Annotated in this window: 58 protein-coding genes (2 of these 58 only partly in view); 15 read left to right on the top strand and 43 right to left on the bottom strand. The window is 70.7% G+C overall.

All coding sequences use genetic code 11. The features are described 5' to 3' along the window. The 8 genes from ACWZJV_RS24580 to hisD all read right to left on the bottom strand — a co-directional run. On the bottom strand, positions 1-112 hold the beginning of the coding sequence (locus ACWZJV_RS24580) for an SRPBCC family protein (protein WP_457179192.1). 359 nt of this gene lie to the left of the window's left edge; only the first 112 of its 471 coding nucleotides appear in the window; the start codon lies at positions 110-112; the stop codon falls past the left edge of the window. 102 nt (positions 113-214) lie between these two features. Then, positions 215-550, bottom strand: a complete 336-nt coding sequence (locus ACWZJV_RS24575; RefSeq protein ID WP_457179191.1) for a mycothiol transferase — start codon at positions 548-550, stop codon at positions 215-217. Between the two features lie 6 nt (positions 551-556). Further along, on the bottom strand, positions 557-991 hold the full coding sequence (locus tag ACWZJV_RS24570) for a DUF1801 domain-containing protein (RefSeq protein WP_457179190.1): 435 nt from the start codon (positions 989-991) through the stop codon (positions 557-559). 9 nt (positions 992-1,000) lie between these two features. Further along, complete coding sequence (locus ACWZJV_RS24565) at positions 1,001-1,333, bottom strand: hypothetical protein (RefSeq protein ID WP_196874675.1); 333 nt, start codon at positions 1,331-1,333, stop codon at positions 1,001-1,003. After that, positions 1,334-1,978, bottom strand: a complete 645-nt coding sequence (gene hisH, locus ACWZJV_RS24560; RefSeq protein ID WP_040757054.1) for an imidazole glycerol phosphate synthase subunit HisH — start codon at positions 1,976-1,978, stop codon at positions 1,334-1,336. After that, complete coding sequence (gene hisB, locus ACWZJV_RS24555) at positions 1,975-2,589, bottom strand: imidazoleglycerol-phosphate dehydratase HisB (RefSeq protein WP_457179189.1); 615 nt, start codon at positions 2,587-2,589, stop codon at positions 1,975-1,977. The genes hisH and hisB overlap by 4 nt, the downstream gene beginning before the upstream one ends. Beyond that, positions 2,586-3,683, bottom strand: a complete 1,098-nt coding sequence (locus ACWZJV_RS24550; RefSeq protein ID WP_457179188.1) for a histidinol-phosphate transaminase — start codon at positions 3,681-3,683, stop codon at positions 2,586-2,588. The genes hisB and ACWZJV_RS24550 overlap by 4 nt, the downstream gene beginning before the upstream one ends. Continuing rightward, on the bottom strand, positions 3,680-4,981 hold the full coding sequence (hisD, locus tag ACWZJV_RS24545) for a histidinol dehydrogenase (RefSeq protein WP_457179187.1): 1,302 nt from the start codon (positions 4,979-4,981) through the stop codon (positions 3,680-3,682). The genes ACWZJV_RS24550 and hisD overlap by 4 nt, the downstream gene beginning before the upstream one ends. A gap of 126 nt (positions 4,982-5,107) precedes the next feature. On the opposite strand from hisD, the gene ACWZJV_RS24540 reads away from it, so the two are divergent. The 3 genes from ACWZJV_RS24540 (at position 5,108) to ybaK (ending at position 7,176) form a co-directional block, all read left to right on the top strand. Then, a complete protein-coding gene (locus ACWZJV_RS24540) occupies positions 5,108-5,923 on the top strand; it encodes a hypothetical protein (protein ID WP_457179186.1) in 816 nt (271 codons plus the stop codon). Positions 5,924-6,013: 90 nt separating this feature from the next. Next, positions 6,014-6,676 (top strand): LON peptidase substrate-binding domain-containing protein, encoded by a 663-nt coding sequence (locus ACWZJV_RS24535; RefSeq protein WP_008363005.1) that lies wholly within the window; start codon positions 6,014-6,016, stop codon positions 6,674-6,676. After that, on the top strand, positions 6,676-7,176 hold the full coding sequence (gene ybaK / locus ACWZJV_RS24530; protein ID WP_457179185.1) for a Cys-tRNA(Pro) deacylase: 501 nt from the start codon (positions 6,676-6,678) through the stop codon (positions 7,174-7,176). Before ACWZJV_RS24535 ends, ybaK begins: the two co-directional genes overlap by 1 nt. Before the next feature lie 14 nt (positions 7,177-7,190). Here ybaK and ACWZJV_RS24525 read toward each other — a convergent pair whose 3' ends face one another. Together ACWZJV_RS24525 and dnaE are read right to left on the bottom strand one after the other, a co-directional pair. Beyond that, a complete protein-coding gene (locus ACWZJV_RS24525) occupies positions 7,191-7,805 on the bottom strand; it encodes a hypothetical protein (RefSeq protein ID WP_457179184.1) in 615 nt (204 codons plus the stop codon). Further along, positions 7,790-11,374, bottom strand: a complete 3,585-nt coding sequence (gene dnaE / locus ACWZJV_RS24520) for a DNA polymerase III subunit alpha (protein ID WP_196874682.1) — start codon at positions 11,372-11,374, stop codon at positions 7,790-7,792. Before dnaE ends, ACWZJV_RS24525 begins: the two co-directional genes overlap by 16 nt. 152 nt (positions 11,375-11,526) lie before the next feature. Between dnaE and mmuM the strand changes: the two genes are divergently transcribed. Together mmuM and ACWZJV_RS24510 are read left to right on the top strand one after the other, a co-directional pair. Further along, entirely contained in the window at positions 11,527-12,408 is an 882-nt protein-coding gene (gene mmuM / locus ACWZJV_RS24515; RefSeq protein WP_457179183.1) for a homocysteine S-methyltransferase, read from the top strand. A gap of 148 nt (positions 12,409-12,556) precedes the next feature. Further along, complete coding sequence (locus ACWZJV_RS24510) at positions 12,557-12,907, top strand: hypothetical protein (RefSeq protein WP_457179182.1); 351 nt, start codon at positions 12,557-12,559, stop codon at positions 12,905-12,907. Between the two features lie 59 nt (positions 12,908-12,966). Here ACWZJV_RS24510 and ACWZJV_RS24505 read toward each other — a convergent pair whose 3' ends face one another. The 22 genes from ACWZJV_RS24505 to mraZ all read right to left on the bottom strand — a co-directional run bounded on the left by ACWZJV_RS24505 (position 12,967) and on the right by mraZ (position 35,756). Beyond that, the gene (locus ACWZJV_RS24505) at positions 12,967-13,434 is read right to left on the bottom strand and encodes an N-acetyltransferase family protein (RefSeq protein WP_457179181.1); all 468 of its coding nucleotides are present in this window, start codon (positions 13,432-13,434) and stop codon (positions 12,967-12,969) included. After that, positions 13,412-14,353, bottom strand: a complete 942-nt coding sequence (locus ACWZJV_RS24500) for an RluA family pseudouridine synthase (RefSeq protein WP_457179180.1) — start codon at positions 14,351-14,353, stop codon at positions 13,412-13,414. Before ACWZJV_RS24500 ends, ACWZJV_RS24505 begins: the two co-directional genes overlap by 23 nt. Then, complete coding sequence (gene lspA, locus ACWZJV_RS24495; protein WP_307785644.1) at positions 14,350-14,892, bottom strand: signal peptidase II; 543 nt, start codon at positions 14,890-14,892, stop codon at positions 14,350-14,352. Before lspA ends, ACWZJV_RS24500 begins: the two co-directional genes overlap by 4 nt. A gap of 29 nt (positions 14,893-14,921) precedes the next feature. Then, on the bottom strand, positions 14,922-15,350 hold the full coding sequence (locus ACWZJV_RS24490; protein ID WP_008363012.1) for a TraR/DksA family transcriptional regulator: 429 nt from the start codon (positions 15,348-15,350) through the stop codon (positions 14,922-14,924). A gap of 462 nt (positions 15,351-15,812) precedes the next feature. After that, entirely contained in the window at positions 15,813-16,580 is a 768-nt protein-coding gene (locus ACWZJV_RS24485; RefSeq protein WP_040757109.1) for a DivIVA domain-containing protein, read from the bottom strand. Positions 16,581-16,733: 153 nt separating this feature from the next. Beyond that, complete coding sequence (locus tag ACWZJV_RS24480) at positions 16,734-17,219, bottom strand: cell division protein SepF (RefSeq protein ID WP_008363014.1); 486 nt, start codon at positions 17,217-17,219, stop codon at positions 16,734-16,736. A gap of 36 nt (positions 17,220-17,255) precedes the next feature. Continuing rightward, a complete protein-coding gene (locus ACWZJV_RS24475; RefSeq protein ID WP_008363015.1) occupies positions 17,256-17,957 on the bottom strand; it encodes a YggS family pyridoxal phosphate-dependent enzyme in 702 nt (233 codons plus the stop codon). Beyond that, positions 17,957-18,667: a peptidoglycan editing factor PgeF gene (gene pgeF, locus ACWZJV_RS24470; RefSeq protein WP_008363017.1), complete on the bottom strand. Its 711-nt coding sequence runs from the start codon at positions 18,665-18,667 to the stop codon at positions 17,957-17,959. Before pgeF ends, ACWZJV_RS24475 begins: the two co-directional genes overlap by 1 nt. Positions 18,668-18,676: 9 nt before the next feature. Continuing rightward, complete coding sequence (gene ftsZ, locus ACWZJV_RS24465; RefSeq protein ID WP_457179179.1) at positions 18,677-19,921, bottom strand: cell division protein FtsZ; 1,245 nt, start codon at positions 19,919-19,921, stop codon at positions 18,677-18,679. A 225-nt stretch (positions 19,922-20,146) separates the two neighbouring features. After that, positions 20,147-21,121: a cell division protein FtsQ/DivIB gene (locus ACWZJV_RS24460; RefSeq protein WP_457179178.1), complete on the bottom strand. Its 975-nt coding sequence runs from the start codon at positions 21,119-21,121 to the stop codon at positions 20,147-20,149. A 17-nt stretch (positions 21,122-21,138) separates the two neighbouring features. After that, positions 21,139-22,557, bottom strand: a complete 1,419-nt coding sequence (gene murC / locus ACWZJV_RS24455) for a UDP-N-acetylmuramate--L-alanine ligase (protein WP_008363022.1) — start codon at positions 22,555-22,557, stop codon at positions 21,139-21,141. Continuing rightward, positions 22,554-23,630, bottom strand: coding sequence for an undecaprenyldiphospho-muramoylpentapeptide beta-N-acetylglucosaminyltransferase (gene murG, locus ACWZJV_RS24450; protein WP_008363024.1), 1,077 nt, complete (start codon positions 23,628-23,630; stop codon positions 22,554-22,556). Before murG ends, murC begins: the two co-directional genes overlap by 4 nt. Positions 23,631-23,643: 13 nt before the next feature. After that, on the bottom strand, positions 23,644-24,936 hold the full coding sequence (ftsW, locus tag ACWZJV_RS24445) for a putative lipid II flippase FtsW (RefSeq protein ID WP_008363026.1): 1,293 nt from the start codon (positions 24,934-24,936) through the stop codon (positions 23,644-23,646). Between the two features lie 106 nt (positions 24,937-25,042). Further along, complete coding sequence (murD, locus tag ACWZJV_RS24440) at positions 25,043-26,506, bottom strand: UDP-N-acetylmuramoyl-L-alanine--D-glutamate ligase (protein WP_457179177.1); 1,464 nt, start codon at positions 26,504-26,506, stop codon at positions 25,043-25,045. Next, positions 26,506-27,624 (bottom strand): phospho-N-acetylmuramoyl-pentapeptide-transferase, encoded by a 1,119-nt coding sequence (gene mraY / locus ACWZJV_RS24435; protein ID WP_040757062.1) that lies wholly within the window; start codon positions 27,622-27,624, stop codon positions 26,506-26,508. Before mraY ends, murD begins: the two co-directional genes overlap by 1 nt. Positions 27,625-27,762: 138 nt before the next feature. Next, a complete protein-coding gene (locus ACWZJV_RS24430) occupies positions 27,763-29,301 on the bottom strand; it encodes a UDP-N-acetylmuramoyl-L-alanyl-D-glutamate--2,6-diaminopimelate ligase (protein WP_008363035.1) in 1,539 nt (512 codons plus the stop codon). 60 nt (positions 29,302-29,361) lie between these two features. Continuing rightward, complete coding sequence (locus tag ACWZJV_RS24425; RefSeq protein WP_457179176.1) at positions 29,362-30,987, bottom strand: MFS transporter; 1,626 nt, start codon at positions 30,985-30,987, stop codon at positions 29,362-29,364. A gap of 145 nt (positions 30,988-31,132) precedes the next feature. Continuing rightward, positions 31,133-31,567 carry a MarR family winged helix-turn-helix transcriptional regulator gene (locus ACWZJV_RS24420; protein WP_008363040.1) on the bottom strand — a complete coding sequence of 145 codons (435 nt, stop codon included), beginning with the start codon at positions 31,565-31,567 and terminating at the stop codon, positions 31,133-31,135. A gap of 91 nt (positions 31,568-31,658) precedes the next feature. Next, positions 31,659-33,482 (bottom strand): peptidoglycan D,D-transpeptidase FtsI family protein, encoded by a 1,824-nt coding sequence (locus ACWZJV_RS24415; protein WP_457179175.1) that lies wholly within the window; start codon positions 33,480-33,482, stop codon positions 31,659-31,661. 12 nt (positions 33,483-33,494) lie between these two features. After that, a complete protein-coding gene (locus ACWZJV_RS24410; RefSeq protein WP_457179174.1) occupies positions 33,495-34,091 on the bottom strand; it encodes a hypothetical protein in 597 nt (198 codons plus the stop codon). Further along, entirely contained in the window at positions 34,088-35,098 is a 1,011-nt protein-coding gene (rsmH, locus tag ACWZJV_RS24405) for a 16S rRNA (cytosine(1402)-N(4))-methyltransferase RsmH (protein WP_457179173.1), read from the bottom strand. The genes ACWZJV_RS24410 and rsmH overlap by 4 nt, the downstream gene beginning before the upstream one ends. 235 nt (positions 35,099-35,333) lie before the next feature. After that, entirely contained in the window at positions 35,334-35,756 is a 423-nt protein-coding gene (gene mraZ, locus ACWZJV_RS24400) for a division/cell wall cluster transcriptional repressor MraZ (protein WP_008363047.1), read from the bottom strand. Between the two features lie 301 nt (positions 35,757-36,057). Between mraZ and ACWZJV_RS24395 the strand changes: the two genes are divergently transcribed. From ACWZJV_RS24395 to ACWZJV_RS24385, 3 genes are read left to right on the top strand one after another with little or no spacing between them, the layout of a single operon-like run. Then, positions 36,058-37,011, top strand: a complete 954-nt coding sequence (locus ACWZJV_RS24395) for an AAA family ATPase (RefSeq protein ID WP_008363049.1) — start codon at positions 36,058-36,060, stop codon at positions 37,009-37,011. A gap of 19 nt (positions 37,012-37,030) precedes the next feature. Beyond that, positions 37,031-38,323 carry a DUF58 domain-containing protein gene (locus ACWZJV_RS24390; protein ID WP_457179172.1) on the top strand — a complete coding sequence of 431 codons (1,293 nt, stop codon included), beginning with the start codon at positions 37,031-37,033 and terminating at the stop codon, positions 38,321-38,323. Continuing rightward, positions 38,320-40,611, top strand: a complete 2,292-nt coding sequence (locus tag ACWZJV_RS24385; protein WP_457179171.1) for a transglutaminase family protein — start codon at positions 38,320-38,322, stop codon at positions 40,609-40,611. The genes ACWZJV_RS24390 and ACWZJV_RS24385 overlap by 4 nt, the downstream gene beginning before the upstream one ends. 13 nt (positions 40,612-40,624) lie before the next feature. Here the strand turns inward: ACWZJV_RS24385 and ACWZJV_RS24380 are convergent, their stop codons facing one another. The 5 genes from ACWZJV_RS24380 to ACWZJV_RS24360 all read right to left on the bottom strand — a co-directional run bounded on the left by ACWZJV_RS24380 (position 40,625) and on the right by ACWZJV_RS24360 (position 44,453). Further along, positions 40,625-40,996 (bottom strand): DUF3040 domain-containing protein, encoded by a 372-nt coding sequence (locus ACWZJV_RS24380; RefSeq protein ID WP_457179170.1) that lies wholly within the window; start codon positions 40,994-40,996, stop codon positions 40,625-40,627. Between the two features lie 145 nt (positions 40,997-41,141). Then, a complete protein-coding gene (dinB, locus tag ACWZJV_RS24375; protein ID WP_457179169.1) occupies positions 41,142-42,347 on the bottom strand; it encodes a DNA polymerase IV in 1,206 nt (401 codons plus the stop codon). A 117-nt stretch (positions 42,348-42,464) separates the two neighbouring features. Further along, entirely contained in the window at positions 42,465-43,190 is a 726-nt protein-coding gene (locus ACWZJV_RS24370) for a methyltransferase domain-containing protein (protein WP_457179168.1), read from the bottom strand. 37 nt (positions 43,191-43,227) lie between these two features. Further along, positions 43,228-43,689 carry an SAV_6107 family HEPN domain-containing protein gene (locus tag ACWZJV_RS24365; protein ID WP_196874698.1) on the bottom strand — a complete coding sequence of 154 codons (462 nt, stop codon included), beginning with the start codon at positions 43,687-43,689 and terminating at the stop codon, positions 43,228-43,230. A 170-nt stretch (positions 43,690-43,859) separates the two neighbouring features. Continuing rightward, complete coding sequence (locus ACWZJV_RS24360) at positions 43,860-44,453, bottom strand: hypothetical protein (protein WP_457179167.1); 594 nt, start codon at positions 44,451-44,453, stop codon at positions 43,860-43,862. Between the two features lie 144 nt (positions 44,454-44,597). Between ACWZJV_RS24360 and ACWZJV_RS24355 the strand changes: the two genes are divergently transcribed. After that, a complete protein-coding gene (locus ACWZJV_RS24355; protein WP_008363064.1) occupies positions 44,598-45,233 on the top strand; it encodes a DUF4126 domain-containing protein in 636 nt (211 codons plus the stop codon). Then, positions 45,230-46,555 carry a phytoene desaturase family protein gene (locus ACWZJV_RS24350; RefSeq protein ID WP_457179166.1) on the top strand — a complete coding sequence of 442 codons (1,326 nt, stop codon included), beginning with the start codon at positions 45,230-45,232 and terminating at the stop codon, positions 46,553-46,555. Before ACWZJV_RS24355 ends, ACWZJV_RS24350 begins: the two co-directional genes overlap by 4 nt. 7 nt (positions 46,556-46,562) lie before the next feature. Here the strand turns inward: ACWZJV_RS24350 and metF are convergent, their stop codons facing one another. Continuing rightward, entirely contained in the window at positions 46,563-47,453 is an 891-nt protein-coding gene (gene metF / locus ACWZJV_RS24345) for a methylenetetrahydrofolate reductase [NAD(P)H] (protein WP_008363066.1), read from the bottom strand. Between the two features lie 34 nt (positions 47,454-47,487). On the opposite strand from metF, the gene ACWZJV_RS24340 reads away from it, so the two are divergent. Then, positions 47,488-48,573 (top strand): polyprenyl synthetase family protein, encoded by a 1,086-nt coding sequence (locus tag ACWZJV_RS24340; RefSeq protein ID WP_457179165.1) that lies wholly within the window; start codon positions 47,488-47,490, stop codon positions 48,571-48,573. 18 nt (positions 48,574-48,591) lie between these two features. Here the strand turns inward: ACWZJV_RS24340 and ACWZJV_RS24335 are convergent, their stop codons facing one another. Next, complete coding sequence (locus tag ACWZJV_RS24335) at positions 48,592-49,269, bottom strand: anti-sigma factor (protein WP_457179164.1); 678 nt, start codon at positions 49,267-49,269, stop codon at positions 48,592-48,594. Further along, the gene (sigK, locus tag ACWZJV_RS24330; protein WP_457179163.1) at positions 49,259-49,891 is read right to left on the bottom strand and encodes an ECF RNA polymerase sigma factor SigK; all 633 of its coding nucleotides are present in this window, start codon (positions 49,889-49,891) and stop codon (positions 49,259-49,261) included. The genes ACWZJV_RS24335 and sigK overlap by 11 nt, the downstream gene beginning before the upstream one ends. A 101-nt stretch (positions 49,892-49,992) precedes the next feature. Between sigK and ACWZJV_RS24325 the strand changes: the two genes are divergently transcribed. Further along, positions 49,993-51,528 carry a molybdopterin-dependent oxidoreductase gene (locus tag ACWZJV_RS24325; protein ID WP_457179162.1) on the top strand — a complete coding sequence of 512 codons (1,536 nt, stop codon included), beginning with the start codon at positions 49,993-49,995 and terminating at the stop codon, positions 51,526-51,528. On the opposite strand, the gene ACWZJV_RS24320 is transcribed toward ACWZJV_RS24325, so the two are convergent. The 3 genes from ACWZJV_RS24320 to ACWZJV_RS24310 are packed head-to-tail and all read right to left on the bottom strand — an operon-like array spanning position 51,529 to position 52,777. Next, positions 51,529-51,951 (bottom strand): barstar family protein, encoded by a 423-nt coding sequence (locus ACWZJV_RS24320; protein WP_008363069.1) that lies wholly within the window; start codon positions 51,949-51,951, stop codon positions 51,529-51,531. It lies immediately after the preceding gene. A gap of 8 nt (positions 51,952-51,959) precedes the next feature. Then, positions 51,960-52,373: a ribonuclease domain-containing protein gene (locus ACWZJV_RS24315; protein ID WP_457179161.1), complete on the bottom strand. Its 414-nt coding sequence runs from the start codon at positions 52,371-52,373 to the stop codon at positions 51,960-51,962. Between the two features lie 32 nt (positions 52,374-52,405). Further along, complete coding sequence (locus ACWZJV_RS24310) at positions 52,406-52,777, bottom strand: Rv2175c family DNA-binding protein (protein WP_008363073.1); 372 nt, start codon at positions 52,775-52,777, stop codon at positions 52,406-52,408. Between the two features lie 113 nt (positions 52,778-52,890). Between ACWZJV_RS24310 and pknB the strand changes: the two genes are divergently transcribed. The 3 genes from pknB to ACWZJV_RS24295 all read left to right on the top strand — a co-directional run. After that, a complete protein-coding gene (gene pknB / locus ACWZJV_RS24305; protein WP_457179160.1) occupies positions 52,891-55,014 on the top strand; it encodes a Stk1 family PASTA domain-containing Ser/Thr kinase in 2,124 nt (707 codons plus the stop codon). Positions 55,015-55,016: 2 nt separating this feature from the next. Continuing rightward, positions 55,017-55,925, top strand: a complete 909-nt coding sequence (locus ACWZJV_RS24300) for a deoxyribonuclease IV (RefSeq protein WP_457179159.1) — start codon at positions 55,017-55,019, stop codon at positions 55,923-55,925. A 184-nt stretch (positions 55,926-56,109) separates the two neighbouring features. Continuing rightward, a protein-coding gene (locus ACWZJV_RS24295; protein ID WP_457179158.1) for a hypothetical protein crosses the window boundary here: on the top strand, positions 56,110-56,743 show its 5' portion. The gene runs 404 nt beyond the window's last position; the window shows 634 of its 1,038 coding nt (coding positions 1-634); it begins with the start codon at positions 56,110-56,112; the stop codon falls past the right edge of the window.

The following is a 56,743-nucleotide window of genomic DNA, read 5'->3' as shown; positions in this document are numbered from 1 at the left end:
GCTCCTCCCACGGCGACCACGACGGCCACTCGTGAAAGTCGTCGAGCAGCGCGTGTGCGCGTCCGATGTCGCACGGCAGGACGCCGGACCGGGAGACCTCGTAGTCGGTCATGTCATGACAGTACGCCTGAAGCGACGAACGGCGTGGAATCCTGCGAACATTGCAATGGGCCGGCCCATCACCGAGCATCTGGCGAAGCAATGACCGACATCGTCACCGAGACGGGCGGTTGACGCCGACCGAGCCATCGATCGTCTCGCGGAGGAGGTCGGCCCGGCTCTCGTGCTCCGTGGCCCGGTGGGTGTCGTCCCACCACCCGGGGCTGTCCCAGGGCGGGAGGTCGATGGGCGGCGTACGGTCGAAGACCTCGCCGGAGTAGCGGGCGTCGGAGAGGGCGTTGTGCTTGACCAGGCCGAGCAGGTTGGTGCCTGTCGGGGTCATCGGGCGGCGGACCTCATGCTCCGATAGCCCCTCGAGCTTCCACACCCGCGCGTCCCGGACGCCGCGGAGCTTGTCGTGCAGATGAGCCTTGGCGAGGTCATCGATCACGGACGCTCATCCCTCCGAGGCGCGCCGACCGTAGGTGTCGCTGGTCAGCGTTGCGTAGGAGCGTCGAACGATCTCCTCGAGAACCTTCAGGTCGACCGCATCCAGGTCCTTGAGGTAGAGGCAGCCGACGCCGGTCCGGTGCGGTCCGAGGCGCCCGAGGAGTTCCTCGTGGGTGGCGATCCCGTCGTTGAGGTAGACGACCGAGGCTGCCTTGCGGGGTGCGAAGGCGGCGGCCGGCGCGTCGCCCTCGGTGCCGCTGGCGTACTTGTAGTGATACTCGCCGAAGCCCACGATCGAGGTCCCGAACATCCGTGGCTCGGCGCCGGTGACGCGTCGCATCAGCTCCAGTAGCGTCACTGCGTCCCGACGACGCGGTTCAGGCGAGACGGCCTCGACGAAACCCGCCGGGTCCGCGTCGGTCCAGGTCGTCTTGGCCGCCATCCCGCCACTCTAGCGACGGAAGAGCAGCGTGTAGACCACCGGCGCGGCCAGCACCGACGCGATGGCCGCGAAGACCGTCGTGCCGACGTCCTCGGTGACCAGGTAGACCAGCGCGTCGAGGAGAAGAAGGACGACCACCAGGATCCGTACGTTGCGCCGCCGGCGCTCCGCGAGCGCGCTGGTCGGCCGGTTCCGGCGAGCCGGGACCCACCCGAGGAGCCGCTCCCGCCGAGCCCGCCGTGCGGCCACCTTGGCCTGGCGCGCGGCCCGGGACTCGGCGGCGGCCGCGGCGAGCCGCTCACGCTCGGCACGCGCCTTCGCGCGGGCCCCGGTCTGGGCCACCTACGCCGCCTTCAGGGACTGCACCCAGTTGCGCAGCACCGCGGCACCGGCGTCGCCGGACTTCTCCGGGTGGAACTGGGTAGCGCTCAGCGGCCCGTTCTCGACGGCCGCCACGAACCGGTCACCACCGTGTTCGGCCCAGGTGACCAGCGGGGCGACGGTGCGGTCGTTGGTGACCAGGGTCCAGTCGCGCACGCCGTAGGAGTGCACGAAGTAGAACCGCTCCTTCTCGACGCCGGCGAACAGCGACGAGCCCGCGGGGACATCGAGCGTGTTCCAGCCCATGTGAGGCACGATCGGCGCCTGGATGCGCTCGACGACGCCCGGCCACTCACCGCACCCCTCGGTCTCGACACCGTGCTCGATGCCGGTCTCGAAGAGGATCTGCATGCCGACGCAGATGCCCATCACGGGGCGCCCGCCGGCCAGCCGCCGGGCGATGATGCGCTCGCCGCGGATCGCCCGCAGGCCCTTCATGCAGGCCTCGAACGCACCCACGCCGGGCACCAGCAGCCCGTCGGCCGCCATCGCGGCGTCGAGGTCACCGGTCAGCTCGACCGAGGCACCGGCACGTTCGACGGCGCGCACGGCGGAGCGTACGTTGCCCGATCCGTAGTCGAGCACGACCACCGAAGGAGCACTCACAGCGCACCCTTCGTCGACGGGATCCCGGTCTCGCGCGGGTCGTAGGCGATCGCGTCGCGGAAGGCTCGCGCGAACGCCTTGAACTGCGTCTCCACGATGTGGTGCGGCTCGCGCCCGGCGAGCACATTGACGTGCATCGTCAGGTGGGCGTGGTGGGCGATGGAGTCGAAGACGTGCTGCGTCAGGGAGCCGAGGTAGGGCACCCCGGAGCCGCCGAGCAGGACGTACTGCTGGCCCTCCGGCTCACCGGTGTGGACCGAGTAGGGCCGGCCGGAGACGTCCACGACGCAGCGTACGAGAGCCTCGTCCAAGGGGACCGTGGCGTCGCCGTAGCGGCGGATGCCCTTCTTGTCACCGAGCGCCTGGCGCAGGGCCTGGCCGAGCACGATCGCGGTGTCCTCGACGGTGTGGTGGGCGTCGATGTGCACGTCACCCTCGGAGTGGACGGTCAGGTCGACCAGCGAGTGACGACCGAACGCGGTCAGCATGTGGTCGTAGAACCCGACTCCCGTCGAGACGTCCACCCGTCCGGTGCCGTCGAGGTCGACCTCGACGACGACCTTGGACTCCGAGGTCTCCCGCTCGATCCGGGCGGTCCTTGCCGAACTCATGCGCGTGCTCCGTTCACATCGGTCAAAGCTTGTCTGAAAGCGTTCATCTCGCGGGGTGTGCCGACCGAGACCCGCAGCCACCCCTCGGGCCCGGTCTCGCGGATCAGCACGCCGTGGTCGAGCAGCCCCTGCCACACCGCGTGCCGGTCGGCGTAGCGCCCGAAGAGGACGAAGTTGGCGTCCGAGTCGGCCACCTCCAGGCCCTCCGCGCGCAGCCAGGCCACGAGCGCGTCCCGCTCCTCGCGGAGCGAGGCGACGTAGCCCAGCAGCTCCGGCGCGTGCCGCAGGGCGGCGCTCGCCGCCGCCTGGGTCACCGCGGAGAGGTGGTAGGGCAGACGTACGACGCGGATCGCGTCGCAGATCGCCGGGTCGGCCGCCAGGTAGCCGAGCCGGAGCCCGGCCCCGGCGAACGCCTTCGACATCGTGCGGGTGACCACCAGGTTGCGGTGGCGGCCGAGCAGCTCGAGCGCCGAGGGCACCCCGGTCCGGCGGAACTCGCCGTAGGCCTCGTCGACCACGACGATCCCCCCGTCACCGACCGCCTCGCACAGCGCGGTGACCGCCTCCGGCGGCAGCGCGGTGCCGGTGGGGTTGTTGGGGCTCGGCAGCAGCACGACGTGGGGCCGGGTCTCCTCGACCAGCGCCCGCGCCTTCTTCAGGTCGATCGCGAAGTCGGTCTCGCGGTGTCCGACGACCCACTCGGTGTTGGTGTCGCGGGCGTACTCCGGATACATCGAGTAGGTCGGCGCGAAGCTGATCGCGGTGCGTCCCGGACCTCCGAAGGCCTGCAGCAGCTGCAGCATCACCTCGTTGGACCCGTTGGCCGCCCACACCTGGTCGGGTGTGATCTGTGCCTTCGGCACGTCAGCCCGCAGGTACGCAGCCAGCCCCTCCCGCAGCGCGACGAACTCGCGGTCGGGATAGCGGTTGAGGTTGCGCGCCGCGGCGCCGACGCTGGCCGCGATGTCGGCGACCGTCTCGGCGGAGGGCTGGTAGGGGTTCTCGTTGACGTTGAGCTGGACCGGGACGTCCAGCTGCGGCGCGCCGTAGGGCTCGATCCCGGCGAGCTCGGTGCGGATCGGCGGCCAGCTCACGAGGAGAACCTCACGGACACCGCGGCACCGTGGCCCGGCAGGTCCTCGGCCCCGGCGAGCGTGACGACGTGGTCCTTGACCGCCGCCAGCCCCTCGCGGGAGTAGTCGACGACGTGGATGGACTTGGTGAACGCGCGCACCGAGAGGCCCGAGGAGTGGCAGGCGCAGCCGCCGGTGGGCAGCACGTGGTTGGACCCGGCGCAGTAGTCGCCCAGCGACACCGGCGCGAACGGGCCGACGAAGATCGCCCCCGCGTTCCGGATCCGCCCGGCCACGGTCAGCGCGTCGGCGGTGTGGATCTCGAGGTGCTCGGCGGCGTAGGCGTTGACGACGTCGACGCCCTGGTCGACGTCGTCGACGAGCACGATGCCCGACTGGGGGCCGCTCAGCGACGTACGGATCCGCTCGATGTGCTTGGTCGCGGCGACCTGCTTCTCGAGCTCGGCCTCGACGTCGGCGGCGAGCGTCTCGGAGTCGGTGACCAGCACCGAGGCGGCGAGGGGGTCGTGCTCGGCCTGGGAGATCAGGTCGGCGGCGACGTAGGCCGCTTCGGCAGTCTCGTCGGCGAGGATCGCGATCTCGGTCGGGCCGGCCTCGGAGTCGATCCCGACCTGGCCCTTGAGCAGGCGCTTCGCGGTGACGACGTAGATGTTGCCGGGCCCGGTGACCATGTCGACGCGCTCACAGGGGTCGACGCCGTAGGCGAACATCGCGATCGCCTGGGCGCCACCGACGGCGTAGACCTCGTCGACGCCGAGCAGCGCGCACGCGGCCAGGATGGTGGGCTGCGGCAGCCCACCGAACTCCTTCTGCGGCGGCGAGGCCAGCGCGATCGACGGCACTCCGGCGACCTGGGCCGGGACGACGTTCATCAGCACCGAGGAGACCAGCGGAGCCAGGCCGCCGGGCACATAGAGCCCCACGCGCCCCACCGGCACCTTGCGGTGCGTCACCCGGGCGCCGGGCGCCAGGTCGGTGACCGCGTCCTCCTCGAGCTCGGCGGCACAGGTCGTACGCAGGCGCGCGATCGACTCCTCCAGCCCGGCGCGGATGTCGGGGTCGAGCTCGTCGAGAGCCTGAGTCAGCGCGGCGGCCGGGACCCGGATGTCGTCGACACGTACGCCGTCGAACTTCTCGGAGAACTCGGCGATCGCCTCCTGTCCGCGCTCGCGGACCGCGTCGATGATCGGCTGCACCGCATGAGTGGCCGCCTCGATGTCGAACTCGGCGCGCGGCACGGCGGCGCGGTAGTCGACGGTGCCTCTGTCGGCACCCCTCAGGTCGATGCGGCGGATCATGCCTCAAGTCTACGAGTCAGCAGGGTCCGGAGCCGATCTGCCGACGCCACGTGGACGCGGCCGGGAGGCGCATACGGCGGCCCGATCCGGGTACCCGGACGACTGACCCACCAAAGGAGGATCGCCATGGCACGCCCTGGACTTTTCCACCGCGAAGACAAGCATGCCAACGAGAGCTACCCCGAGACCGACGTCAACCACGCGGAGACCCGTGATCCGTATCCCGGAGGTCCCGCGGTCGTCGGCCACGACGACAACGTCGAGCGCCCGCACCAGGCGAACGAGCCGGTCGGCCACGTACGCGACACGAACCGCGACACCTACCGCGACACGGGCTACGACAGGGGTTACGACAGGGGTTCCGAGGCGGCCGGCGTCGAGCACTACCGTCACGCCGAGGACAGCCGCCGCGCCGCCCTTCACGACACCTACGGCGGCATCAACTGGGGCGCCTGCTTCTTCGGCTGGCTCGTCGCAGTCGGCGTCACCGTCCTTCTCGCAGCCATCATCAGCGCAGTCGCCTCCGCGGTCGGCCTCAACCAGAACCTCACCCGGACCGACCTGGAGTCGATGGCCGACTCGGCAGGCATCGCGGCCGCGATCACGCTCGCCGTGGTGATGTTCGTCGGCTATTACGCCGGCGGGTACGTCGCCGCCCGGATGTCCCGCTTCGACGCACGTAGGCAGGGCCTGGGCGTGTGGATCGTCGCCATCGTGGTGATGATCATCGCCGCCGTCGCGGGCGCGCTGTTCGGCTCGAGCTACGACATCATGCGGCAGCTGGACCTGCCCAACGTGGGGCTGAGCGCCGATCAGCTCGGCTGGGGCGCGCTGGTCGCCGGCGTCGTACTCCTGGTCGTGATGCTCGTCGGGGCACTCCTCGGCGCCGCCACGGGCCAGCGCTACCACACCAAGATCGACCGCGCGGCCTACCAGGACTGACAGCTCGACCCAGGCCCGGAGCGGGAACAGAAGGAGACACGGGGCGGGGTTCGCGGGCGAACACCCCTGCGGCACCCATAGGTTGGTCCCGTGAATGAGCGACTCCCGATGTTCCCGCTCAATGCGGTCCTGTTCCCCGGCGTGACGCTGCCGCTGCGCGTCTTCGAGGACCGCTACCGCGCGATGGTGCACCACCTGCTCCGCCAGGAAGAGGAGGAGCGCCACTTCGGCTCGGTGGCGATCCGTGAGGGCTACGAGGTCGGCGAGACCGGCGCCCAGTCGCTCTACCGGGTCGGCGTGAGGCTGCTGATCACCGAGGTGGAGCAGCACAAGGATGGCTCCTTCGACCTCGAGGTGCTCGCCGTCGACCGGATCCGGATGGACAGCCTGGTCAGCTCGGGCGACTTCCCCGTCGCCGACGTCGAGGATCTCCCCGAGGACCACGTCACCGTCCCGAGCAGCGTCGTCGACACCGCCCGGGCGACCTTCACCGCCTACCGGGCCGCGCTGCTGGAGTTCCGCGAGGATCCGTTCACCGGCTCGCTCCCCAAGGACCCGGAGTTCCTCTCCTGGACCATCTCGGCCACCACTCCCCTGCCGATGCCCGACCGGCAGGCTCTGCTGGAGGCGCCCGACGCCGCCTTGCGCCTGGGCATGGCCACCGACCTGCTCCGCGCCGAGCTGAGGGCGATGAACGTCATTCCCTCGCTGCCCGCCACCGAGGTCGCCCGCACGAAGTGGTCGCCCAACTGATGCCGAAGAAAGGTACCGGGAAGAAGGCCGGCGGAGGAACCCCGGCGACCGTCGCGCTCACCGCGGCCGGCATCGACTTCACCCTCCATCCCTACGAGCACGACCCGCGGGCCGAGTCCTACGGCCTGGAGGCCGCGGAGGCCCTCGGCGTCGAGCCCGCGCGGGTCTTCAAGACGCTGATGGCCTCGCTGGACGGGAAGCTCGTCGTCGGCATCGTCCCCGTCACCGGCCAGCTCGACCTCAAGGCCCTGGCCCGTGCGCTGGGCGGCTCCAAGGCGCAGATGGCCGAGGTCTCCGCGGCCGAGCGTGCCACCGGGTACGTCGCGGGCGGGATCTCCCCCGTCGGCCAGAAGCGACCGCATCCGACCGTCATGGACGAGTCGGCCACGGCGTATGAGACCGTCTATGTCTCCGGCGGCCGTCGCGGCCTCGACATCGAGCTGTCCCCCACGGACCTGATCAAGATGACCAGCACCACCACGGCCCCGATCGCCAGATAATCCGCCGAGTCGGCTCAGGAGCGGGGCAGATGCGCCGGGTCGACGTCCTCGTGGGGCGCCCACATCAGGAAGATCACCATCAGCGCGAGCATCGCCGAGCCCGGGACGAGCAGGATGAGCCACGGTGAGGCCAGCTGGAAGCTGTCCTGGAGCACGGTGCCGTCGGCGGCTCCCTTGGCGAGACCGTGGGGGTCCTCGGGTGAGAGCAGCGAGGTGACCAGGAGCATCAGGCCGCCACCTACCGCACCCCCGAGCGTCACCGCAGCGAGGGTGACGAGCTCGGAGCGGTTGAGCCAGACCGCGGCCGCGATGCCGACCAGCAGGCCGAGCACGATCGCGCAGACCGAGAACCAGGCGGTCGCCGCGAACACGCCCTGGTCGATGTTCTGCGCGATGGTGGGCGGGTCGACCGAGATGAGCCCTCGGTACCACTTGTCATCGAGCACCATCCCGGTCGGCGGGGTCCACAGCGTCGCCGCGGCGAGACCAGCGGCGAGACCGCCGACGACGAAGGCGACGGCGATGATCGCCACCTGCACCAGCACCGGGCGGGACAGGTCGGGACGGGCGGAGCGGCGGCCGGTCACGTAGAGACTGGGCGGCGGCGGCACGATCAGATTGTCAGGCATCCTGGTCCGAGGAGGTGTTTGAGGTCGGCGAACAGCTCGGGAGTCGGCGTGACCCGCAGCCGGTCATCGAGCTTCATGACCCGGGTCGCGTCCCGTGTCATCAACCGTAGCCTGACCTCGGCAACTCCGGGGTAGGTGGTCAGTACGTCCCGCAGCGACGCGATCACCGGCGGCGTGCACCGCGTCGACGGCAGCGTGATCACCACCGGTCCCCCGGCCGCACCCGGCCCGCCGGTCAGGTCGGGGACGGTGACCTCCTGGCCGCGCAGCTCGGGCTGGTCCTTGTCACGGGAGAGCTGGCCCTTGACCCGGATGATCGAGTCCTCGACCAGGTGCGGCGCGGCCAGCTGGTAGGACGAGGGGAAGAGCAGCACCTCGACCGAGCCCTCCAGGTCCTCCAGGGTGACCGTCGCCCAGGCGTCGCCCTTCTTGGTGATGCGTCGGTTGACGTTGGTGACCAGACCGGAGACCGTGACGGTGGAGTTGTGGGGCCGCGACTCGTCGGTCATCAGCTGGCCGATGGTGCAGTCGGTGCCGTTGGCCAGGACGTGCTCCAGGCCCATCAGCGGGTGGTCGGAGACGTAGAGGCCGAGCATCTCGCGCTCGTGGCCGAGCAGGGTCATCTTGTCCCACTCGTCCATCTCGGGGATGGCCACCGAGACCCCGAACTCGACCCCGTCGCCGTCGTCGAGACCGCCGAAGAGGGAGTCCTGGCCGATCGCCTCGTTGCGCTTGATGTCGACGTACTGGTCCACCGCGGTCTCGTGGATCGCCACCAGCGAACGGCGCAGGTGCTTCATGTCGTCGAAGGCGCCTGCCTTGATCAGCGACTCGATCACGCGCTTGTTGCAGACCCGGTCGGGCACCTTGGCGAGGAAGTCGTTGAAGTCCTCGAAGCGGCCCTTGCTGGTGCGAGCCTCGACGATCCCGTCGACCACCTGGGCGCCGACGTTGCGGACGGCGGTCAGACCGAAGCGGATGTCGGTGCCGACCGCGGTGAAGTCGTGGGAGGACTCGTTGACGTCGGGCGGCAGGACGGCGATCTTCATCCGGCGACACTCGTTGAGGTAGATCGCCATCTTGTCCTTGTCGTTCTTGACCGAGGTCAAGAGCGCCGCCATGTATTCGGTCGGGTAGTTGGCCTTCAGGTAGGCGGTCCAGTAGGTGACCACGCCGTAGGCCGCCGAGTGCGACTTGTTGAACGCGTAGTCGGAGAACGGGAGCAGGATCTCCCAGATGGTGTCGATCGCGCTCTGGGAGTAGCCGCGCTCGAGCATGCCGGCCTGGAACCCGGCGTACTGCTTGTCGAGCTCGGCCTTCTTCTTCTTGCCCATCGCGCGGCGCAGGTTGTCCGCCTGTCCCAGCGAGAACCCCGCCAGGACCTGGGCGATCGACATCACCTGCTCCTGGTAGACGATCAGGCCGTACGTCTCCCCCAGCACCTCCGCGAGCGGCTCCTCGAGCTCGGGGTGGATCGGCACGATCGGCTCGCGGCCGTTCTTGCGGTGCGCGTACTTGTTGTGGGAGTCGGCACCCATCGGGCCGGGCCGGTAGAGCGCGGAGACCGCGGTGATGTCGGCGAAACGGTCGGGAAGCATCGACCGCAGCAGAGCGCGCATGCCGCCACCATCGAGCTGGAAGACGCCGAGCGTGTCGCCGCGCTGCATCAGCTCGTAGGTCGGCTTGTCGTCGAAGGGCACTTCCTCGAGCACCAGGTCGATGTCGCGGTTGGCCCGGATGTTGGCGAGCGCGTCCTCGAGGGTGTGGAGGTTGGAGAGGCCCAGGAAGTCCATCTTGACCAGGCCGAGCGACTCGCAGGTCGGATACTCGAACTGGGTGACGACCTGGCCGTCCTGCTTGGGCTCCATCAGCGGGACGATGTCGATGATCGGCTCGGAGGCCATGATCACGCCCGCCGCGTGGATACCGGTCTGCCGGATCTGGCCCTCGAGACCGAGGGCGGTCTCATAGATCTTGCGGACGTCGGGGTCGGTGTCGTGCAGGGCGCGGAAGTCGCCGCCCTCGCCGTAGCGCTTGTGGTCGGGGTTGAACAGATCCTTGAGCGGGACCCCCTTGCCCATCACGTCGGGCGGCAGCGCCTTGGTGATCCGGTCGCCGATCGCGAAGCCGTGGTCGAGGATGCGGGCCGCGTCCTTGATCGCCTGCTTGGCCTTGATCCGTCCGAAGGTGGCGATCTGGGCGACCTTCTCCGCGCCGTACTTCTCGGTGACGTACTTGATCGTCTCGCCGCGGCGGTGGTCGTCGAAGTCGATGTCGAAGTCGGGCATCGAGGGACGCTCGGGGTTGAGGAACCGCTCGAAGAACAGACCGTGCTCGAGGGGGTCGAGGTCGGTGATCTTCAATGCGTACGCCACGATCGAGCCCGCACCAGAACCACGGCCCGGGCCGATCCGGATGCCGTTGTTCTTCGACCACTGGATGAAGTCGGCGACCACGAGGAAGTAGCCCGGGTAACCCTTCTGCAGGATGACGTCGATCTCGAACTCGACGCGGTCCTTGACCTCCTGGGTCAGCTTCTCGCCCGGGTAGCGGAGCTCGATGCCGCGCCAGGTCTCCTTGCGCAGCCAGGACTCCTCGGTCTCGCCCTCGGGGATGTCGGCGCGCGCCATGTAGCCACCGGTCGACTCGGTGAACTCGACGTCGCAGCGCTCGGCGATGAGCAGGGTGTTGTCGCAGGCGTCGATCAGGTCCTGGCGACCCCACAGCTCGCGCATCTCGGCGGCGGACTTGATGTAGTAGCCGCTGCCCTCGAACGCGAACCGCTTGCCACCCTTGGAGTAGGGCGGCTCGGTCATCCGGCTGCCCGACTGGACGCACAGCAGCGCCTCGTGGGCCCCGGCGTCCTCGGGGTTGTTGTAGTGGGAGTCGTTGGTGGCGACCGGGCGGATGCCCATGGTCTTGCCCAGCTTGAGCAGGTCGTCGCGGACCCGCTTCTCGATGGAGATGCCGTGGTCCATCAGCTCCAGGAAGACATTGTCCTTCCCGAAGATGTCCTGCAGCTCCCCGGCCTCCTTGAGCGCCTCCTCCCACTGGCCCAGCCGCAGCCGGGTCTGGATCGCACCCGAGGGGCAGCCGGTGGAGACGATGATCCCCTTGGAGTGCTCGGCGAGGATCTCCTTGTCCATCCGCGGCTTGAAGTAGTAGCCCTCGAGGCTGGACCGGCTGGAGAGCCGGAAGAGGTTGTGCATCCCCTCGGTGTTCTCGGCCCACATCGTCATGTGGGTGTAGGCGCCACCACCCGAGACGTCGTCGCCGCCCTCCTGGGCCGCGTCGCCCTTGCCCCACCGCACCCGCTTGCGCTCCGAGCGCGGGGTGTTGGGGGTGATGTAGGCCTCGATGCCGATGATCGGCTTGACGTCGTGGGCCTTCGCCTTCTTCCAGAAGTCATAGGCCCCGTGCATGTTGCCGTGGTCGGTCATCGCGATCGCCGGCATCTCGAGCTCGCTGGTCCGCTTGAACAGACCGTCGAGGAGCGAGGCACCATCCAGCATCGAGTATTCGGTGTGGACGTGCAGGTGGACGAATGAGTCCTTGGAGCCGGCCGCCATTGGCGTGGAGCCCTCCTCGAGGTCGAACGGATGGAGCGGGCGCAGGAGCCCGTGCAGACGGACGACCTGGGGGAAGGACTACAGACTATCGGGGACCACCGACAGGATTGGTAGGCGGGCCGAGGGTCTCGAAAGGATATGTTTGAGATGTGGTGACGATCCTCGACGGCGGCCTGTCCAACGCGCTGGAAGCGCGCGGTCACGATGTCTCAGGCGCCCTGTGGACCGCCCGGCTTCTCGACGAGTCCCCGGCGGAGATCGCCGCCGTCCACCGCGCCTACTACGCCGCCGGCGCCGACGTCGCCACGACCGCCAGCTACCAGGCCAGCGTGCCCGGTTTCGTGGAGGCCGGGATGACCGAGACGTACGCCACCGAGCTGCTGCGTCGCAGCGTACGCATCGCCCGCGAGGTCGCCGCCGAGGCTCCCGGTCGCCTGGTGGCCGCCTCGGTCGGACCCTACGGCGCCTACCTGGCCGACGGGTCGGAGTACCGCGGCCGCTACGGGGTCTCCGCGGCGACGCTGCGTGACTTCCACGCGCCCCGGCTGGCGCTGCTGGAGACCGAGGACCCCGACCTCATCGCGGTCGAGACCATCCCGGACATCGAGGAGGCCGAGGTTCTCGTCGACCTCCTCGACGACATCGGTCTCCCGGTCTGGTTCTCCTACTCCTGCGCCGGCACCCGCACCCGGGCCGGTCAGCCGCTGGCCGACGCCCTTGCGCTGGCCGCCGAGATCCGCTCCGTGGTCGCCGTCGGCGTCAACTGCTGCGACCCGGCCGACGTCCCCGCCGCCGTCCAGCTGGCCACCGCCACCGGCGAGCCCGCCGTCGTCTACCCCAACACCGGAGAGACCTACGCCGACGGCGCCTGGACCGGCACCCCTCACTTCCGCCCCGGCGAGGCCCTCTCCTGGGTCCGTGCCGGAGCGGCGTACGTCGGTGGCTGCTGCCGCGTCGGCCCGCGCGAGATCGCCCTCATCGCCGCCGAGATGTCACATCTGCAGGCCGAGACGTCAGGTACGTCGGCCGAGTAGGCATCGCCGTGCCAACTCGGCCGACGCGAGTGACGCCTCGGGCGTTCTGCCGTCGCGCCCGTCCTCGACATGCAACACTCTCGCCGTGCCGCCGTCCACTGACTCCACATCTACCTCGGACACGACTCGAGCCCGCTGGGTCCTGGTCGTGGTCATCCTGGTCGCGTTCGGGCTCCATATCGCCGACCCGCGGTGGCTCTCGGAGTCGCAGTCCGTTTCACTCGCGGGGCTGGCGTTGATCGCCGGCGGAGCCCTGTGGCAGGTCGTTCGCGCCAACGATCCCTCCGATCGGCTCCTCGGCTTCAGCCTCCTCGTGCTCGCGGCGGTTCTTCTCGGACTGATCCCCGGCGTCGAGCTCGCCGATCCTCCCGACGCATTCCGCAGCATCTTCACGCTCGTCGGGCCGATGGTCGGCATGATCCTCGCCGACCGGTGGCTGCGGCGTACGCGTCGGATCGGGGCCGACTCGGTCGCCACACGGGACAGCTCGGCCACATGAACTGACGTCTCGGCCGTCAGAAGTGACGTCTCGACCGACCGGAGTGACTTCTCGGCGGATCAGGGCCAGGCCATGCGTACGTCGGGGGTCTTCTCCTCGTTGGCGGAGCCGTCGGTGCGCTCGACCTCGCGGAGGCCGTGGCGGGCGTAGAAGGCTCGCGCGGGGGTGTTCATCTCGAAGACCCACAGGTCGAAGCCGTCGGGGGCCAGGGACTTCACCAGGTCGAGCAGCATGGTGCCGAGGCCGGTGCCCTGCGCGCGGGGGTGGACGAAGAGGTCGTCGAGCCAGGTCGGGGTGAAGGCGGCGAAGGCCGAGACCTCGCCGGCGAGCTCGGCGACCCAGACCTCCGAGCCCTTCTGGGGCGCGAGCACCTTGACCGCGAGCCACTCCCGGATGTCCGACTCCGGGTGGATCGGAGCCGGCATCAGCGCGGCGCCCCGGGCCTCGACGTAGGTGCGGACGATCTCGGCGATGTCCTCGGGATCCGCGGGCCGGAGCACCGCCTCAGTCGGAGTCGCGGATGACATCTAGCGCATGCCGGAGGTCGTCGGGGTAGGTCGACTCGAACGTGACGTACTCACCGGTCTCCGGGTGATCGAAGCCGAGCTGCACCGCGTGCAGCCACTGCCGCTCGAGCCCGACGCGGCGGGCGAGGGCCGGGTCGGCACCGTAGGTGAGGTCGCCGACGCACGGGTGCTTCAGCGCCGACATGTGGACCCGGATCTGGTGGGTGCGCCCGGTCTCGAGGTGGATCTTCAGCAGCGAGGCGAAGCGGTGCGCCTCGAGCGTCTCGTAGTGGGTCACCGAGTGGCGGCCGTCGGCGCGGACGGCGAACTTGTAGTCGTACTTCGGGTTGCGCCCGATCGGGGCGTCGATCGTCCCCTCGAGCGGGTCCGGGTGGCCCTGGACCAGCGCGTGGTAGGTCTTGTCGACCGTACGCTGCCGGAAGGCGTTCTTGAGGACGGAGTAGGCGTGCTCGGACTTGGCGATCACCATCACGCCGGAGGTGCCGACGTCGAGGCGCTGGACGATGCCCTCGCGCTCCTTGGCCCCCGAGGTGGAGATCCGGAAGCCGGCCGCGGCGAGGTGACCGACGACGGTCTGGCCCTGCCAGCCCGGCGAGGGGTGCACCGCCACGCCGACGGGCTTGTCGATCACCACGAAGGCGTCGTCGTCGTAGATGATCTTGATGCCCTCGACGATCTCGGGCTTGATCTCGAGCGGGTCGGCCTGGGACGGGATGGTGGCGTCGAGCATCGACCCGGCGCTGACCCGGTCGCTCTTGGCCACCGCCGAGCCGTCCACGGTCACCAGCCCGTCGGCGATCAGCTCCGCGGCCCGGGTGCGGGACAGGCCGAACAGCCGCGCCATGGCGGCATCCACCCGCTCCCCCTCCAGGCCGTCGGGGACGAGCAGCGTGCGCTGGTCGGCGTGACCGAAGTTCACTTCGCCTCGCCCTCGGAGGTGTCCTCGGTCTTGCCGTCGGTCTTCTCCTCGGCGCCGCGGTCGACGGTCCCGTCGAGCCCGATCCCCTTGAACGAGAGGATCACGATCATCACCGCAGCGACGTTGATGCACATGTCGGCGACGTTGAAGATCGGCCAGTTGGGCAGCTGCAGGAAGTCGACGACGTGGCCGACGTAGAACCCGGGCTCACGCAGCAGCCGGTCGATCAGGTTGCCGCTGATGCCGGCGACGAGGATGCCGAGCGCGAACGCCCAGCCCCGGTGGCGCGCCCGGCGCGCGAACCAGAGCACACCGATCGTGGCCACGATCGAGAGCGTCGTGAAGAACCAGGTGAACCCGGTCCCCGTCGAGAACGCCGCACCCGGGTTGCGGATGATGTTGAGCTGCAGCACGGAGCCGATCAGCTCCTGCGGCTGCCCGGGAACGAGCGTCGCGACCGCCCAGAGCTTCGTCAGCTGGTCGATGACCAGCAGAAGCACTGCGACGGTCGCGAACTCTGCCCATCGAACAGGGCGCACGTCGGACTCTGGACCGGTGTGTGCGTCGCTCAGCGACGCTCCTCGCGCTGCTTGCATGTCATGCACAGTGTGGCACGGGGGAACGCCATGAGCCGCATCTTGCCGATCGGCTCACCGCAGGACTCACAGATGCCGTACGTGCCGTCCTCGAGGTATCCCAGGACGCGCTCGATCTGGGCCAGCTTGTCCTTCTCGCTGTTGACCACGGTCAGCTCGTGGTCACGCTCGAAGCTGGTCGCCCCCATGTCGGCCTGGTCCTGGCCGGCGCCGTCGCCGGAGTCCTTCATCAGCCCGGAGAGCTCGGTCTCGAGAGCGGTCAGCACCTCGAGGCTGTGAGCCCTCATCTCGTGGAGCTCGTCGACGACCTCGTTGAGCTCGTCCTTGGTCCACGGGTCCTCGCCGTCCTTGACCTTCAGCTGGTCAGGAGAGACGACGGTCTTGGTTGCTTTCTTAGGCACGGCACTCGCTTTCTGGTGTGATACACGGCCCCCCGGGCCGCACGGTGGTCAAGGTTTGGCTAGGCGCTCGCCGTGGCCACCGACGTGGAAGCCATGACTGCGAGGCTGGTATTCCCAGAAAGCTCGGACGGCATCACGTGGATGCGTCCGACGGTCGCTACGACGCGACCGCTCATCGGTACGGACATGGAGTCCCCTTTCTCCTGCCATCACTCCGCGCCGCCGAGTCGGTGCGGAGTGCGTGCCCGGAATGTAGCCCGGGATCGTGCTCCACTCAACTAACACACCGAAACTCCACTCATATTGGTCCGCAGCGCGGAAAAACCGCACAATCCACGTACAGGACCCACCTCACCTGCTACAACGCGTTTCTGCGCCGTACCCGTCAGAGAGGGCGCGGACATGCGCATCGGCCGGTCCCGCGTCGCGGGACCGGCCGATGGAAGCCTGACTACGAGGGACTCAGCCCTCGTCCTCCCCCAGGATGGAACGCAGGCGCTTCGGCGCCGGGCCCGACTCGTTGACGGCGGCCGCCATGACGGGCGCCTGCGACTCAGCCGAGTTGTTCAGCGCGTCGAGCTGCTGCGTGAAGTAGCTCTTCAGGCGCGAACGGTACTCACGCTCGAAGTTGCGCAGCGTGTCGACCTCGGTGGTCAGGTTGTCCTTCTCACGCTCCAGCTCGCCGAAGAGCTGCTGACGACGCTCGGCGGTCTCGCTGTCGAGCATCTGCGCACGGGTGCGCGCGTCCGCCTCCATGCGGTCGGCCTTCGCCTTCGACTCGGCCTCGAGGCGCTCGGCCTTGGTGCGGGCCTCCCCGACGATCTTGTCGGCGTCGTTCTTCGCCGTGTCGATGAGCGCGTCGTGGTTGCGCGTGGCCAGCTCGAGCAGTCGCGCCGCCGCGTTGGAGGCCTCCGGCACGGTCTCGACCCTGATCGTCTCGATGCCGCCGGTCTGCGGTGCCTCCTGGTACATCGGCATCTGGTGCGAGACCGGCTCGGGGGCCGGCATCGGCTCAGGCGCAGGCGGCTCGGGAGCCATCGGGAAGGACGGACCCCCACCCGACTGCGCAGATGCCAACTTCCCGCGAAGGTCGTCGTTCTCCCGGGTGAGACGTGCCAGTTCGGCCTCGACCTCGTCGAGGAACTGGTCCACCTCGCCCATGTCGTAGCCCTCGCGGAGCCGGACGGGAGTAAAGCGCTTGTTGCTCACGTCCTCTGGCGTCAGCGGCATGACCTCACCCATTCATTACTCGGTTGACTCAGACGTACGGACTGCACCGCCGGGGGGCGGCATCAGGTTAATGCTGTCGAAACTCTAGCGCCTGTCCGTAGACATGCCAGATGCGGACCGCATCCAGGCACCCACAGGCAGGTGTCGAAGGCCTCAGCTCTGGTTGAAGAAGCCGCCCTCAACGATCCTCTGCTTGGCCTCAGCCGTGACCGAAACGTTCGCAGGTGAGATAAGAAACACCTTGTTGGTGACCCTCTCGATGTTCCCATAGGTAGCAAAGATCAAGCCGGCCGCAAAGTCGACAAGCCGTTTTGCGTCCGCATCATTCATCTCGGTGAGGTTCATGATCACCGGCGTGCCGTCGCGGTAGTTCTCGCCGACCTGACGTGCTTCGTTGTAGGACGTCGGAGTCAGCGTGATGATCTTGGAAAGCTCTGCCACTGCAGGCACCACCGTTGCTCGTCGCCGCTCGGAAAGGTCAGCCACCGGGGCGGGACGAGACTGCTTCGACCGCACCGGCGCCTTGACGGCCTGGTGGGAGCGGGTCTCGTCGTCATCACCCTCGTAGACGTCGTCGTCGTACCCGGTGTCTTCCAACAGGCCGAGGTATTCACCGAACCTGCGCATCGCGCCGCTCATGCTGCCACCTTCCCCAAAGTATTGCTGACCGAGACATTACTTGACAGTTGGCCTCTCTCCGAGGACCGCAGACCCGACACGTACGTGTGTCGCGCCATGGGCAATCGCCTGTTCCAGGTCTCCGCTCATCCCTGCCGACAGCACCGTCGCCTCGGGATACTCGACCAGGAAGTCCTCCCGGATCCGCGCCAGCCGGACGAATGCCGGGTCCGGATCCTCGCCGAGGGGCGCCACCGCCATCAAGCCCCGGAGGCGGAGACCGTCGGTCTCCATGACCTCCGCCGCGAGGTCGCGTACGTCACCGGGGTCCGCCCCGGCGCGCCCCTCGCGCCCGGGCGGGTCGAGCGAGACCTGCAGGAGGACGTCGAGGATCTGGCCGCGCTCGCCCGCGCCACGGCTGAGCCGGGACAGCAGCGAGGAACGGTCGACGGACTCGACCACGTCGGCATAGCTCGCCACGGCGGCCGCCTTGTTGGACTGGAGCCCGCCGATGTAGTGCCAGCGCAGCCCCAGGTCGGCGCACTCGGCCGCCTTGGCCGCCGCCTCCTGGTGCCGGTTCTCGCCGACGTCGGTGACACCGAGACCGGCCAGGATGCGTACGTCGGAGGCGGGGAAGAACTTGGTGACCACGACCAGGTGGACGTCCTCGGCGGGGCGACCGGCGGCCTTGGCCGCCACGGCGATCCGCTCGCGGGTCTCGGCGAGGCCGGCGGCGATCTCAGCGACGCGGTCCGCCATCAGGCACCCCGCAGCCGGATCAGCGCGCCCAGCGACATGCCGGCGCCGTCGCGGCGGTAGGAGTAGAGGTCTTCGGACTCGCGGGTGCAGCGGCTGGCGTCGACCGCCTCGACACCCTCGCGGGCCAGCTGCGCGAGCACTCCGGCGCCGACGTCAAGGCTGGGGGTGCCCCAGCTCGTGGTGGCGCGCGTGGCCGGCTCGACCGCGGCGATCTCCTCCTGCATCTCGGCAGGCACCTCGTAGCACTTGCCGCACACGTGCGGTCCGACCCAGGCCTTGATCCGGGTCGCGCCCAGGGCACGCATCCGGGCGATGGTCGCGGGCACGACCCCGACCGCCATCCCCTTGCGTCCGGCGTGGGCGGCGCCGATGACACCGGCCGCCTCGTCCGCGAACAGCACGGGTACGCAGTCGGCGGTGCGGACCAGCAGCACCAGGTCACGCTCCGTGGTGACGATGCCGTCCGCCTCGGGGCGGGCGCCGCACTCCGCGTCGACGACCGCGTTGCCGTGGACCTGGTAGAGGTCGGCGTAGGGCGCGCCGTCGGCGAAGTCGGCCAGCAGCAGCCGGTGGTTCTCGGCCTTGGCCTCCGGCGAGTCCGAGCCGTTGACCGCCAGGTTGAGCTCGGCGTAGGGAGCACGGCTGACCCCGCCGTACCTGTCGGTGAACGCCAGGTCGACGAGGCCTGCGGAGGCTCGGAAGGAGTACAAGCGGGCGCCTTACTTCAAGAAGTCGGGAACGTCGAGCTCATCATCGCTGAACTGGACGCTCGGAGCGGGCTTCTTGGCGACCGGAGCGGGCTCGGCCGGCGGCGTCGCCGGCGGAGGCGTCGCGGGCGCGGCCGGAGCGGGCTTGGCGGGCTTGGCCGGCTCGGCCGGGGTCTCCTCGGCCTCCTCGGCGCGCCGGGTCGCGACCGCGGCGGCCACGGCGGCGGTCTCGCCGTTGTTGGCGGACTGCGAGCTGGTGGAGCGGCCCTGCACGCTGCCGAGCGCCGAGGCGCCCTCGCGGCGCTTGGGCATGCCGCCGTCGAAGCCGGCCGCGATCACGGTGACCCGGACCTCGTCGCCGAGCGCGTCGTCGATGGTCGCGCCGAAGATGATGTTGGCCTCCTGGTGGACCGCGTCGGCGACCAGCGCGGCGGCCTCGTTGATCTCGAACAGACCGAGGTCGGACCCGCCCGCGATCGAGAGCAGGACACCGTGGGCACCGTCGATGGACGCCTCCAGCAGCGGCGAGGAGACGGCCATCTCGGCGGCCTCGACGCTGCGGTTGTCACCGCGCGCGGACCCGATGCCCATCAGCGCCGAGCCGGCGTTGGACATGACCGACTTCACGTCGGCGAAGTCGAGGTTGATCAGGCCGGGGGTGGTGATCAGGTCGGTGATGCCGGAGACACCCTGCAGCAGCACCTGGTCCGCCTGGCGGAACGCGTCCATCACCGAGACGTTGCGGTCCGAGATCGACAGCAGCCGGTCGTTGGGGATGACGATGAGGGTGTCGACCTCCTCGCGGAGCTTGCTGATCCCCTCCTCGGCGGAGTTGGCGCGACGGCGGCCCTCGAAGGCGAACGGGCGGGTCACCACACCGATGGTCAGCGCACCGAGGCTGCGGGCGATGCGGGCCACGACCGGGGCACCACCCGTGCCGGTGCCGCCACCCTCGCCGGCGGTCACGAAGACCATGTCGGCGCCCTTGATGACCTCTTCGATCTCGTCGGCGTGGTCCTCGGCGGCGCTCTCCCCCACGCTCGGGTTGGCGCCGGCACCGAGACCGCGGGTCAGCTCACGACCGATGTCGAGCTTGACGTCGGCGTCGCTCATCAGCAGCGCCTGGGCGTCGGTGTTGATGGCGATGAACTCGACCCCCTTGAGGCCGACCTCGATCATCCGGTTGACAGCGTTGACGCCGCCGCCACCGATGCCGACGACCTTGATGATCGCCAGATAGTTCTGTGCAGCTCCCACGGTGGTCGCCCCTTCGATCGCTGGTTGGTCCTTACGGCGGGTTTCTCAACCCTTACCCTCAGGCTGAGGGTTATAGTTATGTCAACCTCGCCGTTCTCAGAACAGTAGGCAGACGTACGTGCTCGAACTGGCGCGACACGCGGGTGCGGATCAGTTGTGCCGATCTCGTGCCGTCCGGTAGGGGCAATGTGGCAAAGCCGTCCGGTAGAGAATGCGCGCTCCGGATCAGCCGACGCTCTTGCTGGTGACCGGCTGGCCGGGCACGGAGACGTCGTAGCGGGCCACGTCGGGCTCCGCCTTCATCAGGGCGACCAGCACATCGGCCTTGGTGTCGGACTGGGCGCTGCTCCCCCACACCACGCGCTTGTCGTTGCGCAGCTCCAGCGAGATCGAGTCGACGGTGGTCACCTCGACGTGGTCGACCCGCTTGGCCAGGTCGGCCGGGAGCGCCGAGGCCACCGCGGCGGCCTCGCGCAGAGCATCGGAGTTGGTGCCGGTCACGGTGTTCACCATCGGCAGGCCGCGCGGCGCCTTCTCGTAGTCCCAGAAGACGGTGCCGGTCTCGTCCAGGGCCCGCAGCCGGCCGCCGATGGAGACGACCGCCACCGGCGTACGTTCGGTGACGTCGACGCGGATCTTGTCGGGCCACTCGCGGGAGACGTTGACCGAGCGCACCATCGGCAGCCCGTTGAGCACCCGCACCTGCACGGCCTCCAGGTCGGCGGTGGCCAGCGGCTCCCCGACCGGTGCCGCGGCGAACTCGACGACCTGCTTGGCGCTGGTCATCTTCATCGTGCCGTGCACCGAGGTGCCCTTCACCTGCAGCCAGGTGGAGAAGTAGACCGCCCAGATCCCGCCGATCAGGAGGGCGATGACCAGGGTGCCGACGATGAGGTAGCGCCAGGCGAGCCAGCGCCGGCGCCACTGGCGACGGGCGAAGGCCTTGCGGCTCTTGAGCGTCGCGGCGTCGACCGCCGGCCGCTCCGCGTCAGCCGCCGGATCCAGATCCGGCCGCGGCTCCTCGGTCGACCCGGTCGATTCGGTCGACCCGGTCGACTCGGTGCTCTCGTCCGCGCCTGACCCGGAGCCGGCCCTGGCCTCCTCCGAGCCGAGGTCGATCTCGCGCTCCCCGGACGCCGACTGGGCGATCTCCAGGGCCTCGGCGATCTCGGTGTCGACGCCCGACCCCTCCTCCGGCATGCTCGCCTCCCCCAGCGTTACTGCTCAGCCTTACGTAGTCTGGCAAGCACCATCGGGCCCACCTCCGTCACGGTACCCGCTCCGAGAGTCAGAACCAGGTCACCCGGACGGGCGCGGCGGGCCAGCTCGACGGCGGCCTCCTCGAGCCCGGCGACGCTGACCACCCGGTCGGGCGGCAGCGGCACCGCGTCGGCGACGAGCTTGCCGGTGACCTCGGGGTCGTAGTCCTCGCGGGCCAGGTAGACGTCGAGGACGACGACCTCGTCGGCCGCGCCGAGCACGCGGCCCATCTCCTCGCCGAAGATCCGGGTGCGCGAGACCATGTGGGGCTGGAAGGCCACGATCAGCCGCCCCTCCCCCGCCACCGACCGGCCGGAGACCAGGTCGCCGGCGATCTCGGAGGGGTGGTGGGCGTAGGAGTCGTAGACGCGTACGCCTGCGGCCTCTCCCTTGCGCTCCATCCGCCGCCGGGTGCCGGTGAACGACTCCAGGCCCGCCTTGAGCAGGTCGAAGGAGTGGCCGAGGCGCAGGCCCACCGTGAGCGCGGCGAGCGCGTCGGCGACGTAGTGGCGCCCGGGGATCTGCAGCGTGATCCGGCCCAGCTCGTCGAGCCCGTCGACGACGGTGAACGAGGAGGTGGTGCCCTCCAGGACGATGTCGACGGCGCGTACGTCGGCCAGCTCCGACTCACCGACGCCGATGAAGCGGCGGCCCAGGGAGTGGGCGACGTGGCGCAGGTCGGCGGCGCCGGGGTCGTCGATGACCGCGACCAGGAACCCGTCGGGGGCCAGTCGCCCCACGAACTGGGCGAAGCCCTCGCGGTAGGCCTCCTCGGTGCCCCACTGGTCGAGGTGGTCGGCCTCGACGTTGGTGACGACCGCGGCGTAGGGCTTGTAGACCAGGAAGGCGCCGTCGGACTCGTCGGCCTCGGCGACGAACAGGTCGCTGGACCCCTCGGCGGCGTTGGTGCCCGAGGCGGCCAGCTCGCCACCGACCGTGTAGGTCGGCGCGGCGCCCGCGGCCTGCAGGGAGACGGTCAGCAGCGAGGTGGTGGTGGTCTTGCCGTGGGTGCCGGCGACGGCGAGGACGCGGCGGCCCTCCATCACCGAGGCCAGCCCGGCCGAGCGGGGGTAGATCCGCAGGCCCTTCTCGACAGCCGCGACGTACTCCGGGTTGTCCTCGCGGATCGCCGTGGAGACGATCAGCGTGTCGACGCCGTCGACCTGGGAGGCGTCGTGGCCGACGAAGACGGTCGCGCCCTCCTCACGCAGCGCCGCGACCATCGAGGAGTCGGCGCCGTCGCTGCCGGAGACCTCGATCCCGCGGGCCAGCATGACCCGGGCGATCGCGGACAGGCCGGCACCACCGATGCCGATGAAGTGGACCCTGCCCAGCCGCTCGGCGGGCAGGATCTGCTCGGGAACCGGAACCCTCATGACTTACCTCCTGCGACGACCTCGAAGATCATCCGCGCCAGCCGCTCGTCGGCGTCGCGCGGGACCAGGTCGCTGGCCGCCTTCGACATGGCCTCGAGCCGGGCACGGTCCGTGACGATCGGGGGTACGTGGCTGGTGACCCACGCGGCGTTCATCTCGGCGTCGGGGACCAGCACCGCGCCACCGGCGTCGACGACCGCCCGGGCGTTGAGCGACTGCTCGCCGTTGCCGATCGGGAGAGGTACGTAGACCGCCGGGACGCCCACCGCGCTCGCCTCGATCACCGAGTTGGCGCCGGAGCGGCAGATCATCAGGTCGGCGGCGGCCAGCGCGAGATCCATCCGGTCGACGTAGTTGAGCACGTGGTAGCCGGGGCCGGGCGAGGCCAGCTCGTTCTTCGGGCCGATCACGTGGAGCACCTGGATCCCGTTGCTGGCCAGGGCCGGGTAGGCGCCGGAGACCGCCTCGTTGATGGTCCGGGCGCCCTGCGAGCCGCCGGTGACCACGATCGTGGGACGGTGCTGGTCGAGCCCGAAGAAGCTGCGCGCCTCGGCACGCAGCGCCCAGCGGTCGAGCGTCGAGATCATCCGGCGGATCGGCAGGCCGATGTATTCGGCCTTGGGCAGCTTGGTGTCGGGGAAGCTCACCGCGACCCGGTCGGCGACCCGGGCGCCTGCCTTGTTGGCGAGCCCTGGCATCGCGTTGCCCTCGTGCACGACGATCGGGATGCGCCGCCGCTTCGCGGCGAGGTAGGCGGGCATCGAGACGTACCCGCCGTAGCCGACGACGACGTCGGGACGGACCCGGTCGAGGACCTCGTAGGTCGCGTCGACCGCGCCCTTGAGGTTGGCCGGCACCTTGAGCAGGTCGCTGCTGAGCTGGCGCGGCATCGGGACCGGCGGGATCAGCTCGAGCGGGTAACCCGCGGCGGGAACCACCTGGTTCTCCAGGCCGCGAGGCGTGCCGAGGCAGGTCACCTCCACGCTGGGGTCGAGACGGCGCAGGGCATCAGCCGTGGCGAGCAGGGGGGATGTGTGTCCAGCGGTGCCACCGCCGGCGAGGAGGGCCTTCATGATGCGTCAGAACTTATCGGTTGCGTTGTGCGGATCGGTAGGCGGCTGCCTGGCGCGCCCGATCCTTTGCCAAGGCTTTACGCTGCTTCAGCGCCGCCGCCGCTGCCGGTTCACGACGGGCGAAGCCGATCACGACGCCGAGCGCGACCATCGACGGGATCAGCGCCGAGCCACCGTAGGAGACCAGCGGCAGCGGGATCCCGATGACCGGCAGCAGCGCCAGCACCATGCCGACGTTGATGATCATCTGGCCGAGCAGCCAGACCAGCACGCCGAAGCTGAAGTAGCGTACGAACGGCCGGTCGGTCTGGCGCGCGACCTTGATCAGCGCGAAGGCGAGGGTCAGGAAGAGGCCGACGACGAGCAGGGTGCCGACCAGGCCGAGCTCCTCGCCCAGCACCGCGAAGATGTAGTCGGTGTGGGCCTCGGGCAGGTCGCCCCACTTCTGCTGGGAGGCCCCGATCCCCTGCCCCAGCACGCCGCCCGAGCTGAGCGCGTAGAGACCGTGGGAGGGCTGCCAGCCCTGTCCGTGGTAGTCCTTGAACGGGTCCGCGAAGCTGGTCAGCCGGGCGAGCCGCTCGGTGTCGGTGCTGATCAGGAACAACACCGAGACGCCGATGATCGAGATCGCTATCCCGAAGAGCCTGCCCGGCGCGCCGACGACCCAGAGCATCCCGAGCGCGATCGCGAAGAAGACCAGGGCGGTGCCGAGGTCCCGGCCGGCGAGGACCAGCCCCGTGGCCACCGCGATGCCGGGCAGGACCGGCATCAGCACCTCGTGGAGGCTGTCGAGGCGGCGCTCCTTGAGCGCGTAGACGTGGGCCGACCACAGCACGATCGCCAGCTTGGCGATCTCGGACGGCTGGATCTTGACCGGGCCGGCACCGATCCAGTTCTGCTGCCCGTTGACGTCGTGGCCGAGGAAGATCGTCAGGAAGAGCAGCACGCAGGCCACGACGTATCCCGGCCACGCCAGCCGGCGCAGGTCCTTGGGGCGGATCCGCGAGGCGATGAACGCGCACGGGATGCCGATGATCACCCAGAGCACCTGCCGCCCGACGATCGCGTAGGAGTTGTCCATCTGGGTGTAGGCCCACACGCTCGAGGCGCTCAGCACCATGATCAGCCCGATGGTCAGCAGCAGCGAGGTGCTGGTGAGCAGCAGGTAGTAGGCGGCCAGGGGCCGGTTCAGGGCCACCCGCAGCGCATGGAACCAGGCCTTGAGGTAGCCGAGGACCGACTTCGGGTACGCCTTGGCCTGCTCGGCCGAGCCGGCACCGGTCTGGTCGGGGCTGGTGGTCGTCACGGTCCTACCTCCCCGTTCCTGTCCCAGTACGTCCGTTACATTCTCGCCGCCGTCGCGGCGCTCCCGGCGCATCTCCCCCCGCGTGTCGGCTCCCGGCCGGGCGGGGTCAGACGGTGCGGCGTACGGCGTCGGCGAACGCGTCGCCGCGGGCCTTGTAGTCGCGGAACTGGTCCTGGCTGGCGCAGCCGGGGGCGAGCAGCACGGTGTCGCCGGGCTTGGCCAGCGCGGCGGCGATCTCGACGGCCTCCGCGAGAGCGGCCTCGCCGTCGGGGTCATCGAGCTCGACGATCTCCAGGTCACCGGCGTGGGCGGCGAGGGCCGAGGCGATCACGTCACGGTCCTGGCCGATCAGGATGACGGCGCGCAGCCGCTCGTGGATGGAGGCGACCAGGTCGTCGAAGCGGGCGCCCTTGGCCAGCCCGCCGGCGATCCAGATCACCGGGTCGTAGGCCTGCAGCGAGGCCTGGGCCGCGTGCGGGTTGGTGGCCTTGGAGTCGTCGACCCAGGTGACGCCGCCGACCTCGGCGACGACCTCGATGCGGTGGCCGTCGGGGCGGAAGGACTTCAGCCCGTCGCGTACGGCGGCCTGGGAGACCCCGTGGGCACGCGCGAGCGCGGCCGCGGCCAGCGCGTTCTGGACGTAGTGGGGCGCGGAGGAGGCCAGGTCGGAGATCTGGCACAGCTCGGCGGCCGAGGTCTGGCGCTCCTCGATGAAGGCCCGGTCGACCAGGATGTCCTCGACGACCCCCACCTGACCGACGGCCGGGGTGCCGAGCGTGAAGCCGATCGCCCGGGCGCCCTCGACGACGTCGGCCTCCTCGACCAGGTGCATGGTGGCCTCGTCGGCGACGTTGTAGACGCAGGCCCGCTCGACGCCCTCGTAGACGCGGCCCTTGTCGGCGGCGTACTCCTCCATCGAGGGGTACCAGTCGAGGTGGTCCTCGGCGATGTTGAGGACGACGGCGGCCTCGGCGGCCATCGAGGAGGTGTAGTGGAGCTGGAAGGAGGAGAGCTCGACGGCGAAGACGTCGTAGGGCTCTGGGTCCATCACGGCCTCGACGATCGGCAGGCCGACGTTGCCGACGGCCACGGACCGCAGCCCTGCCGTACGCAGGATGTTGTCGAGCATCTGCACGGTCGTGGTCTTGCCGTTGGTGCCGGTGACCGCCAGCCAGGGGGCGGCGTTGTCGGGGTCGCGCAGCCGCCAGGCCAGCTCGACCTCGCCCCAGATCGGGATCCCGCGCTCGCGCGCCTGCGCGAGCAGCGGCGCGGTCGGCCGCCAGCCGGGAGAGGTGACCACGACGTCGACGTCGTCGGGCAGCACGTGGGTGGCACCCTCACCGAGGCGAACGTCGGCACCCAGGATGCCGAGGAGCTTGGCCTTCTCCTGCCGCTCCTCGTCGCCCGGGGACTCGTCGAGCGCGATCACCGAGGCACCCAGGTGGGTCAGGTTGTCGGCGGCCGCGAAACCGGAGACGCCGAAGCCGGCCACGACCGCCTTCACGCCCTCCCAGGAGTCGTTGCGGCCCAGCTTGTCGAGCTTTTCAGCCATGTTGTCGGGCTCAGTCATCAGATGGTCGCCACCCATTCGGCGTAGAAGATTCCGAGACCGGCCGCCACGAACAGGCCGGTGATGATCCAGAACCGGATCACCACGGTGACCTGTTCCCAGCCGAGGAGCTCGAAGTGGTGATGGATCGGTGTCATCCGGAAGATCCGCTTCGGAGTTCCCGTCAGGCGGCGGGAGAGCTTGAACCAGCCCACCTGCAGCATGACCGCCGAGGTCTCCATGACGAAGAGGCCGCCGAGGATGATCAGCAGGAACTCGGTGTGGGACAGGATCGCGAAGCCGGCGAGCACGGAGCCGAGCGCGAGCGAGCCGGTGTCGCCCATGAAGATCTTCGCGGGGCTGGCGTTCCACCACAGGAAGCCGATGCAGGCGCCGCTGATCGCGGCACCGAGGATCGCCATGTCGAGCGGGTCGCGGACCTCGTAGCAGGTGCCGATCTCCACGCTCGGGCGGCCGCAGCGCTGGTTGTTCTGCCAGATCGAGATGATCGTGTAGGCGGCGAAGACGATCGCCGAGGACGCGGCCAGCAGGCCGTCCAGCCCGTCGGTGAGGTTGGTGGCGTTCGAGGTGCCGGTGACCATCACCCAGAAGATCGCCAGCAGCAGCGCGCCGCCGAGCCAGAAGAGCAGGCCGTCGCCACCGAGGAAGTGGGGACCGAAGTCACGGATGAAGGAGAGCTGGTCGGCGGCCGGCGTGATGCCGTCCTCGTTCTCCATCGCGGGATGGATCGCCACCACGCCGAAGCCCACCGCGACCAGCGTCTGCCCGACCATCTTGGACCACGCGCGCAGACCGAGGTTGCGCTGCATGAAGACCTTGATGAAGTCGTCCACGAAGCCGACGGCGGCCATGCCCACCAGGAGGAAGAGCAGCAGGTAGGCCGTCGCGCTCGGGGCGTCGCCGGTCAGCAGCTTGGCCGCGATGAAGCCCACGAGGACCGAGATCACGATCGCGACGCCACCCATGGTCGGGGTGCCGCGCTTGGTGCGGTGGGTCGTCGGCCCGTCCTCGCGGATCTCCTGGCCGTAGCCCAACTTCGTGAACTGTACGATCGCAAATCGGGTGCCGAGCAGCGAGAACAGAAGCGCAATCGCTCCGCTCAGCAAGATCGCTCTCATGTCAGCCGGGTGCCTTCCTTGCCATGCCGTTCGTGGTCCTTGCCCCCGGGCCGGTGTGCATAGCGAAGACACCGGCCCCGGGCATTCTTCCCTACGGGTTCGCCGGCTCTGCGGCACCCCGCCGTATCAGCCCATCGGTCAGTGTGTCGTCAACGCCTCGCGGACGACCTGACGGTCGTCGAACGGGTGGGTGACGCCGTTGATCTCCTGACCCGTCTCATGCCCCTTACCTGCGACGACGACGATATCGCCGGGCTGGGCGAGGCCGATCGCGCGCTCGATCGCGGCCCGCCGGTCGCCGATCTCCTCGACGCTCGCGGAGCCGCCGGTGGTGCCCGCCAGCACCTGCCGCCGGATGCTCGCCGGGTCCTCGGTGCGGGGGTTGTCGTCGGTGACGATCACGTGGTCTGCCAGGCGGGCGCTGATCTCGCCCATGATCGGCCGCTTGCCGGTATCGCGGTCTCCCCCGGCCCCGATCACCACGATCAGCCGGGACTCGGTCAGCGGGCGCAGCGTGCCGAGCGCCGCCTCGACCGCGTCCGGCTTGTGCGCGTAGTCGACCACGACGGTGAACGGCTGGCCCTCGTCGATCCGCTCGAGGCGACCCGGGACGCCGGAGCCCTTGGCGAGGGCGGTGGCGACGTCGCGCACCACGGTCTCGTCGCCGTAGGCATGGTGGATGCTCGCCAGAGCGGCGAGGGTGTTGCTCACGTTGTAGTCGCCGGCCAGCGGGCTCGCGGCCGGGAACGAGAGCCCGTCGGGGCCGTGGACGGTGAAGCTGGAGCCGTCGGGGCGCAGCTCGATGTCGGTGGCGCGCCAGTCGGCGGTGTCGTCGTGCAGGGCGTAGGTCAGGATCGGGATGGTCGCCTCGGCCGCGAGCCGGCGGCCGTGCTCGTCGTCGATGTTGACGATGCCCAGCTCGGCCCGCTCGGGGGTGAACAGGTCGGCCTTCGCGGCGTAGTAGTCCTCGACCGTCTCGTGGAAGTCGAGGTGGTCGCGACCGAGGTTGAGGAAGACGGCGACGTCGAAGACGACCCCGTCGACCCGCCCCATCACCAGCGCGTGGGAGGAGACCTCCATCGCGCAGGCCTCGGTGCCCTCCTCCACCATCCGGGCGAAGAGACCGTGCAGGTCGGGCGCCTCGGGAGTGGTGAGCGGCGTCTTCACGTCGCGCCCGCCGATCCGGGTGCCGACCGTGCCGATCACGCCGGCACGGTGGCCGGAGTCGAGCAGCGCGCTCTCCGCCAGCCGGGTGGTGGTCGTCTTGCCCTGGGTGCCGGTCACGCCGATCAGCCGCAGCCTGCCCGACGGGTTGCCGTAGACGCGGGCCGAGAGGGCGCCGAGCACCTTGCGCGGCTGCTCCACGAGCAGCACCGGCACCTCGCCGAGGCCCTGGGACTCCAGCAGAGCGGCACCGGCCGCGTCGGTGAGCACCGCCACCGCTCCGGCCTCGACGGCACCGGCGGCGTAGCCGGCTCCGTGGGCCCGGCTGCCGGGGAGCGCGGCGTAGAGGTCACCCGGGAGCACCCGTTGGGAGCTCAGCGAGACCCCCGTGACACGGGCCTCGCCGCGTACGTCCAGGCCGAACTCGCCGGCCAGCTCGGCCAGCGTCACCGGCTCGGTCACTCGCGGGCGGGTCGGGCTCTGTGGATCCGCCGTCTCGTACGCACTGCTCACCTGCGAAGGTTATCCGCCCGGCGGGACGAGGTCCCGCCGGGCCGACCCCAGGCGTGGCGCTCAGGCGTGGCGCAGCTGGGCCAGCGCCGCAGCGCTGAGCTCGTGCGGCTCCTCGCCGGGGACGACGAGCACGACAGGTACGCCGGCGGTGCGCACGACCGCGGAGGTGATCGAGCCGTCGGCGAGCTGGGCGGCGCGGCCCCGCGGCGAGGAGCCGAGCGCGATGGTGCGGACCCCGGCCTCGGTGGCGTACCTGGCCAGCTCGATCCCGGCGCTGGCGTGGTCGCCGACGCTGTGCAGGACCAGGCCGGTCGCGGTCACGCCGCGAGCGGCGAGGCGGTCGAGGTGGGCGCGTACGGTCGCGGCGGCCGTCTCGGGCTCCTCGGCGTCGATCGCGAGCTCCTCGACCACCTCGGTCTCGCGGACGTGGACGACCTCCAGCGGGGCGCCCTCGGCAGCGGCCATCTCGGCGGCGCGGTCGACGACGGCATCGGCGTCGAGGGTGGCGCCGACGGCGACCAGCACCGGCCGGCCCTCACCGCGGACCGGGCCGACGGGCTCCAGCGTCGGCGCGACCGGCTCGGCGGTCTCGGCCGACTCGGCGGCCGTGATCAGCCTGTGGCCGCTGGCCAGCACGGGGATCGCGATCAGGAACGCGGCGGCCCCGACGTAGAAGGCCACCGACTGGTCGGTCGCCTCGGCGATCTTGCCCGCGGCGAACGGCGCCAGGCCACCGCCGATGAAGCGTACGAACCCGTAGGCCGAGGAGGCGATCGGCCGCTCCACCGGCGAGACCAGCATGACCGCCTGGGTGGTCAGGGTGTTGTTGAGGCCGACGAAGATGCCGGACAGGATCACGGCCACGATCACCACGGTCGGCGAGGAGACGCCCAGGCCGATGACGGTGAGGAGCACGCCGAGGCCGAGCAGGTTGACGTAGAGGGTCGGCGCGGTGCCGAAGCGGCGCTGCGCCCACGGCGCGCCCCACACGGCGAAGACGGCGACCAGGATGCCCCAGGCGAAGAAGACCCAGCCGAGCTGCAGCGGGTCGTGCAGCCCCATCGGGTAGGGCGCGTAGCCGAGCAGAGTGAAGAAGCCCCAGTTATAGAGCAGCGCCATGATGCCCATGGTCAGCAGGCCGCGGTGCCGCAGCGCGGCGATCGGGGCGAGCAGCGAGACCTTCTTCTCGGGCTTCGGTGTGGGCGGCAGGAAGACCAGCGTCGCGACCAGCGCGATCGCCATCAGCGCGGAGACACCGAAGAACGGGCCGCGCCAGGAGATGCCGCCGAGCACGCCGCCGAGGAGCGGGCCGACCGCGATGCCGAGGCCGAGCGCGGTCTCGTAGAGGATGATCGCTCCCGCGAATCCGCCTGTCGCGGAGCCGACGATGACGGCGAGGCTGGTGGAGATGAACAGCGCGTTGCCCAGGCCCCAGCCGGCGCGGAAGCCGACGATGCCGTCCACGCCGTCGACGGTCCCGGCCAGCCCGGCGAACACGACGATCAGGACCAGACCGAGGATCAGCGTCCACTTCGCGCCGATCCGGCTGGAGACCCAGCCGACGCCGATCATCGCCACGGCGGTCACCACCAGATAGCTGGTGAACAGCAGCGACACCTGCGCCGGCGTCGCCCTCAGCTCCTCGGCCAGCACCGGCAGGATCGGGTCGACGAGCCCGATGCCCATGAACGACACCACGCACGCGAACGCGACCGCCCACACGGCGCGAGGTTGCTTGAACGGACTTGCGGCAGCTGCCCCTTGGTGGGAGCTCATACTTCTTGCCTCTTCTCAGACGTTGTTTCGTACGCGTCGACGGCTGGCCGGCGCGTCAGGAATCGAGCACGGCGTCGACGAGCCGGTCGAGCGCGGGCAGCGCCGCCGCGATCGCGGCACGGTCCTCGGCGGAGACCCGGGCCAGGGCGGCGTCGAGCACACCGGCTCGCTGGCCCCTCCTCGCCTCGAGCACCTCTCGCCCGGCGTCGGTGATCTCGACCAGGACCGCCCTGCGGTCGGCGTCGTCGGCGACGCGGGCGAGCATCCCCTGCCGGGTGAGCCGGTTGACCAGCTGCGTCATCGCGGGCTGGGAAACCCCGGCGGTCCTGGCCAGGTCGGTGACCCGCTGCGCCCCGGTCCGGGCGAGCACCCCGAGCACCGTCGCCGCGGTCGGCGAGATGTCTCCTGCGGTCGACACCTCGCGCACCAGCCGCACCACCTTCTCGAGGGAGAGCGACAGGTCACGGCCGGAGGCTGGAGTCGTACTCACCAGAGAAACATAACATATCTATGTTATGTTTTCGGCCTGGAACTTCTGTCTCATCCGTCACAGCGCACAGGCAATGCGTGCACCCAGCCCCTCACCAACCAGTGGGCATCTTCGACGGCTCGGTGCCGGTCGGCGGGACGCCGTAGCGACGCAGGGCGAAGGACATGATCTGCGAGAAGACCGGACCGGCGACGGAGCCACCACCGCCGCCGTTGCCGGGGTTGTGGATCGCCACGTAGACCGTGAAGCGCGGGTCGTCGGTGGGGGCGAAGCCGCCGAAGGAGACGGTGTTGGTGCCGTCGTAGCACTTGCACTCGGAGTTGACCCGCTGGGCGGTGCCGGTCTTGCCGGAGACGCGGTAGCCGGGAACGGCGGCCTGCTTGGCGGTGCCGTTGACCGGGTCGTTGATGACACGCTCCATCATCTCCGCGGTCTGGGAGGCGGCCTCCTGCGACACGACGCGGTTGCGCGCGGCGGTGTCGGTGCCGACCTCGGCGCCGGAGTTGTTGGTGGCACTCCCGACGATCAGGCTCGGGTCGATGTGTACGCCGCCGTTGGCGATCGTGTTGAGCGCCGCGGTCATCTGCACCGCGTTGACCGAGATGGACTGACCGAAGTCGATGCGGTCCTCGTTGGCGTCGTTCCAGGCCTCCGGCGAGGCCAGCAGGCCCGCCGACTCGGTGTCCAGGCCCAGCCCGGTACGCCGGCCGAGACCGAACGCCGACAGGTACTCGCGCAGCTGGCCGTCGGCGTACTTGTCCGCGGCCATCACGGTGCCGATGTTGGAGGACTTCGCGATCACGCCGGCGAGGGTGAGCTTCTCGACGCCGTGGGGGTACCAGTCACGGATCGGGGCGCCGCCGGACATGTAGGACTCCGGCACCCGGATCCGGGTCGAGGGCGAGACGAGCCCCTGGTCGAGCAGACCGGCGACGGTGAGCACCTTCTGGACCGAGCCCGGCTCGTAGACGTTGGAGAGAGCGTTGCTCCCCCGCAGGGCCTTGGGCGAGGCCGCCGGGTCGCGGGCGTCGAAGGTCGGGTAGTCGGCCAGGCTGAGGATCTCGCCGGTCTGGGTGTCCATGACGACGGCCATACCCGACTCCGCGCGCGAGCTCTGCACGGCGTCCATCAGGGTCTGCTGCACGTAGTACTGCAGGTCGCGGTCGATGGTGAGGGTCAGGTCGTGGCCGTTGACGGGGTCGACACGGTTGTTGGTGCCCAGCGGCATCCGGGTGCCGCTGACCGGGCTGGTCGCGTCGTACTCGGCATGGCCGTCCTTGCCGGCCAGGTGCTTGTCGAAGGCGGCCTCGAGACCCGCGAGGGGGCCGTCGTTACCGAGGAAGCCGACCAGGTTGGCCGCGACGTCGCCGTTGGGGTAGTTGCGCAGCGGGTCACGGCTGGTCCACAGCCCCTGGTAGCCCTCCTTGGAGGCCTTCTCCACCGCCGCGGTCGCCTGCGTCGCGGGCACCTGACGCTTGATGTACTGGAACCGGCTGCCGTCCTTGCGCAGCTTGGCGAGCGCCGAGGCGTAGTCGACCCCGAGCTCCTTGGCCAGGAACGCGGCGATCGCCGGGGCGTCCTTCTTCGTCTGCTTGGGGTCGGCCAGCACCATCAGCCCGTCGGAGGAGTCGGCCAGCGCCTCGCCGTCCCGGTCGAGGATCTCGCCACGCTCGGCCGGCAGCACGACGTCGACGACGTTCTCGGCGGCCGCCATCGCGGCGTACGAGTGCGGGTCGATGCCCTGCAGCTGCACCAGCCGGCCGCCGAAGACCGAGAGCACCATCGCCACCAGGATGAAGCCGACGCGGAGCCGGATGTGCACCGGCCCGCGCCGCCGGGTCGAGGCGGACGCGGGCCGCGGGGCAGGCCGTCGCGCCGGCCGGCGGACCTTGCGCTGGACCTGTCGGCTGACCATCGCTCTCCTCCCCTACCGAGCCTCGCCCGAAGACGTACGCTGCTGCTCCTCGGCCGCCTGCTTCTCCGCCGCCTCCTGGGCGCGCTTCTTCTCGGCGAGCTCGGCAGCCTTCTTCTTGGCCGCGGCCGCCTCGGCCGCCTTCTGCTCGGCGACCAGCACGCTGTAGGGCTTGGCGACCTTCGGGTGCAGCGGCGGCGTCGCGGACCGGTCGGCCGGGGCCGCCTCACCCTCGATCTTGGCCTCGGGGACCCGCAGCATGGCAGCGTTCTGCGGCACGACCATGCCGAGGTTCTTCGCCTTGGCGGCGATCTTGTGCGGGTCCTCCATCTTCTTCAGCTCACCGTCGAGCGCCTGCTCGCGGGCGGCCAGCGTGGTCGCCTGCTCCTGGAGACGCTGCTCCTGGAAGGCCGACTGCTGCATGGAGGTGTTGAAGACGAGCAGGCCCACGACGCCACCGACGAGCAGCATCGAGACGAGCACGACGAACGGCAGCCGCGGCGCCATCGGCGCCGGCAGCGGCGCCGGAACGGCGGCGAGCCGTGGCTGGGTCGTCTCGGCCGCCCGGTCCGGGCGGCGCGCAGGCGCCTGTGGCGCGGCGGCGATGCTCATCTGGTTGCTCCAGGGGTTGGCTTGGCTGTCTTGTCTCTTGGGTTGGATCGGGGCTTGACGCGCTCCACCGCGCGCAGCTTCACCGAGGCGGCGCGCGGGTTCTCCTCGATCTCCGCCTCGGTCGCCTGCTCGGCACCACGGGTGAGCAGGCGGAAGGACGGCTCCGCGTCGGGCGGCACGAACGGCAGGTCCGGGGGTACGTCCAGCTTCGTCGCCTCGGCGAAGGCCCGCTTGGTGAGCCGGTCCTCGAGCGAGTGGTAGGACTCGACCACCACCCGGCCACCGACGCCGACGGCCTCGAGCGATGCCGGCAGTGCCGTACGCAGCGCCCCGAGCTCGTCGTTGACCTCCATCCGCAGAGCCTGGAAGGTGCGCTTGGCCGGATGTCCGCCGGTGCGACGGGCCGGTGCCGGGATCTCCGCGTAGAGGAGCTCCACGAGCGGGCCCGAGGTCGTGAACGGCTGCTTCTCGCGACGCTTGACCACGGCATGGGCGATCTTCTTGGCGAACTTCTCCTCGCCGTAGTCCCGCAGGATCCGGGTCAGGTCCGCCGCCGAGTAGGTGTTGAGGACGTCCGCCGCGGTCTGGCCACGGGTGGCGTCCATCCGCATGTCGAGCGGAGCGTCCTCGGCGTAGGCGAACCCACGCTCACGCTGGTCGAGCTGCATCGAGGAGACACCGAGGTCGAAGAGCACGGCCTGGACCTCGTCGAGCCCTTGCTCGGCGACCACGTCGAGGATCTCGTCGTAGACCGCGTGCACACCGGTCCACCGGTCGCCGAAACGCGCCAGCCGCTCCCCCGCGATGCCGAGGGCGTAGGTGTCGCGGTCGATGCCGATCACCCGCGACCCGGGGATCCGCTCGAGGACCGCCTCGGTGTGACCGCCGTGGCCGGTCGTGCAGTCGACCAGGACGCCGCCGTCGGCGAGCGCGGGTGCGAGCAGGTCGACGATGCGGTCGAGCATCACCGGCACGTGCTTCTGGTTCGTCACCGCCTCGACCCCCATCGCACGGCTTCGTCTGGTGTGTGTTCTCGCCCGCCTCTTCGGCAGAGCCACGGGCTGACAACGCCACGGATCCGCAGAGCCAGGTCTCATGCCCGCTCCGTCACCACCAAGTGCCGTCCGGAACCGGGGAAGGTGCCCCGGATGGCTGGATGAGTGGAGCGGGACTGAGACCTCGTCCTGCGGATCCGCTGTTGACTTGTCTTGGTTCTTGTCGCTTTGTCGATCTGTCCCTTTATCAGTCCGTCGACTCGTCGAGGTCTGCGAACTTGGCCTGTGCACCCGCGGAGTACTCCGCCCACTTGGCCGGGTCCCAGATCTCGATCCGGTCCATCACACCGATCACGACGACGTCCTTGACGATCCCGGCGTAGTCGCGCAGGAGCGGCGGGATGCCGATCCGGCCCTGCTTGTCCGGTGTCGTCTGCTCGGCCCCCGCAAAGAGGACACGGGCGTAGTCGCGTGCGTCCCGAGAGGTGAGCGGCGTCTGCTGGGCCCGCTGCGCCTCCTGCATGAAGACGTCCTCGGGCCACACCACGAGGCAGTTCTCCTGACCTTGCGTCACGACAACCCCCTCCGCCAGTCGATCTCGGAACTTTGCGGGAAGGAAGATCCGGCCCTTCTCGTCGAGCTTCGGCGTGTACGTGCCCATGAAGAACATGTGCTCGCCCCCGCGGTCAGCTCAACGTGGATCGTTCCTCCACTTTGCCCCACCGTACCCCACAATCCCCCACATTCAAACCACCTTCCTCCCCCACGAGGTGTTTTCGCACCACCTGCCGCTCCCCGCAGCCCGATGCGGCCAGTCGTGGACCGCCGGCCGCGCGTCCCCCAGGGAGGTCACAGTCGGGTCAATGGCGCAGACGCCCGTAGGCGCTACCCCGTACGGTGTTCCCATAAGCAGGTGTGAGTCGGAAGGACGCGACGTGACGACGCCGTTGGAGGCCCCAGGATCGGGCCCAGTGCATGGGGCAGAGATCGAGACATTGGTGCGGGTCGCGGGCCGCATTCGCGACAGCATCGAGAAGGTGATCGAAGGAAAGACCGACGTCGTCGACTCCACGCTCACCGTGCTCCTCGCCGAGGGGCACCTCTTGATCGAGGACGTGCCCGGAGTCGGCAAGACCCAGCTCGCGAAGGCGCTGGCGCGCTCGATCGACTGCTCGGTGCGCCGCATCCAGTTCACGCCCGACCTGCTCCCGAGCGACGTCACCGGGGTCTCGATCTTCAACCAGAACACCCGGGAGTTCGAGTTCCGCCCGGGTGGCATCTTCGCCAACATCGTGGTCGGCGACGAGATCAACCGTGCCTCCCCCAAGACCCAGTCGGCGCTGCTGGAGTGCATGGAGGAGCACCAGGTCACCGTCGACAACGTGACCTACCAGCTGGAGTCGCCGTTCATGGTGATCGCGACCCAGAACCCGATCGAGATGGAGGGGACGTACGCCCTCCCCGAGGCGCAGCGCGACCGGTTCATGGCGCGCGTCTCGATCGGCTATCCCCCGGTCGGCTCCGAGATCGCGATGCTGGCCAGCCACAGCGCGTCCAACCCGCTCGACGACCTCGACCCGGTGACCGACGCCGCGGAGATCCGCAAGCTCGTCGGCGTCGTCAACCAGATCTACGTCGCCGACTCCGTGCGCCGCTACACCGTCGCCCTCACCGCGGCGACCCGCGCCAACAACGAGCTCGCCCTCGGTGCCTCACCCCGGGCCAGCCTGCACCTGCTGCGGGCCGCGAAGGCTCATGCCGCTCTGCACGGACGCGAGTTCGTCCTTCCCGATGACGTACGCAGGCTGACCGGCCCGGTCCTTGCCCACCGTCTCCTCCCCAGCGCCTCCGCGGCGATGCACGGCCGGTCGGTCACCGACATCCTCGAGACCGTCGTGTCCGCCGTGCCGGTGCCGCAGTCCTGATCCACCAAGGAGTCATCCGATGCGTGAGGCGCTGTCCGGACTGACCGTCCGGGGCCGGGCGTTCCTGGCCGCCGGGATCACCGCGATCGTCTGCGGGATCCTGCTGGACCAGTCCACGCTGTCCAGGATCGGGATGCTGCTGGTCGCGCTGCCGCTGGTCACCGCGGTGGTCGCGGCCTGGGGCCGCTACCGGCTCGCCCTCGTGCGCCACATCGAGCCGCACCTGACCGAGGCCGGCCAGCCCGCCAGGGTCGAGCTGACCATCGCCAACGAGGGCCGGATCCCCACCGGCACCCTGCTGCTGGAGGAGACGGTTCCCTACGCGCTGGGCGGACGCCCGCGCTTCGTGGTCGACCGGATCGGCTTCGGCTGGCGCCACAAGCTCGGCTACCAGATCCGCTCGGAGATCCGGGGCCGCTTCGACATCGGCCCGATGCGGGTGACGGTGGCTGACCCGTTCGGCCTGGTGGAGCTCAACCGCGCCTTCCACTCCACGCTCCCGTTCACGGTCACCCCACGGGTGATCCCGCTGCCGTCCACCCCGCTGACCGGTAACGCGACCGCGTCCGGCGACTCCCGGCCGCGAGCCTTCCTCGGCGGCAGCGCGGAGGACGTCACGGTGCGGGAGTACCGCCGCGGCGACGAGCTGCGGCGGGTGCACTGGCGCAGCTCGGCCCGTCTCGGCGAGCTGATGGTGCGCCGCGAGGAGCAGCCCTGGCAGGCCCGGGCCACCGTCTTCCTCGACAACCGGCGCTCGGTCCACCGGGGCCAGGGCGCCGGCTCCTCCTTCGAGCAGGCGGTCGTGGTCGCCGCCTCGGTCGCGGTACATCTGGTCGAGGCGGGCTACTCCGTACGCCTGGTGACCTCCGGGGGCGCCACCCCCGGCACCAACGCGGCCGGCGAGATCAACGCCGGCTGGCACGACCGCGAGGGTCAGGCCGACGCGGCCGCGCTGCTGGAGGCGCTCGCCGTGGTCGAGACCGTCCAGCACCACCACATCGACGCCTCCTGGATCGGCGAGGCCGGGCAGGGCGGCATCACCGTCGCGGTGCTCGGCGCCCTCGACGAGGAGGACGCCCGCGTCCTTCGCCGGGTGCGGCACCACACCGGGGCCGCCCTCGCCTTCTCGCTCGCCGTGGACGGCTGGAGCGCGGTGCACCTGGCCCCCGAGCAGCGGCGGCCCAGCGGCGTACCTCTGCTCATCCAGCACGGCTGGAAGGCCGTCGAGCTCGGCATCGGCGACTCGGTGGCCACGCGCTGGCGCGAGCTCGGCACCCGGGGTGCGGCCGCAGGAGCGGGGGCGGCACGATGATGACCTCCTCCGACGTACGCGGCGTCGTGCCCGCGATGGCGGTGCCGGTGACGTGCTTCGTGACCGTCCTGTTCGCGCTGTCCTCGTGGGGCTCGTTCACCAACACCCGCTTCCCCTACCTCGGCCCGATCCTGGTCGCCGGCCTGCTCGTGGTCGGCACCGGCATCTCCGCGCGGCTGCTGCGCGTGCACGGAGCGGTCGTGGTGCTGCTGCAGCTGCTCCTCGGCACGATCGCGACCAGCCTGCTGGTCGTCCAGCACCCCTTCCCCGTCACCGCCGGCGGCAGGGCGCGGGTCACGGCCGCGATGACCGAGGCCTACGCCGCCTTCAACCCCTTCGACCTGCCGATGTCCGCCCCAGAGGTGGCCGCCTACCTCGTCCCGGGCGGTGTCGCGGCCGTGTTCCTGGCCGACGTCCTGGCGGTCTCGCTGCGTCGGCCGCCGATGATGGGGCTCGTCGTGCTGGGCGTGTTCACGGTGCCGTTCAGCATCATCGGCGCCGGTGGCTGGGGTGGGGTCTCCTGGGTCGTCTTCGTGCTCACCGCGACCGCGTTCCTGGTGATGCTGCGCTTCGACCGTGCCCAGCAGCTCGGCCGCTGGGGGCGGCGCCTCGACGAGGACCTCCCCGTGGTGCCCGCCGCCGGGCCGGCGGTCATCGGCGTCTCCGCGGTGGCGATCGCGCTCCTCACCCCGGCCTGGATGCCCAGCCCGAGCATCACCCTCCCCGGTCTGGGGCCGGGAGACGGCAGCGGCCAACTGCGCGTGATCAACCCGACCGTCGGGCTCTACGGCGACCTGCGCAGGCAGTCCGACGAGGTGATGGTCACCGCCACCCCGGTCTATGACCAACCCGCGTCGTCGCCGTCCTACCTGCGGATCCTCACGCTGACGAAGTTCACCGGCACCGAGTGGACGCCTGGCAACCGCGACGTACCCTCCGACCAGACCGGCGTGGCCACCTTCGATCCGCCGATGTCCGACGAGACGTTGCTGGGCGAGTCCACGACCTACCAGATGCGGGCCAGCGACAAGTTCGAGTCGACCTGGCTCCCGGTCTTCACCCATCCGCTGGAGATCACCGCCAGGGGTCCGTGGCGCTATGACGAGGACACCCTCGACTTCATGTCGACCGAGGGCCGGGACCACACCGTCGCCGGCGAGAGCTGGCGGATGACCGCCGCACCGGTCGAGCCGTCCCAGGCGCGGCTGCTGGCCGCGGGCGAGCCCGGGATCGGGGCGCCGACGGGGATGACCGACCTGCCGCTGCTCCCCGAGAAGATCGAGGAGATCGCCCTGGAGCGCACGGCCGGCCAGGACCGGCCCTTCGCCAAGGCCGTCGCCCTGCAGAACTGGTTCCGTCACAGTGGCGAGTTCGTCTACAGCCTGGAGCGCGACGTCGGCACCGACGGCGCGGCTCTGCTGGAGTTCCTGACGACCAACAAGGTCGGCTACTGCCAGCAGTACGCCACGGCCATGGCCGTGCTCGCCCGCGAGCTCGACATCCCGGCCCGGGTCGCCGTCGGCTTCCTCGACGGAGACCAGGACGAGGACGGCGTCTGGCGGTTCCGCGGCCGCGATCTCCACGCCTGGCCCGAGCTGTGGTTCGAGGACATCGGCTGGGTCCGCTTCGAGCCGACGCCCGCGGCTGCCGACACCAGGGAGCCGGGCTACACCGCCGGTGCGCTGGGCAATGCCCGCAACGAGCCGGAGGCGCCCGCGCCCAGCGCCGGCACGAGCGTGGCTCCGGTGCCCAACCGGCCGCAGCGCGAGGAGCCCGACCTGCCCGAGGTCGCCGACACCGGCACCGAGGAGTCCAACGCGGGGGCGATCTGGACCGGTCTGGGCATCGTGGCCCTGCTCGGAGCGGTCGCGCTCGCTGCGCCTGCGGTGATCCGTCGCCGGCGCCGGAAGTCCCGGCTGGCCGGCGACGCGGAGGCCGGCTGGACCGAGCTCGGCGACACCGCGATCGACCTGGGCCTGCCCTGGACCGGCACCCGCTCACCGCGGGAGGAGGCCACCAGCCTGGCCCCGCACCTGCAGAGCCGCGAGCCGATGCTCGCGCTGCAGCGCATCGTTGCCGCCGTCGAGCGCAACCGCTATGCGGAGCATCGCGACACCGCGGCGGTCGGGGACGACGTACGCCTGGTCTCGGTCGCGCTCAGGGCGCAGGCCGACCGGCGGGCGCGGAGGCGGGCACGGCTGTGGCCGGCGTCGGTCTTCCGACGCCCGGCGGCATCGGCCACCGACGGACCGGCGGTGCGGTCCGAGCGGGAGCTGATCTCGTCCTAGAGGCCCTGGGCCTCTACAGGTCGTTGTCGCCGCGGCGGCGCTGCTTCCAGCGCTCGCTGGCCCGGTCGAGGAACGAGCTGCGTGGAGTGTGGTCCCCGTCATCCTCCTCCACCGCAGCCGCACCGCGCAGAGCGGTGAGCAGCACGGAGGTCGAGGCCAGCATCATCAGGAAGCCGACCACTCCGACGATCCACATCCGTGAGATCACACCGGTCATCAGCAACGCGACTCCACCGGCGAGCACGATGCCCGCGATGACCGCGTGTCGACGTTGGGCACGGCGCAGGGCCGTGCCTCGGAGGGCGGAGGCGAACTTCGGGTCCTCCGCCGAGAGCGCGCGCTCCATCTGCTCGAGCAGGCGAAGCTCCTCTTCCGAGAGTGGCACCGTACCTCCCATGTCCTGTTGGGGCATCTCCAAGTCTAGGCACGCCATCCTGAAGGCGGTAGTGAGCCCGGAAAATTCTTGCCCCTCGACGTTCTGCCACATGGCACAACCACCACCGATTGTGTCAAGCGAATGGGCAGTTGCGTCAACCCCGGCCGTGGTCGAGCAGGCTCGCCGGGCGCACCAGGCTGGACCCGAAGCGTTCGGCGACCTGATCGACGGCACGATCGGCCTCGGACCAGCCGCGTTCCCGCTCCCCCAGGACGAGCTGTCGGTCGGTGCCCTCGCGCGCGATCAGGTGCTCGACCCGCACGCCGACCAGGCGCAGCGCCCGGCCACGGAGGTTCAGCTCGTCGTAGAGCCGGACCGCGGTGGCATGCACCTCCTGGGTGACGTCGGTGGGGTCGGGCAGCGTGCGAGAGCGCGAGATCGTCTTGAAGTCGGTGAACCGGACCGTCAGCGCGACCGTGCGGCCGACCGTGCCGGCCCTCCTCATCCGCCGGGTGACACGGGCCGAGAGGCGCAGCAGCTCGCGCACGATGTCCTCGCGGTCGCTCAGGTCGTGGCCGAAGGTCTCCTGGGCGCCCGTCGAGCGGTCGGGCAGGTCGGGGCCGAGCCTTCCGGTCAGCTCGCGCCGGTCGGTGCCGGTGGCGAGCCGGTGCAGGTGGCCGCCGAGGCGGGGGCCGAGGATCTGGTGGAGGGTCGGGACCGGGGTGCGGGCGATGTCACCGACGGTCTCGAAGCCGAGCCGGCGAAGCCGCTTGCGCGTGCTCGGCCCGACGCCGTAGAGCTCACCGACGTCGAGAGGATGGAGGAAGCCGGGGATGTCCTCCGGCCGGACGACCACGACGCCGTCGGGCTTCGCCTTGCGGCTGCCGACCTTGGCCACGCTCGGGGTCGGCGCGACACCGACCGAGCAGGTGATGCTCAGCTCCTCGGCGATCTGGCGCCGGATCCGCTGCGCGATCTGCTCGGGGCTCCCGAACAGCCTGGTCGCCCCGCTGACGTCGAGGAACGCCTCGTCCACGCTGACCACCTCCACCAGCGGGGTGGCTCGGCGGAAGATCTCCCGGACCTGCTTGGAGACCTCGGCGACCTCGCCGAAGTCGAGGCGGACCGAGACGAGCTGCGGGCACAGTCGCCTCGCCATCGAGCCGGGCATCGCCGCCCGCACGCCGTAGGCCCGGGCCGGATAGTTGGCGCAGGTCACCACGCCGCGGGCGTGTCCCCCGACGACCACCGGCTGGTCCCACAGCTCGGGCTGGTGCCTGATCGCCACCGAGACGAAGAAGGCGTCCATGTCGACATGGAGGATCGGGGTGGCCTCCGGAGCGCCAGCGGAGGAGGTCACCCCGATCCTCCGAGGACGCGGACCAGCGCTGACTCGGCGCAAATGTCACGCCGGAGCGCTAGCGGAGGTGGGACCTTTGCGCCGAGTCGGCGCCCGTGGGCGAAGCGAAGCGAGCCCTCAGCGAAGCGAAGCGAGCAAATGCAGCTGCGAAGCGAACGGCAGGTAGTCCGGCCGCGTGGAGACAGCCTGCTCGAGATCGACCAGCGCACTGGTCGCCCCCGGCTCGACGTCGAGCAGCGACCCCGGCACATGATCGACGAACACACGTACGCCACGGACGTCCGTGACCTCGAACCCCGCCGCGTCCAGCAGCCCGGTGACCTCGTCGAGGGCGAACCGGCGACCGGAGCGGCCCTGCGGAGCGGTGTCGTCGAGGAGCTCGACGGCCTGCGCGAAGTGGCCGGCCAGGGCTCGGGAGAGGACCGCGGCGGTGCGCTGGGCGACCAGCAGGCTGAGGGTGCCACCGGGGCGGAGCACCTCGCGGATCCCCGCCAGTGCGGCTGCCGGATCGGGGACGACCTCGAGGACGCCGTGGCAGAGGACCAGATCGGCTCCGCCGGGGTCGGCGACGTCGGAGAGGGCGGCCAGGTCACCCTGGCGGGCGTCGACGGAGACACCGGCCTCGCGGGCGCGCCGGTCGAGCGCTGCCAGCGCGTCGGGGCTGGGGTCGACGACGGTGACCCGGTGACCGAGCCCGGCGATGCGTACGGCTGAGGTGCCGGTGCCGCCGCCGATGTCGAGGACGTCGAGCGAGCCGGAGGCCAGGACCGGATCGAGCGCGTCCCAGACGGCGACGGTCCGGGCGCCTGCCCGACGACTGGTTGATGCGGAGCCAGCTGCCATGGGGCCAAGCGTAGGCCCTGTGCCCACCTCACCTGAATCAGCCCACGAGGCGGTCGTGACGGAGGCGGGTGACGTGGGAGGTGTGGGCCATCAGCCCGAGCGACTCCTCGACGACGGCGAGGAAACGGTCGGCGTCGCGCACCTGGTCGTCGGCCTCCTCGGCGGTGACCGCCCGGATCGAGCCGGCCTCCGCGGCGGCGCGCTTGGCGGCGCCCGCGGCGAAGTAGTCGGCCCACTCGGAGAGCTCGGGCGCGACCTTCTTGAGGCGGACCCAGGCGTTCCACGGACGGCGGCGGCCGGCGCGGCTCGCCGCCTCGACGGGATCGGTGCGGGCGGCGATCAGCGCCGCGGCGGCCTGGAGGGCGGCGACGTGCGCCATGGCGTACCTGCTCGGCACGTCGTCGGCCACGATGGCCTCCGAGAGGGACTCGGTGGCGCGGAAGAGGTAGCTGTGAGTCGTCGCCGGGAGCAGATGCATCGGGTCGTCCTTCTCGCTCAAGGTCGACCCCGCAGTGGACGGCTCCGGCGGGCGTCGGGGGTCGAGGACGACGCCCGCCAGAGCCTGGTTGTTCGAACATTTGTTCGAACACGAGATCAAACTACACCCCGCCACCGACAGTCACAAGACGTTTCGGTGACGGGGCGTGTCGAGGTGGTGCCGGGGGTCGCTCAGTCGTCGGCGACGGCGCCGCGGATCCGGTGCGGCGGGTGGATGTAGCGCGTGTTCGCCGGCAGCCACATGACCGCCAGCAGCCCGGCGGCGATGACGATCGCGATCCCGGTGAGCACGCTGATGGTCACCGGCGGGCCGGTCAGGATGCCGCCGATGCTGGCGACCGCGGAGATGAACACCAGGAACGTGATCACGATCCGGGCCCACTCGAAGCCGTTGCGGAGGAAGACCGCGAGCACGCCGAGCATGCCCGCCATCACCCCGAACAGCGTGATCGCGGGGGCGATGAACGCCGGCGCGCTGACCCGGTTGTCGGTCGGCGGGTTGATCAGGGCCTCGAGGCCCTCGGTCTCCAGGATGCGCTTCGCCGAGGGGTTGCCCTCCGCCCAGGCACGCACGAGGTCGTCGGAGCGCAGCACCATCACCACGACCACGACCGCGCTGAAGGCGATCAGGCCGATGATGAGCCGGATCGCCCACGTCATCTCGCGCGGCACGGGCTCGGCAGCGAGCGCTGCCACCTCGAAAGCGACCTCCGGGCCCTCGCTCACGACCACACCTTCGTTCTCGTCGGGTGTCGTCATGGTCATCCGGTCTCCTTGCGACGTGGGGGTTCAGTCTCCGTTGATCAGCCCATTCTGCCGTACGGGGTCCAACGTAGGTAAATACGCGAACGCGTGCTCTTGGTCTCGGGCTGGGGCCGAGTTGTCGGCGGCGTAGGCCAAGATGTCCTCATGGAATCTCTAGCGCTGACCTTCTCCAGTGGGTGGGCCAGTGGCATCAACGCCTACCTGGTCGTGCTGGTGCTCGGCGTCGTGCAGCGTACGACGGGGGCCGAGGCGATCCCGGACGTGCTCGGCACGTGGCCGGTGCTGGCTGCCGCGGGGCTGATGTACGCGATCGAGTTCGTCGCCGACAAGGTGCCCTACATCGACTCGACCTGGGACTCGATCTCCACGGTGATCCGCCCCACCATCGGCGCGGTCATCGGCGTCCTGCTCGCCGGTGAGGCCGACTCGCTCAACGAGGCCGTCGGCGGCGTGGTGGGCGGCACGACGGCGCTGATGTCCCATCTGATCAAGGCCAGCGAGCGGCTCGCGGTCAACACCTCCCCCGAGCCGGTCTCCAACTCGGTCGTCAGCGTGGCCGAGGACGGACTCGTCCTCGGTGTGGTCTGGTTCGCGACCGAGCACCCGCTGGCCGCGGCGGGCGTCGCCGCGGTGCTGCTGGTGGCCGGGCTGGTGCTGGTCTACCTCCTCGTCCGGGCCGTTCGCGGAGGCTGGCGCAAGCTGACCCGGCGCGGACGACGCGGCGCCCCACCCCCTGACGGGCCCTCCGGCGGCGACACCTTGCCCTACCCCGTCCAGTGACGAGCGTCGTCGTCCTCGGGGGCGGGTACGCCGGGATGGCCAGTGCCGCCAGGCTGGCCAAGCTCGGCCACTCGGTGACCCTCCTCGAGGCCTCCGGACAGCTCGGCGGTGCCCTGGTGCCGGTGCGCGAGGAGGGGTTCACCTGGGACGCCTCGGCGACCTCGACGCTGCTGCCCGCGGTGATGCGCGACCTGTTCCGCAAGTCCGGGCGGCCCGCGGAGCGTGAGCTCGAGCTGGTGCCGATGGACGTGGTCCGCGAGCACCGCTTCGCCGACAAGACCTCGGTCGCGGTGCCCGGCGGCACCCGTGGGGCCCAGTTGGCGGCCTTCGACGAGCTGGGGCCGGGCATGGGCCGGCTGTGGACCGACTACGTGGCCCGGTTCAGCGAGGACTGGGAGGTGCTGCGCCAGCACTACTTCGAGGTGCCGTGGGAGCCCTCGGCGCTGCCGTCGGCGGTCGCGGAGCGGTTCCGGTCGCGCGAGACCCTCCACAAGCGGCTGCGCAAGACGTTCAAGGACGAGCGCCTCCGGCTGGTCGCGGCGCACCCGTTCGTCGCCGCGGGGCAGGAGCTGCGTGACGTACCTGCCTGGGCGGGGCTCACCGCCTACCTGGAGCAACGGTTCGGCGCCTGGCGCGTCGAGGGCGGGATGGGCGTGGTCGCCGAGGTGCTCACCGCTCGGATGGCCACCCGCCGGGTATCGGTGCAGACCGCGACCCGGGTGGAGGACATCGTCGTACGCGACGGCCGGGCGGTCGCGGTCAGCACCGCCGCCGGCGAGATCGACCTCGGCGCGGACGGAGCGGTCGTGGTCGCCTTCGACCCGCGCTCGCTGCCGGCCCTGCGGCCGCTGGTGGAGCGCACCCTGCCGGCGATCCCGCCGATGACGTTCCACCTCGGCCTCGAGTCGCTGCCCGAGCACCTCACCGACCTGCCCGACGAGCTGGTGCTCCACGGCGAGCCCACCCTGGTCGTACGCACCCGCGGGCTCGCCCCCGAGGGGCAGCACGCCTGGACGATCCACTCCCACGGCAAGCTGATGGAGGACATCCTGCTGGCGCTGGCGCGCCACAAGATCGACGTCCGCGAGCACGTCGTGCACCGGGTCGACCTGGGCGCCGCCGAGCTCGTACGCCGCTGGCGCGGGTCCCCGCTGGGCGTGAAGTGGGCGGGGCGCGGCACGGTGTTCCAGCGCCTCGGGCCGCGCACCCCGATCCCGAACGTCTACGCCGCCGGCGCCCATGCGACGCCAGGTGCCGGGCTGCCGTTCGCCGGCCTCTCGGCCGCGCTGGTCGCGCAGTCGATCGGGCCCGCCGAGAGGTGAGCGCGGCCTAGACCGTGACGTTGAGCTTCGCGAAGATCTCCAGCGTCGCCTTGGACCGGTTGAGCGTGTAGAAGTGCAGCCCGGGCGCGCCTCCGTCGAGGAGCTCCTGGCACAGCTCGGCGGCGACCGCGATGCCCTCGGCGCGGATGTCGGCGGGGTCCGGACCGGCCGCGGTGAGGCGCTCGACGATCTCGTCGGGGACCTCGGCGCCGATGAGCTCGCTCTGGCGGCGGATGGCGGCGAGGTTCAGGATCGGCATGATCCCGGGCAGGATCGGGATGTCGACGCCGCGAGCGCGGACCCGGTCGACGAGGCCGAAGTAGTCCGCGGCCCGGAAGAACATCTGGGTGACCGCGAACTCCGCGCCGGCCCTCGCCTTGGCGACCAGCACGTCGGCGTCGGCCTCGATCGACTCCGCGCTCGGGTGGCCCTCGGGGAAGGCGGCGACACCGATGCGGAAGTCACCGCGCTCCTTGGCCAGCCGCACCACGTCGATGGCGTAGTCGAGACCGCCGGGGGTCGGGGTCCACGCGGCCCGCGGGCCCTCGGCGGGGTCGCCGCGCAGCGCCATCACGTGGGCGACGCCCTGGGCGGCGTAGGAGTCCAGGATCGCGGCGACCTCGTCGCGGGTGTGGCCGACGCAGGTCAGGTGGGCGACGGGCAGCAGCTCGGTCTCGGCGGCGATCCGGCCGGTGATGGCAACGGTCTTGTCACGGGTCGAGCCGCCGGCGCCGTAGGTGACACTCACGAAGGTCGGCCGGTAGGGCTCCAGGGCACGGACGGCGTTCCACAGCTGCTCCTCGCCGGCCTCGTCCTTCGGCGGGAAGAACTCGAAGGAGAAGGACCGCTCGCCCTCGTTGATCAGCTCCGCGAGGGAGCGTCCACGTCCAGTCACCATCGGGCCATCCTAGGCAGTGCCCTAGGCTCGGAGAGTGAATGAAACGTGGGGCGCCGATGAATTCCGCAGTCGCGTCCAGGGGGCGCTGGACACCTTCCTCGAGACCCAGTCCGAGCGGCTGGCTCCGCTCGGCGACGAGGTCGAACCGCTGCTGCGCCGGGCCCGCGAGTCGATGTCCGGCGGCAAGCGGCTGCGTGCCGCGTTCTGCTACTGGGGCTTCCACGTGGTCCGCCCCTCCCCCTCGCCCGCCGAGGAGGAGTCGCTCGTGCGCGCGGCCGCCGCGCTCGAGCTGCTCCAGGCCTCGGCGCTCGTCCACGACGACGTCATCGACGACTCCGACACCCGGCGCGGCGCACCCGCCGCACACCGCGCGTTCGAGGCCGACCATGCCGCCGCGGGCTGGCCGGGCCGGTCCCGCGCCTACGGCGATGCCGCTGCCGTGCTCCTCGGAGACCTGCTGCTGACCTGGGCGGACGAGCTGCTGCGTACCTCTGGGTTCGGGGAAGCCGAGACCTCCGCTGCGCTGTCGGTCTTCGACCACACCCGGAGCGAGGTCATCGCCGGGCAGTTCCTCGACATCACCGTCCAGGCGCGCGGCGCCGCGGACGTGGAAGCCGCGATGAAGGTGGTGCGCTACAAGGCGGCCAAGTACTCCGTCGAGCGTCCCCTCCATGTCGGCGCCGCCCTGGCCGGAGCCTCCCCCGAGCAGATCGCGGCGCTGTCGGCCTACGGCCTTCCGGTCGGCGAGGCGTTCCAGCTCCGCGACGACCTCCTCGGCGTCTTCGGCGACCCGTCGGTCACCGGCAAGCCCGCCGGCGACGACCTCGTCGAGGGCAAGCGCACCGTCCTGGTCGCCCTGGCCCTGACGGGCTCGGCCCCCGCCGACGCCGACCGCCTCGACCGCGCGCTGGGCCGGCCGCTCACCGAGGAGCAGGTCGCCGAGCTGCGCACCATCATCACCTCCTCCGGCGCCGAGCAGCAGGTCGAGAAGACCATCACCGAGCTCGCCGACCAGGGCCTCACCGCGCTGGACGACGCCAGGTTCGCCGGCACCCTCGACGCGGGCGCCGCCGGCACGCTCCGCGCGCTGGCCACCGCCGCCACCCAGCGCACCGTCTGAGCTCGCTGGCTCGGCCTCTCAGAGGCGCTCGGCGGGCATCTGGAAGAGGACCTTCTCGGACGGCTGGTCGGAGCCGCCCAGGGGCTCCATGGTGACCATCAGCTCGCCGTCCTCGACGGGTACCGCGACGGCCATCTCGTCGTCGAGGACGCCGGCGGACTCCATGCCGGTGTCGGTGTGCCACCAGACCTGGTAGGTCATCCCGTCGGGACGCGAGAGGTGGGCGGTGTCGACGGCCACCATGTGCATCTCGTGGGACATCGCGACCATCAGCTCGCCGTCGGAGGTCTCCTCCTTGTGCATCCTCGCGTCGGGGGCCGACATCACCTGGGCCGCGGTCATCGGCGGCGGGTCGTCGTCACGTACGACGACCCCGACCGTCACACCGACCCCGACGATCACCGCGGCCGCCGCGGCCACCACCGCCATCAGCCGGCGACGGCGGGGCCTGCCCGCGGCGACGACGGGCCGCAGCTGCGGCGTCTCCGATGCCGTACGCAGCACCCGGCCGCGCAGCGCGACCGGCGGTGTCGCGGCGACCTCGGTGGCGAGGGAGGCGGTCGCCGAGCGCAGCGAGTCGACCTCCTCCCGGCACTCCGGGCACACCGCCAGGTGAGCCTCGAACTCCGCCCGCTCCCCGGGCACCAGCGCGTCGAGGAGGTAGGCCCCGACCAGTCCGTGCACATCAGGCGCCATCGCGATCCCCTCCACCCGGTGTCTCGAGCTCCGCTTCGGCCAGACAGTCGCGCAGCCGGATCAGGCCGTCCCGCATCCGCGTCTTCACCGTCGGCAGCGGCCGGCCGAGCAGCTCGGCGACCTCGGGATAGGTGAAGCCCTGGTAGTAGGCCAGCCGGACGGCCTGAGACTGCAGCGGCGTGAGCGAGTCCAGGCAGCGGCGTACGCCCTCGTGCTCGGCCGCGGTGACCACCGCGTCCTCCGGGCCGGCGACCTCCACCGGCTCACGCCGGGCGACGTGCTCCTCCCGCGCACGCGACGCCTGCGAGGAGCGCACCGTGTCGACCGCCCGCCGGTGCGCGATCGTCAGCACCCACGTCCGCACCGAGCCGCGCGACGGGTCGAACCGGGCGGCCTGGCGCCACACCTCGGTGAACACCTCCTGGGTCACCTCCTCCGCACGCGAGGGATCCCGCACCACCCGCCGGGCGACACCGAAGACGAGCGGAGCCATCGCGTCGTAGAGGGCTCCGAAGGCGTCCAGGTCGCCACCGGCGACGGCGGCGAGCACCCTCCCCGGGTCCAGGTCGTCCTCGGGGTCCGGCGACGACGAATCGCCCACCACCCGCAGCGCTCGGCGCACACGCACCCCTTCCGACGAACGACAGATCTCACCCCGGGTTCGCAGCCGAGAAGTGGGAGGATTGGTCCCATCCGACCACCGATCGGCCACGAACTCACAGCATGACATCCCGCACCTTCCTCGGACGTCTCCCGAGCGGCCCCGTCGCGGGCATCGCCGCGGGCGTGCTCGGCCTCGGCGTCGCCGAGCTCATCGCCGCCCTCGCGCGCGGCGCCTCTCCCCTGCTCGCGCTCGGCGACCGGGTCATCGACCTGACCCCGCGCTGGCTCAAGGAGGCGGCGGTCGCCACCTTCGGCACGGCCGACAAGCCGATCCTGCTGGCCAGCGTCGCGCTGGTCACGCTGGCGCTCCTCGGTGTGGCCGGCGCCCTGGCCGTACGCCGCCCCGCCCTCGGCGCGGGCATGCTGCTGCTCCTCGGGGCCGTCGACATCGCCGCCCTGCTGGCCGACCGGGCCGGCAACGGCACCATGGGCGTCGTCGCGCTGGTGATCGGCCTGGCGGTCGGCATCGCGGCGCTGGTCCTGCTGACGCGGCGTCTGCGGGAGTCCGGCGAGACACCCACCGAGGCGGTGGCGCCCGACGGCTTCGACCGGCGCCGGTTCCTCGTCGCCGCGGCGGCCGTGACCGCGGTCGGAGCGGCCGGCGGCGTCGGCGCGAAGGTGGTCACCGCCCGCCGTCGCCCGGCGACCAGGCTGGCCATCCCGGCTGCCGTCTCCCCCGCCGCGCCCCTCCCGGCGGGCGCAGAGCTGCGGATCGACGGGCTGACGCCCCACCTGACCCCCGTCGACGACTTCTATCGCATCGACATCGCCCTGCTCACCCCACGCGTCGACATCGCCGACTACCGGCTCAAGATCCACGGCCTCGTCGACAACCCGGTCGAGCTGACCTACGAGGACCTGCTCGCGATGCCGCTCTACGAGCGCCGCGTCACGATCTGCTGCGTCTCCAACGAGGTCGGCGGCGACCTGATCGGCAACGCGACCTGGACCGGCGTACGCATCCGCGACGTCCTCAAGCGCGCCGGCCTCGACCCCGACGCCGATGCGGTGAAGTCCACCGGCGCCGACGGCATCACCATCGGCACCCCGCTCGAGGCGCTGACCGACGGCCGCGACGCCCTCCTCGCGATCGCCCAGGACGGGGAGCCGCTGACGCAGGACCACGGCTTCCCCGTACGCATGGTCGTCCCCGGCCTCTACGGCTACGTCTCGGCGACCAAGTGGCTCACCGAGCTCGAGGTCACCCGCTTCGCCGACTTCCGTGCCTACTGGACCGACCGCGGCTGGTCCGCCGAAGGTCCGATCAAGACCCAGTGCCGCATCGACCTGCCCGGCGAGGACCCGGATTCCGCGGGCGAGGTGACCGTCGCCGGCGTCGCCTGGGCGCAGCACCGCGGCGTGAGCAAGGTCGAGGTACGCATCGACGACGGCCCCTGGCAGCCGGCCACGCTGGCCGCCGAGGACAGCATCGACACCTGGCGGCAGTGGACCTACCGCTGGGATGCGACCGAGGGCGAGCACCGGATCCAGGCGCGCGCGTTCGACCGCACCGGCACCCCGCAGACCGGCAACGAGGTGCCGCCAGCTCCCGACGGAGCCACCGGATACCCCACCCGCACCGTCACGGTCGGGTGATCAGCCCAGGTCGGCCAGGTCCGTGTCCGGGCCGTCACCGCGCAGCAGCACGGTGAACGCGGGCCGGTCCTCGGAGATCTCCGCCGCGCGTTCCTGCAGGACCCGGACGATCTTGTCGAACCCGGCGCGGTCGGCATAGGCGGCGCACCCCCACGTCTCCCACAGCAGCACCGTGGGCGCGGAGAGGTCGCGCAGCGAGTCCCAGAGCGCGTCGAGGTTGCGGCCGAAGTGGGCCGGGAACCCGAGCGCGGCGCCGATGGCGCCCAGCACCTCGTCCTTGGTCTCGGCCACCTCGGCGATCTGCTTCAGCGACCAGCCCGCGCCGGTCACCGACTCGTCGAGGTCGGCGGCCGCCAGCTCCGTGTGCCAGCGGTAGACGCCGGGATCGACCTTCCCGGCCAGGAGGCCTGCCAGTCCACTCATCTGTCTCATCACCCCCGGTCGATCCGTGCGAACGACTCGTAGTGGTCCTCGGTGTAGTAGAACTCCCCACCCTCGCCTGCGACGATACGCCGCGCACCCCGGTCATCGGAGCCGGGCGTCGGCACGGTGTACTCGGCGTAGTAGCCCGAGGGCTCCTCGGGCAGGATCCCCTCGCGGTTGCCGAAGGTGCTGCCGTCCTTGCCCGGGTAGGGGAACGGGCCGCCGGCATCGATCAGCTCGAGCGTCTCCACCCCCTCGGGCGGCAGGTCGGACTCCGCGATCCAGGTGAGCCCGCTGTCGGGATCGGTGCCGGTCTTCCCGCCACCCGCGCCTGCGCCCGATCCGGGATCGCCTCCGCAGCCGGCGAGCAGCGCCATCACCACGGCGAGCAGCAGGGCGACCAGGGCAGACTTCGACCTCACGACGGTCCTCCGAGACGTACGGACTTGGTCGTCTAGAGTGCCATGGCCTGGGCCCGGCGCTTGACCTCCGACCCGCGGTTCTCCCGAAGCGCGTCGATCGGGCGACCCGGGAGGTCGTCGTCGAGGAAGAGCCAGGCGATGATCTCGCGGTCGTCGTAGCCACCGTCGTGGAGCACGTGGAGCAGCCCGCCCAGGCCCTTGACCGGCAGGCCGTCCTGGATGAACAGGGCCGGGATGTGCTGGCCCTTGATGCCCGGAGGCACCGCCGCCGCGAGCTCGTGCTCGCGGATCATGGTGCGCACCTTCCCCACCGTCACGCCGAGCAACGACGCAGCGGTGGCCCAGTCGATCCACTCCTCCACCAGGACGCCCAGATCCTGCTCCGCCAGCCGCATTTCGCTCATAACGATCACATTACCGGGCCGGGTAGCCGGGCCGGAAAGTCGTGAGTGGGACCCGCTGGTCCGTACCATTGCCCGGTCCGGAATACTTCTCCAACCGGAGACAGGAGGATCGCGTGGCTAGTGAGGCGGACCCCCGCGAGGGCGTGATCGGGCGCCACGGCGGAGGCTCGGCTACCGCATCCGACCCCCTGCTGGGCAAGGTCTTGGGGATGCGTTACCGGATCGTCGAGAAGGTCGCGAAGGGCGGCATGGCGACGGTCTACGTCGCCCATGACATGCGTCTGGACCGCATCGTCGCCGTCAAGGTCATGCACCGGGACCTCGACGAGGAGGGCAACTTCGCCGAGCGGTTCGTCCGCGAGGGCAGGTCGGCCGCGAAGCTGTCCCACCCCAACGTCGTCGCCGTCTACGACCAGGACGAGGACGACGGCGTCGCCTTCCTCGCGATGGAGTACATCGAGGGCCACACCCTGCGCGACACGATCGCCTCGCAGGCTCCGCTGGGCGCGGCGAAGGCGCTCGCCTACATCGAGCCGATCCTGAGCGCGATGTCCGCGGCGCACGCGATCGGCATCGTGCACCGCGACATCAAGCCGGAGAACGTGCTCATCACCACCGGCGCCGCCTCGATCTCGCAGCGGGTCAAGGTCGCCGACTTCGGTCTGGCCCGGGTGATGACCAACAACTCCAACGACGCCACCACCGGCAACCTGGTCGGCACCGTCTCCTATCTCGCGCCCGAGCTGGTCACCGAGTCGAAGTCCGGGCCGCGCACCGACGTCTACGCCGCCGGTGTCGTCCTCTACGAACTGCTCACCGGCCGCAAGCCCCACAGCGGCCCCTCCCCGGTCGACATCGCCTACAAGCACGTGCACGAGGACGTACCGCCGCCCTCGAAGGCCGCTCCCGGGATCCCGCGCTACGTCGACGCCCTGGTCGCCCGCGCGACCGCCCGCGACCCCGAGTTGCGCCCGGCCGACGCCGGTGTGCTCCTGCGGATGGTCAACCGCGTCATGGCCACCCTGTCCGCGGGCATCTTCGACGACCCCGACCTCACCGCGGACCTGGCGCTCCCGACCGCCGGCGCGCCCGACAGAGGTGCCCCGGCCGGCAACGCCACCGACGCCCCTGTGCGCGCCCACGACGAGTCCGGTGCGGAGTCGACGGCCGTCCTGCCCGCCCTCGGTCTTCCGGCCTCCGGCCCCTCCGGTCCCCCGCCGGGCCGGCCCGCGGGCCCGCCGGGACCGCCTCCCGGTGTTGGCCTCCCCGCGGGCGCGCGGCTCTCGCTGAGCGAGCCCGAGGAGAAGGTACGCATCGCCCCGACCCCCACGCAGCCGAAGCAGCGCTGGAGCATGCCGGCGACGTGGCGGGGCCCGATCGCGATCAGCGCCGCCGTGGTGGCCGTCGCGCTGGTGGCGACCGGGATGTGGTGGTTCGTCGACGGCCGCTACGAGCGGGTGCCCTCGGTGGCCGGTCTGACCAAGACCGCGGCGACCACGCAGCTGCAGGAAGCGGGCTTCGAGGTCTCGGCCAACACCGAGTTCTCCGACACCGTCGAGGAGGGCGTCGTGATCGACTCCGATCCCGGCCGCGACGACAAGGCGCTGCCCGGCTCGACCGTGGAGATCAGCGTGAGCAAGGGCGTCGAGGAATACTCGGTGCCGAAGGTCAAGGGCCTGGTCGCCGACGAGGCCCAGGAGAAGATCCAGGACCTCGGCCTCACCGTCGGTGACGCGATCGAGAAGTTCAACGACAACGTCCCCGAGGGCTTCGTCATCAACTCCCAGCCCCGCGCCGGCACGCTGGTGCGGCCCGGCAAGACCGTGGTGCTGGTGATCAGCAAGGGTCCCGCTCCCGTCGACATCGTCGACTGGACGGGCCGCAACGCCGAGCGCGCCAAGAAGTCGCTGGAGGCCGACGGTCTCGAGGTCGAGATCGAGGAGGAGGAGAACCAGGAGGCCCGGCCGGGCACCGTGCTCAGCCAGAGCCCCAACTCCGGCACCCTCCCCAAGGGCGAGACCGTGACCCTCGTCGTCGCCAAGGGTCCCGCCGCCGTCGCGGTCCCCAACGTCGTCGGCAGCAGCAAGGACGCCGCCAAGCAGACGCTCGAGGCAGCCGGGTTCAAGGTCAAGGAGGAGAAGGACGACTTCCACCTCGGCCTCGACTTCGTGACCCGGCAGGAGCCCGCCGGCGGTGAGGCTCCCTACGGCTCCGAGATCACGATCTGGCTGAACTGACCTTGACCACTTCTCGGACCTCTCTTCGCAACCCGATCGGCACCCACGTACAGGTCGGCAAAGGTCTCGTCGCAGGCGCCCTCGCCAACACCGATGCGGTCGGCGGCGAGACGCTGCAGATCTTCGTCGGCAACCCGCGTGGCTGGGCGCTGTCGGCCGGCAAGCCGGCCGAGGACAAGGCGTTCCGGGCCGAGCTCGAACGGCGCGGGATGCGCGCCTTCGTCCACGCTCCCTACCTGGTCAACCTGGGGTCGCCGACCCCAGCGACGTACGAGAGGTCGGCCGCCCTGGTCGCCCACAACCTCCGCCGCGCCGCCGACATCGGGGCCGAGGGCGTCGTGGTCCACACCGGGTCGTTCGTCTCTCCCGAGGGCGACGCCCGGGAGAACTACGCCGCCGCGATGAAGCAGGTGCGCGAGGCGCTGCTGCCGGTGCTCGACGAGATCTCCGCCGAGGACGCGCCCTGGCTGCTGCTGGAGCCGACCGCGGGCCAGGGCCGGTCGCTGTGTGCCGGCGTGGAGGACCTCCCTGCCTATCTCGAGGCGCTCGACTTCCACCCCAAGGCCGGGATCTGCCTGGACACCTGCCACGTCTTCGCCGCCGGCGCCCCGCTCGACGAGCCCGGGGGCGCCACCGCCTGTGTCGACCGGATCGTCGAGATCGGCGGCGCCGGGCGGCTGCGGCTGATCCATGCCAACGACTCCAAGGACGTACGCGGCAAGAACCTCGACCGCCACGAGCAGATCGGCCGCGGCCACATCGGCACGACGGCTTTCGAGGAGCTCTTCGCCCATCCGGCGACCGCAGGGGTGCCCTTCATCCTCGAGACCCCGGGCTCCCGCGACGCGGAGAACCGCGATATCCCCCTGCTCCGCGATCTGCGGGCTTCGGCGCACCGTCAAGGCGTGTGACCTAGGCTTGTTGACGCACGGGAGTGATCTTCGACGCCATGGGGGTGGCATGACCAGCTGCGCACAGTGTGGACACCGGCTGTCCGATGAGCCGACCTGTCCGGTGTGTGGTCTCGAGGTAGCCACGGAGCCCGACCGAGCAGCCGAGGCTGACTCCATCGATGTAGAGGAAAGGACGCCACCCGTGTCCAGTGCTGAAGCGAAGCCCGAGGCAATGCACGCTGCTGAAGCGGAGCCCGAAGCCATCGACCCCGCTGCGGACGACCTCGACGAGCCCAACGAGGCCACCGTGATCCGCAAGCCCGTCGAGTCGACCGCCCCGGAGGCCGTCGAGGACGTGCCCGACGCGGAGCAGACCTCGCTGAGCCTGCCCCGGATCAGCGCCTACGGCGACGAGGACCGGCCGGGACCGGCGTCGTCGATCGCCGGCACCGACGACGAGCCCGTCGGGCGCACCTCGAGGCGTCAGTCGCCCGATGTCGAGGAGAAGCTCGACACCGAGGAGCCCGACGGTTCCACCGCGATCCGCGTGTCGTACGCACCCCCGACCGCCCCGCCGCCGACCACTCCCCCGCCGGCGCAGGCGCCGGCTGCCGAGGAGGCGGCCGCCGAGGTCGCGGTGATCCCCGAGCCGGAGCCGAAGCCCATCCCGGACCCTTCGCCCTTCGCGGAGCCCGAGCCCGTCCCGGGGCCTGACCCTGTCCCCGACCCGGAGCCGACGCCCACCCCGATCCCCGAGCCGGGGCCGATCCCGGAGCCCGAGCCTGTCCCCGGGCCCGATCCTGTCCCCGACCCCGAGCCCGAGCCGGTCTCCGAGG

It is taken from the genome of Nocardioides sp. WG-D5 (assembly GCF_054031175.1).
The sequence above is the reverse complement of the archived record's forward strand: the minus strand, read 5'-3'. Positions and strand labels throughout refer to the sequence as shown.

Bases quoted from the DNA above. Each gene is read 5' to 3' on its own strand.
- ACWZJV_RS24570 (WP_457179190.1), bottom strand. From the start codon at position 991: ATGGCGGCCAAGACGACCTGGACCGACGCGGACCCGGCGGGTTTCGTC.
- hisB (WP_457179189.1), bottom strand. From the start codon at position 2,589: ATGAGTTCGGCAAGGACCGCCCGGATCGAGCGGGAGACCTCGGAGTCC.
- hisD (WP_457179187.1), bottom strand. From the start codon at position 4,981: ATGATCCGCCGCATCGACCTGAGGGGTGCCGACAGAGGCACCGTCGAC.
- ACWZJV_RS24540 (WP_457179186.1), top strand. From the start codon at position 5,108: ATGGCACGCCCTGGACTTTTCCACCGCGAAGACAAGCATGCCAACGAG.
- ybaK (WP_457179185.1), top strand. From the start codon at position 6,676: ATGCCGAAGAAAGGTACCGGGAAGAAGGCCGGCGGAGGAACCCCGGCG.
- ACWZJV_RS24525 (WP_457179184.1), bottom strand. From the start codon at position 7,805: ATGCCTGACAATCTGATCGTGCCGCCGCCGCCCAGTCTCTACGTGACC.
- dnaE (WP_196874682.1), bottom strand. From the start codon at position 11,374: ATGGCGGCCGGCTCCAAGGACTCATTCGTCCACCTGCACGTCCACACC.
- ACWZJV_RS24505 (WP_457179181.1), bottom strand. From the start codon at position 13,434: ATGTCATCCGCGACTCCGACTGAGGCGGTGCTCCGGCCCGCGGATCCC.
- ACWZJV_RS24485 (WP_040757109.1), bottom strand. From the start codon at position 16,580: ATGCCGCTGACGCCAGAGGACGTGAGCAACAAGCGCTTTACTCCCGTC.
- ACWZJV_RS24480 (WP_008363014.1), bottom strand. From the start codon at position 17,219: ATGAGCGGCGCGATGCGCAGGTTCGGTGAATACCTCGGCCTGTTGGAA.
- ACWZJV_RS24475 (WP_008363015.1), bottom strand. From the start codon at position 17,957: ATGGCGGACCGCGTCGCTGAGATCGCCGCCGGCCTCGCCGAGACCCGC.
- ACWZJV_RS24460 (WP_457179178.1), bottom strand. From the start codon at position 21,121: ATGCCGGAGGAGGGGTCGGGCGTCGACACCGAGATCGCCGAGGCCCTG.
- murC (WP_008363022.1), bottom strand. From the start codon at position 22,557: ATGAGGGTTCCGGTTCCCGAGCAGATCCTGCCCGCCGAGCGGCTGGGC.
- murG (WP_008363024.1), bottom strand. From the start codon at position 23,630: ATGAAGGCCCTCCTCGCCGGCGGTGGCACCGCTGGACACACATCCCCC.
- murD (WP_457179177.1), bottom strand. From the start codon at position 26,506: ATGACTGAGCCCGACAACATGGCTGAAAAGCTCGACAAGCTGGGCCGC.
- mraY (WP_040757062.1), bottom strand. From the start codon at position 27,624: ATGAGAGCGATCTTGCTGAGCGGAGCGATTGCGCTTCTGTTCTCGCTG.
- ACWZJV_RS24425 (WP_457179176.1), bottom strand. From the start codon at position 30,987: ATGGGCATCGGGCTCGTCGACCCGATCCTGCCGGTGCTGGCCGAGGAG.
- ACWZJV_RS24415 (WP_457179175.1), bottom strand. From the start codon at position 33,482: ATGGTCAGCCGACAGGTCCAGCGCAAGGTCCGCCGGCCGGCGCGACGG.
- ACWZJV_RS24410 (WP_457179174.1), bottom strand. From the start codon at position 34,091: ATGAGCATCGCCGCCGCGCCACAGGCGCCTGCGCGCCGCCCGGACCGG.
- rsmH (WP_457179173.1), bottom strand. From the start codon at position 35,098: ATGGGGGTCGAGGCGGTGACGAACCAGAAGCACGTGCCGGTGATGCTC.
- mraZ (WP_008363047.1), bottom strand. From the start codon at position 35,756: ATGTTCTTCATGGGCACGTACACGCCGAAGCTCGACGAGAAGGGCCGG.
- ACWZJV_RS24390 (WP_457179172.1), top strand. From the start codon at position 37,031: ATGCGTGAGGCGCTGTCCGGACTGACCGTCCGGGGCCGGGCGTTCCTG.
- ACWZJV_RS24385 (WP_457179171.1), top strand. From the start codon at position 38,320: ATGATGACCTCCTCCGACGTACGCGGCGTCGTGCCCGCGATGGCGGTG.
- ACWZJV_RS24370 (WP_457179168.1), bottom strand. From the start codon at position 43,190: ATGGCAGCTGGCTCCGCATCAACCAGTCGTCGGGCAGGCGCCCGGACC.
- ACWZJV_RS24360 (WP_457179167.1), bottom strand. From the start codon at position 44,453: ATGACCATGACGACACCCGACGAGAACGAAGGTGTGGTCGTGAGCGAG.
- ACWZJV_RS24355 (WP_008363064.1), top strand. From the start codon at position 44,598: ATGGAATCTCTAGCGCTGACCTTCTCCAGTGGGTGGGCCAGTGGCATC.
- metF (WP_008363066.1), bottom strand. From the start codon at position 47,453: ATGGTGACTGGACGTGGACGCTCCCTCGCGGAGCTGATCAACGAGGGC.
- ACWZJV_RS24335 (WP_457179164.1), bottom strand. From the start codon at position 49,269: ATGGCGCCTGATGTGCACGGACTGGTCGGGGCCTACCTCCTCGACGCG.
- ACWZJV_RS24325 (WP_457179162.1), top strand. From the start codon at position 49,993: ATGACATCCCGCACCTTCCTCGGACGTCTCCCGAGCGGCCCCGTCGCG.
- ACWZJV_RS24320 (WP_008363069.1), bottom strand. From the start codon at position 51,951: ATGAGTGGACTGGCAGGCCTCCTGGCCGGGAAGGTCGATCCCGGCGTC.
- ACWZJV_RS24310 (WP_008363073.1), bottom strand. From the start codon at position 52,777: ATGAGCGAAATGCGGCTGGCGGAGCAGGATCTGGGCGTCCTGGTGGAG.